Here is a 57,671-nt window from a genome sequence, read left to right as displayed (position 1 = left end):
GTCGCGTAATAAAAGCGAACAATACTTTCATCACCCAATTTTATTTTTTCAGGTAGCCCTATTTGTTCATCAAGTATTCGGATGACCGATGCAAACTTTTTAGCCTCAGCCTTACTGTCAATAGTGAATGGTTCGAGACGCAAAGTTTGGCTAAAGCGCCTTCTTATTTGTTCATTCGCTTTCAACACTTCCTCGGCCTTATCAAGCCCCATTAGTACGGTAGATACCTGCGCTGTATCAATAACACTTTTGAGCCAATCAGATACGCCCCTGAGTGTGATACCTCGTCCGTGCTCAACGAAGTGTTGTAGCTCATCAACAATGAGCATTTGTGTTTGCTTCATTTTCATCACTTCTGTGATCCGGTTAGTCTTTTGTATTGTGTTACCTGATTTAGTAAATGGGTCCTCCAATGCGGCCAAAAATGCTTCGGCAAAGTTCTTTATGTTCGGTTGCGGTGGTGTATTAACAACGATGATCGGGCTTTGATATTCATCATCTTCAATACTGCCATACTTCTTTTTAAGCTGATGAATCAATGTCGTCTTTCCTGAGCCTGATGGCCCTGTACACAACAGGTTTTGCGCAATTCCCGTTTCTCTATGCAATTCAAATGAGCTGATGAGCTCCTTCATTACTTTCTCGTAATTGGGGTGTACGATCACCATTCCTCTGAGCCTTTTAACTACGGCGATGTATTCTGCCCTATTCATCGTCAGCCCCTTCCACCTTAAACCGGTAAAGTGCACCATCATTGGTAAGAGAGTTGTTTTCTCCTGAACTAAAGCGCTTGCTCAATGGTTCTGACTGGCTATTATCTTTAGAAATAGAATAACGAGCCGCTTTGACTCGCCTGCGGTAACTTTTACCCTTCACATCTTTAGTCACTTGCTCCATAAACTCATGTTTATATTCAAGTAACTTTTGTTGGCTAAAATCTTTTATGCCCTTTGTTTTTTGCTCGGCAATAATTGCCTTATGCGTACGTTTTGTTAGTCCGTCTGCATAATCTGATTTTGTACAACTAACTTTAAAAAAATACGGTGGACTCTCGGTTTCATTTAATACCCATATATGCCCCATGTTCATCGGATCAAAACGAACACTGACTGATTCAACACGATTTTTATGACGAAGTAATCCAAGTTCGGTACTGTTGTAAAGCAGGTTATTTATCTCAACACCTTTGTGACTGAGGGTACGTGTAGCCTCCTTACACAGTGCGATATCAAACTGCTCTTTGCTTTCTGGCAATAGCGGTTCAACTACACCGAGCCCTTCTAGCCAAAGCCCTACCGGTGTTCTGTGTGTCGCTCTATGAACTCGATTCTGGTAAATATTGATGATCCATTCATGAATGTGGTTATTAATGTCATTCAGGGTGAATATAGCTTCCTCCATCGATTGATAGTCACCTCTGTCGTTGGCATTCGAGCGTGTTGTACCTGGGAAGTTATGGCTCGTAGATAGATTCATTGTTTTTATAAAGCGCTCAACAGCGCCCTTGTAATGTGGCTGCTTTTTCGGACAAAACTGTAAATTAATCATTAGCTCTTTACATACTCGCCTTAAGTTACCTGAATGAAACTCAAGACCGTTATCACATATCAAAGTGTGCGGCACTCCGAAGCTCTCCCAGCGCTCTTTAACTCTGCTCATTTCATTACAGTAATCTTTAGTAAACACCGCATTTTTCAGTGCATGCATCACAGATATTTCTGAAGGAGGCTCTAAGCTTACATAGAACCCTAAGATCATCTTTGAGAAATAATCTAACAACACCGTAAAGGTTGGCCGGCCAACAACTGTTTTGGCTTGCCCATCAACAGCAAAAACATCAAGTGGTGTGTGATCAACTTCAACTCGCTCTAAGATTCGTGTTACAACGGGCCCAGCCCCTGCAATCCGAAAATGTTTCTCTGCTGCGTATTTACCCTTTCGGGCAGCCATCTCATCAAACTTATCTAATGAATTAAACATGCGATAAAACTGAGCTCGGCTTGGTGTGCATATCTCAACTTCGTAAGGTCCAGTCATTTTCATCTTGTTAAGCCGAATGAGGAAGGCATCGTATACCTCTGATTTTGGTCTGCACTGACGGTTTAAATATATCTCTTCAACTACCTCATTAAATGCTTGTATTACATGCCGACTGAACTTTCGAGACGTTGAAGAGCCAGACTTCTTATTAACTAAACTCATTGGATCATGGCTTGAGCTTTCCCATTTACGCCACCATCTGTACACCGTGCTCGCCGAGGGTTTCGCCCCTTTCAGCTCAGAGTGAATACAGTCGACCACATCTTCAATTCCTTTTGTTGTTGGCTTACTACCAAGCCAACGAACCACACTTTGTAAATACACAAGCCTGATCTCAAGTTGCGCTTTTTGTTCATCACTCAACGTTGATAGATCTGCGGATTTTTTAGTGGTTTGTTTACGCTGCGTTCCATGCAGAATGACACGTCCATTACTATGCATATCTCGCAGCGCGTATTTAGATTCGATAAGTAGTGAGCCATCTTTAAGGGCAACCAAGTAGCATTTGTCATCAACGATTCTATCTATAAGATAATCCGCATTATCTAAGGTCAGATGCAAACCAGCATGTAAAGATACGGTTCTCATGGTGCTTCTCCTCATTGTATATACAATTACTTTCTAGTGAGATAAGGCTTAATAAGTCTATTGTTATCAGGCCTTTTGCGATTGCTGAATAGAGCGTTTTCAAAGCAACACCCGCTGAGATAAGCGAGCCAAAGCTTGTCTCACATTCTTTGAAAGCAACTCTCAGTAGCTCTATATCCTCTTGTTTAATATCAACTTGGTTATACGGATGGATAAGCGAGATGTTTTGCTGCAAGGCATCATTTGCAACGTGTGAGTCGGTGATAAAACAAAGTGTTTCTCCTTGCTTTTCAAGTGCATCGGCTATGGCTAAGTATTTTGCTTTAATTGGCTGACTTAACAGCCTCCTCTTTGGTTTCACTTCAACATAGATGCGCTGGCCACCACTTAAAATAACTTCAAAGTCGGGATAGTAGCGCTTTTGCACGCCATCGATTAAAAAGCTGAAGAGTCTAGGCTGTTCTCGATATGACACAACACTATCGCAGTACTCGAGTAACCTAATGGCTTTAAGCTCAAGTTGTGACTCCCAAGAAATGGATGCTTGGTTTTTTGCAGAGGGAAAGCGACCGACCACTCGCCCTTTTGAACGAGTAACAGGCTCTCTGACTCGTCCACTCGAAGCGACTAATGAAAAATTTTTTCCATTAGTTTTTGGATCACGCACTTCAGCGTAATCTACTGTTTTTACAGACATAGTAACCCCTTACCAAAATGGTAATGACTTAAATCATTGATTTTTCATGTAAGGGTTCAGTTGCGCGGTCAAATTAGAGATGTCATACTATTCTTGCTATGGAGATAGTTTGACTATTTCTTTTTGACGGGGCTTTCCAAACCCTTTTGGTTTGCCCTGTTAAATCCTCTTCAATATTTTCATATTCGCCTTATTTTTTAGTTTGCCCATCTGTCTATATTACCAATAAATACCCAGTTTTTGAATTAATCTCTATAAAAAGTTAATATATATCAAAAACTTAGAATGTATGAATTCATACATTTGCGCCACTTTGCTATCTAGCATTACTTCACTAAGTTTCAGACATAAAAAAGCCACCCTAATTAGGATGGCTTCTTAGTAACTTTCACGAATTATGAGATTTTATTTCACGGCTATGAGACACATTGCCATGAATTATGAGATCCCACAATGTGTGAGTTTACACGTCTAAGTTAACAACTCTCAGTGCATTTGTTTCAATAAACTCTCGACGAGGTTCAACTTGGTCACCCATCAAGGTTGCAAACAATTGGTCTGCAGCAATGGCATCTTCAATGGTCACACGTAGCATACGGCGAGCATCTGGATCCATCGTTGTTTCCCAAAGTTGGTCAGGGTTCATCTCACCCAATCCTTTATAGCGTTGTGTATACAAGCCACGCTTAGACTCTGAGATAAGCCATTCAAGACCAGCCTCAAAATATTCGATTGCTTGAGTCTTCTCACCACGCTGTACATAACCGCCTTCGCTGATCAAACTACCAATCTGACGACCCGTGTTCGCAATGCGGACATAATCTTTAGATGTAATAAAGTCGAAGTTCAAAGTATGTGCTTTATCAACACCATGCTGACGAATATTGATCACCGGATAATACATGTGGCGCTCTTCATCAAATGCAACTTCTGCGTTGAAGATAGTGGCGTCTTCGTCTTTCTTCACAAGATCAGCAACCAAGTTTTCAGTCCACGCCGTTACTTTTGCTTCATCAGATAAGTCTGACTCGGTTAGCTCTGGGTGATAAAGCAAACGGTTCATGATTGAAGACGGATACTTACGCTTTAAACGCTCAATGATATCTATCGTATTCTGATAATCATGTACTAGGTTTTCTAGTCTGTTACCTGTAATTGGCTCTGCACCTTCCGACGGATATAGCGATGCTTCGTTTAGAGCTAATGTCGTCAAATATGAAGTTAGCGCATTATCATCTTTAATATAACGCTCTTGCTTACCCTTCTTCACTTTATATAGTGGTGGTTGAGCAATATAGACGTAACCGCGTTCGATGATCTCTGGCATTTGACGATAGAAGAAAGTCAGTAGCAGTGTACGGATGTGTGAACCATCCACGTCCGCATCGGTCATGATGATGATGCGGTGATATCTTAGCTTTTCAGGGTTATATTCATCACGTCCAATACCGCAACCTAATGCAGTAATTAGTGTTGCCACTTCCTGAGAAGAAAGCATCTTATCAAAGCGTGCTTTTTCTACGTTCAGGATTTTACCTTTGAGCGGCAGGATTGCTTGGTTCTTACGATTACGACCTTGCTTAGCAGAACCACCCGCCGAGTCACCCTCCACTATATATAGTTCAGAAAGTGCAGGATCTCGTTCTTGGCAGTCAGCGAGTTTACCCGGTAGACCAGCTAAATCCATAACGCCCTTACGACGAGTCATTTCACGGGCCTTACGTGCAGCTTCACGTGCTCGCGCAGCATCAACGATTTTGTTTACAACGGTTTTTGCATCGCCTGGGTTTTCTAGCAAGAATTCAGTTAGCTTTTCAGCCATCATTTGCTCAACAGCCCCTTTCACTTCACTAGAAACGAGCTTATCTTTTGTCTGTGAAGAGAACTTAGGATCAGGAACTTTAACACTAACAACAGCAGTCAAACCTTCACGGGCATCGTCACCCGTAGCACTGGTTTTATACTTTTTATTAAAGCCTTCTTTTTCCATGTAGGTGTTAAGCGTACGCGTAAGTGCTGCACGGAAACCCGCTAAGTGAGTACCACCATCGCGTTGAGGAATATTATTGGTAAAACAATAGATGTTTTCTTGGAAACCATCATTCCATTGCATAGAGACTTCTACGCTAATGCCATCATCACGCTCAGTCGAAAAGTGGAAAACACTTTGATGAACTGGTGTCTTCTTACGATTTAGATACGCAACGAATGCTTGAATACCGCCTTCGTACTTGAAGTGATCTTGTTTATTCTCTTCGCGCTCATCATTCAAAATGATGCTTACACCAGAGTTAAGGAAAGATAATTCACGTAGGCGCTTAGCTAGAATATCGTAATGGAAATTTGTATCTGAGAACGTTTCAGCACTTGGCCAGAATCTCAATTCTGTACCAGTAGATTCCGCTTCACCGATAACACCTAACGGCGCATCTGGAACACCCATAGTGTATTTTTGTTGATGCACTTTGCCATCACGGCGGATTGTTAATTGTAGTTTTTCAGAAAGTGCATTTACAACAGAAACACCTACACCGTGCAAACCGCCAGATACTTTATATGAGTTATCATCAAATTTACCACCGGCATGTAGTACTGTCATGATAACTTCTGCTGCAGAAACCCCTTCTTCTTCGTGAATTGAAGTTGGGATACCACGACCATTATCTCGAACAGATACAGAGCCATCGGTATGAATTGTTACGAAAATATCGTCACAATATCCTGCTAGTGCTTCGTCGATTGAGTTATCAACGACCTCAAACACCATGTGATGTAAACCAGTACCATCGTCTGTGTCACCGATATACATTCCCGGACGCTTTCTTACAGCATCCAATCCTTTAAGTACTTTAATACTCGACGAATCGTAATTTTCCGACATGGTTTCTTCCAATTATTTTGTTATTAAGCTGCCATGTTCCACGTGGAACATTTTAATTTCACGTTCCATTGGTTCAATAACGGCGGCAATACTTTCTGGAGTAATAGCAGTGATAAACAGCTGTGACTGACATTGCGCCAACAGACGCGATACCGCCACCTTAGTATCTTCACTAAGCTCCGAAGGTAAATCATCAATAAGCAGAATTGACTGCTTATTACTCTCTTGGTCAATCAAACTGTTTTGCATTACTTTAAGTGCATACAGTAATAGCTTGAGTTGACCACGAGAAAAAATATGTTCTACGCTGTTTCCTTGAGTATAAAAGTTAAAGTCAGCCTTATGCGGCCCTTTACTTGTATAGCCAAGTTTTACATCTCGCTCTAACTGATTTGTTAATACCTCAGCTAGTTCCCCCTTCCAGCCCGCTTGAAAGCGAATTTCAAGGCCTTTAAAGATAGGGCTTATATCCCCTATCTTATCAAAAAAATGCGTCTGAAACCTACCTATATAAGCCTCTCTAAACATATTTATTTGCTCAGCAAGGCGTACAAACTCCTTATCCCAATAACTTAGCTGGGATTGGAGATCTCTCGGTTTAGATTTCAATAAAGCGTTACGTTGCTTGAGCACCTGATTGAACATTTTCCATGTGGAATAAAACTGATGTTCCACGTGGAACACACCTAAATCAAGAAACTTACGACGCTCTTTTGGACCACCAAAAAACAGCTCATAGCTTTCAGGCGTAATAACTTGAACAGGTAAAACCTGCGCTAATTCTGCCACTTTCCGGCTTGCCTGCCCCTGAATTCGAAGCTTAGTTTCACCACTGGTATATTTACTAATGCCAAGCGGTATAGACAAGTTATGTAGTTGTTTTTTAGCATGAACAACGCAATGAGAAGCCTCATGCTTGATCATTAATTTTTGCAGATTGGTACGGAAAGATTTACCACTGGAGAGAAAGTAAATGGCTTCGAGCAGACTGGTTTTACCGCTACCATTTTCACCGAGAATGACATTAACGGCATTGCTAGGTGAAAGCGCCATCGCCTCAATGTTTCGAAATGCATTGAGGCTAAGGTGAGTTAAACTCATAACTCTATAAACGCATCGGCATAACTACATACATTGCATGTTCGTCACCAGCGGCTTCAATAAGCGTACTGCTGTTCGCATCAGAAAGCGTAAATTGTACATCTTCAGACTTTATTGTATTTAACACGTCTAATAAGTAAGAAACGTTAAAACCAACTTCAAGATCATCGCCTTGGTAACCTACCTCAACAATTTCTTCAGCTTGCTCCTGCTCTGGGTTATTGGCACTAATTTTTAATTGTCCATTACTCAGATTCAATCGCACGCCACGAAACTTCTCGTTAGAAAGAATAGACACACGCTGAAATGCACTACGTAGCCATTCGCGATTTGCGGTAACCAACTTGTCCCCGCCACGAGGTAATACGCGACGATAATCAGGGAATCGACCATCCACCAGCTTACTCGTGAAAGTAAATTCGCTGTCGATGATGCGCACATGATTAGCGCCAAATTGAATGGTGATAGTTTCATCATCCGCAGGCAATAAGCGCATGATCTCTTGCACGCCCTTACGAGGAATGATCAATTGACGCTGCGTTTGCAATGACTCAGGTAATTTTTGCTGCGCAATTGCCAAACGGTGACCGTCAGTGGCTACCGTTTTAATTTCATTATTATCTACTTCGAAAGACATACCATTTAAATAGTAACGTACGTCTTGGTTAGCCATAGAGAAATGCGTTGCTTCTAGCAATTTTCTAAGCTCTAAACGCGTTATGGCAAACTCAACCTCACCGTCCCACTCTTCAAGATTAGGGAAGTCTTCAGCGGCTAAGGTTGTCAAAGAAAAGCGACTTTGACCGCTAGTCAGTAGCAATTGATGCTCTTGGCTACTCAGCACTAAATCCGAGTTATCAGGCAAGCTCTTACAAATATCTAGGAGCTTTTTCGCCGGTAAAGTGATCTTGGCGTCTGGCACATTGGTTTCAAGGGCAACAGATGCAACAAGCTCTATCTCTAAATCTGTACCTGTCATATGTAACGCGCCATTTTTCACTTCTAGCAATACATTAGACAAAATAGGCAGTGTATGTTTGCGCTCAATGGCACCCGACACCTGTACCAGTGGCTTTAAAAATAGTTCTCTTGGAATCGTTATTTGCATCATTTAACCCTTAAGAAGACAGCGTTCTAATTAAGTTTTGATAATCTTCTTTTACCTCATGACTTTCATCACGAAGTGCTTTTACTTTTCTACACGCGTGTAACACGGTGGTATGGTCGCGGCCACCAAATGCATCACCTATTTCTGGCAAGCTGTGGTTTGTCAGTTCTTTAGACAATGCCATGGCAACTTGTCTTGGCCTTGCAACTGAACGGCTACGACGTTTTGACAATAAGTCAGAAACACGAATTCGATAATATTCCGCCACGGTGCGCTGAATATTATCGATGGTAACAAGTTTGTCTTGTAGCGCTAATAAGTCGCGTAGCGCTTCTTTAACAAAATCGATAGAAATTGGACGACCAGTGAAGTTGGCATTAGCTATCACGCGGTTTAACGCACCTTCTAACTCTCGCACATTAGAGCGTAATTTCTTAGCAATAAAAAAGGCAACTTCGTGTGGCAAGTTAATATTACTTTGCTGCGCTTTCTTCATTAAGATAGCAACGCGAGTCTCTAATTCTGGTGGCTCAATAGCAATAGTTAACCCCCAACCAAAACGCGACTTCAGTCGGTCCTCAACCCCTTCTATTTCTTTAGGGTAACGGTCAGAAGTTAGAATGATTTGTTGGTTGCCTTCAAGCAGCGCATTAAAAGTATGGAAGAACTCTTCTTGCGAACGCTCTTTGTTTGCAAAGAATTGGATATCATCAATCATCAATGCATCAACGCTGCGGTAGTAACGCTTGAATTCTTCAATGGCATTATTCTGTAGTGCTTTAACCATGTCCTGAACAAAACGCTCTGAATGCATATAAACAATTTTTGCATCCGGTTTTTGTTCAATGATGCCATTACCTACAGCGTGTAACAGGTGCGTCTTACCCAGACCTGTACCACCATAAATAAATACCGGGTTGAATGCAGAACCTGGATTATCTGCAACTTGCGTTGCAGCGGCTTTTGCCAGCTGGTTAGATTTACCTTCCACAAAGTTATCAAAGGTGTAATTCTCTTTAATATTAGACTTATGCGAAGATTTAGGAGCAGGCTCAACTTTTTCTGCCATTTTTGGCTGAGTGCCTTGCAGCATTGACATGTTATCAGCTGCATGACCTACACTTGCGGCTTTTTCGTTAGATAAACTTGGTTGTGCAGCTAACACAGGTTTGCTACCCACATCAAAGCGCAGCTCTGGTGCTTCATCACCACAGATCTCAATCAGCAGTTCATTGATGCGGTGGAGATACTTTTCTCGTACCCAATCCAATACAAAACGATTCGGCGCATAGATAGTTAGCGTATCATCAGTACTTTCTGCCTGTAGTGGTCTTACCCACATGCTAAATTGCTGAGATGGCAATTCATCTTGCAAAACATATAAACAACTTTGCCAAACCGACAGATACACTCTGAACTCCAATAGGTTTTGATTCCCGGGAATAAAAAATAGAGCATTCAGATCTAAAAAATCAGATCTAAATGAAAGGATCGCCGGAAATACTTAGTTTTTATTACAAAATCACTGGTGGAAGCGGGGTATTATGAAGTGATCTTATCCACAAGTTCAATATTGACATTTAGAAAAAGCAAGATCTCACCCTATCAAAAAAATAAACACATGAAATTTAAAGGTTTTTATTTTTTACCCACAAGTAAGATCATAGCAAAAAACTCTCCCGATCTCACCCCAAAATTAAGATCAAATTTAGTTTTCCAGAGCTTTTCCTATTCTTACTAAATGCTATAATGCCGCCCATCGGATCAGATCTATGCAGATCGATTTCGTATTGATCCTACTTTATGTAGATCGTCTATGTTTGCTCGATAGCTTTGCCAAGTTTTGTCTATATAAAGGATAGAGAAACCTCTCACTGTGGATTATTTAGCCACAGAGAACAGATTTTGATTGACTTTAGACGCGCTCAGCTTTAATATCTCGCGCTCGCAATGGCACCTGTGCCAGGATCGCGACCTGCATAGGATGTTTTAACTTTTAACCGATCGGATGGAATTGTTATGAAAAGAACTTTTCAACCTAGCGTACTTAAGCGCAAGCGCACTCACGGTTTCCGTGCTCGCATGGCGACTAAGAACGGTCGTAAAGTATTAGCACGTCGTCGTGCTAAAGGCCGTAAAGTACTTTCTGCTTAATATTTAGTGGAAGACTTTAGCTTTAGCAGGGAGTTACGTCTGTTAACTCCCTCGCATTACTCCCGCATATTTCAAGAGCCAGCTCGCGCTGCTACGCCTTATTTTACTCTACTTGCAAAACCAAATGATGTTGGTCATCCAAGACTCGGCTTAACTGTAGCTAAAAAACGCTGCAAAAAAGCATGTCAACGAAACCGTATCAAACGACTTGCCAGAGAAAGCTTTCGATTAAATCGTCATAAACTTGATAACATCGATATTGTGTTGATGGTCAAAACCGGTGTTGACGAGCAATCTAATGAAGAGCTAACTAAACAGCTCACTAAGATGTGGCGCAAAATAAATGAACGTTGTAAGCCAGGTGCACCTAAACCACCTTTTAAGCCGAAACCTCAACACAAGCGTTCAAAAAATCCTCAAGCTAACGCGAAAAAGCAATAATCTGCTTTAGCCTTTCCTTTTTACGGCGCATTTACCCTTGCTAGCATAGTAATTTTACGCCAATTAAGGTAAGGTTAGCTCACCTTTTAATCAGCTATATCAATAGAAAAATAGTCTGTTTTTACCCACTTGGGTTGAAGCAGTAAATTGAGGAAATTGATATCTACAAAGCCATGAATTCAACTTCAGGGCGTAACAAGATCAGAGATCAGTTCAAAGCAGTTTGTTCGCTTCCCAAGCACCTGCTTATATTGCTGATCCGCGGTTATCAACAATGGATTAGCCCCCTACTCGGGCCTCATTGTCGCTTTAACCCGACCTGTTCTAGTTATGCAATTCAAGCAATTAATTTACATGGAATTGCAAAAGGGAGTTGGTTAGCGGTTAAACGCATATTAAAATGTCACCCTTTGAGCGCAGGTGGAGATGATCCTGTACCTGTGAAGTCGACTAAAGTTAAACAACACGAGAAATAAGAGCTGTTATGGAATCGCAACGCACGTTTTTATTTATCGGTTTGTTGCTGGTTTCGTTCCTACTGTTCCAAGAGTGGACACAAGAACAAAACCAACCACAAGCTGATACCAGTGCCGTCACACAACAAGTGGCGAACTCAACCCCAACAGAAGAGCAAGCTGATGTACCAGCATCAAGCCAATCCGATGTCCCAGTTGTAGCAACTCAGGCAACACGTTCTGTCATTAGTATCACTACCGATGTACTTTCGGTAAAAATTGATACTAAAGGCGGTGATATCGTTGAAGCCAACTTACTACAACACGCAGAAACCCATGGCAGCGACACGCCTTTCATGTTACTTGGTGAATTTGAAGGCAAACAGTATGTTTCACAGAGTGGTTTAATTGGTTTAAACGGCCCAGATGCAAACAAAGCTGGTCGCCCAGTCTATGAGTCGGCACAACAGCAATATGAGCTAAATGGCGATACATTACGTGTACCACTGACTTTTACTGATGAGAAAGGCGTACAGTACACAAAAACTTATGTATTTAAAGCAGGTAAATATGACGTTGACTTAGAATACCAAGTTAACAACACCACCTCATCACCTGTTCAAGTACAACTATACACACAAATCAAACGCACACGCCAAGATAAAGGCAGCATGGTTGATCAGACCTACTTAGGCGCAGCCTATGGTACCGCTGAAGAACCTTATGAGAAATACAGCTTCTCTGATATGGCGGATGCGAACCTGAATAAAAATACCCAAGGCGGCTACGTTGCTTTCCTACAGCACTACTTCGTCAGTGCATGGGTGCCGGATCAGCAAACCAATAATACGATTTATACCGCGCTTAGAAATGGTAGTGGTATTGTTGGTATGAAGAGCGAGCCAACCAATGTGCAAGCAAACAGCACGGCAACTATCCATGCGGTGTACTACATGGGTCCTAAAGACACAGAAGCGCTTGAAGCAATTCAAGAAGACCTAGATCTCACTGTAGACTACGGCTGGTTATGGTTTATTTCACAACCGTTATTGACTCTGCTTAAGTTCCTTTACGGTATTTTAGGTAACTGGGGTCTGGCGATTATTGCTATCACTTTGATTGTAAAAACGGCGTTATACCCACTAACTAAAGCGCAATACACCTCAATGGCTAAAATGCGCATGCTACAGCCTAAGATGCAGGCACTAAAAGAGCGTTATGGCGATGACCGCCAGAAGTTCGGCCAAGCGATGATGGAAATGTACCGTAAGGAAAAAGTGAACCCAATGGGTGGCTGTTTCCCACTATTACTACAAATGCCAATCTTCCTAGCCTTGTTCTACGTATTCCTTGAATCAACAGAACTACGTCATGCTGAGTTTATGTTGTGGCTAACGGATCTATCATCAATGGACCCGTACTACGTACTACCTGTGCTATTTGGCGCAAGTATGTTCCTAACCCAAAAACTACAGCCAATGACAGTTACAGACCCAATGCAACAAAAGATGATGACTTACATGCCAGTCGTGTTCTCAATCTTCTTTATTTGGTTCCCATCAGGTCTGGTACTTTACTGGTTGGTTTCAAACCTTATCTCTATCGCTCAGATGCTTATCATCTACCGTGGCATGGAGAAAAAAGGCATGAAAGTACGCGGTTAGTTCTGACGTAATACACTAAAAAAGCGGCTCTCCTTTGAGCCGTTTTTTTATGCATTTTAAACAAGCACTTGATAAAATTTGATAGCGATTTTATGACGATTTGATAGGTCAAATCTGGGCTATTCGTCATGCTCTTTTGCAGTTAAAAAATGCAAAGAGAAGACGATGCTTGAATCTACGTTACTACAGGCACTCTCCAGTGCCGAAACTGATTGGTGGTTAGTGCCTATAGCACTCTTAGTCGGTGTACTCACCAGCTTTACGCCCTGCGTATATCCCATACTTCCCATAACTGTTGCGACTCTTAGCCAACAACGCCATATTCGCCTTGCCCCAGTCTGGTATGCACTAGGCTTTGCAGCTGTGTACGCCGCGCTTGGATTTATTGCAGCATTAACCGGTAGCTTCTTTGGCCAAGTAGCAACAAACCCTTGGGTGCTGCTAATTTTTGCCAATCTATTACTCTACTTTGCTGTGGTATCAAAAGGTTTAGTCTCTCTGCCACGCTTGCCAAATGCGATTTCAACAGGCTCACCAGCACCTCTTCTAATGGGCATGGCCAGCGCTCTTGTTGCGGCTCCCTGTACGTCTCCAATTCTAGGTGGCTTATTGCTCTTCGTTGCTAATGCCCAGCAACCTCTATTAGGAGGCGCGCTGCTGTTTAGTTTTGCGCTCGGTATGAGCACCCTATTACTGCTAGCAGGGCTAAGCACACGCTTTTTGCATACATTACCAAGATCTGGAGCTTGGTTAAATCACATCACTACAGCAACCGCACTTATCTTAGTCGCGATGGCGCAATATTTTCTTATTCAAGCTGGCAAAAGTTGGCTATAAAACGCAAAGGAACCACCATGAAAAAAATCGTATTTTATTCACTCTTTATGTTACTCAGCACAATGTCTGCAGCAAAGGACTATCCCGTACTTACCGCCAATACGCTTGCAAATAATACCGTAACCAGTCAAGGCAAAGTCACTTACTTGAAGTTTTGGGCAACGTGGTGCTCCTACTGTGTGGAAGAAATGCCACTGCTTGAGCAAAGCTTTCAGCAAGCCAATAACCACTATCAGGTTATCGCCGTTAATATTGGCTTCAATCAGTCAAAAAAAGGCGTGCAAGCTTACCTTGATAAACATGATTACCAATTTCCAACGGTATTTGATGGTAATGGCAAGATAACTCAGCAGTTTCAAGTGTTAGGCACGCCACAACACATCCTCATTGATGAAAACGGCAAAGAAATCTATCGCAGCGCATTGTTTACAGATGAGCTGCAACAACATCTGAGCACACTCCAAGGAGCAAACTAATGCCATCAATTAAAGCCCTACTTATGTTCGCCGCTTTGTGCCTCAGCGTGTTTGCGCACGCTAACACGCAAGAGTATGTGTTTATTAATATTTGGGATGAGTATGTACAGCCCACGACTCTACCAACGCCACTAGCACCAAGGAGATTGCTACAGCCCGATATTAATATTGATGAGGCAAGCTTAGCGCAGTTTAAAACGGCCTACCCAAGCTATGCTGAGTTAGCCATTGATAAGCAAAACCAGTTGCTGCAACGGTTTGCAATAAGGCAAACACCTGTTCGTGTTATCGTTAAAGACGACAAAGTTATCAAACGAGAGTTGTTGACGACTAACAGTGCACCAAGCACAGAGAAAGAAACACGGATCCCATTGCAAACACTCACAGGTACGCCATTTTCGATAGCGACGATAAACAGTCAATACAGAGTGTTATTTTTCAGCGATAGTTTGTGTCCGTTTCAACATATTCCTGCCTGTGAAATGAGAATAAAGCAAAACAATCAACTCGCTGACTCGAGTGCGTATCCGGTCGTTACTGTGATTAAGCCCTTTTATGTGGAAGAACAAAGTGCTCGAGACTACCAACAACGCTTTGAGGTCAAACACGATATTGTGTTCGATCACCACAACGAAGTATTTAGCCAGTTTGAGATTAGAGAGCTACCTTACTGGGTGGTACAAGACAAACATGGTGAAGTCGTTTATCGCGGTAATCAGCCACCCAACATAGACTAGAGCCTAATTTATCGTCCATTTACTCTGACAATAGACGCTGTAAGGGGCATCGATAAGTTCAGCTATAAAATGCTTATCGATGCTGCTTTGCTGGCGTATTTGCAGCAACTGTTGCTGTAATAATTGGCTGTTTTCGAGTCCGGCCAATTTATCTGAAAAGCGCTTTTGCAGCGCTTCTTCTTTTAACATATCAGCCGCAACAACACCGTAAAGCAACAAAAGATGTGAATTGGTATGTTGATGTTCAGTAATGATCTCAAGCGCTTGTTGAGGCTCGTTTCTCAAAAGGTGGATATACATTTGCGTATAGAGCGCATAGGTCTCAACTTCTTGTAGCTGTAACGTTTGATAGTCTTGCATTGCTTCAATCGTCAACGGCTCTGCTAATTCGAGCTTGCCCGCTTTGATCCAGGTCCAACCCAGTAACAATTTAACGTTGGCACGCGTCACCGAAGAAATATAATCGCTTTCTAACAGCATTTGATATTGCGTAATTGCACTTTGCATTGCATCCGTATCACCCGTTTGCAATGCGATATCCATATGCGCCATGCCAATCAGTAATTGCTGTTGTTCATAACTTGGAATAAAACGCGGCTCACCGTTAATCTCATTTAAGTAACGTAGCGCCTTTTCTCCCTGATGTAGCTGAATATAGTAGAACCCTAGGTAAGTGAGTAGTTGCTTTTCTAAATAGTGATAACCATTTTTCTGAGCTAAAGCGAGGGCTTTTAATAAACTAGGCTCACTTTCAACCACTGGCACTAAGTAATTTTGACCATAAGCAAACAAAGCTTTTATTAGATTCATGGTCTGCTCTGTTTGCTCATAATAGGCAATGGCTTGCGCGAGTACAGGTTTACTCTTCTCTAAGTTCAGTAACGTTTTTTCAGCGGGACCAGCCGCTGGTGGATTGGCAAGATAGAAACTCCGCTGTGCTTCGCTATAGGCAAACGATCGACTGCCTATCAAAACATGCGCTGAACTCATCGCTTGCTGGTATTCATCCCAACGTTGTAACACCCAAAAAGCATCTGCTTTGAGTTGATATGCCATCGCTATCAACTCAACTTGCTGGCTTTGCTCAGCAGCATCGAGGGCAAGCTGAGCTTGTTGCAACGCTTGCTGATGTAAGCCTTGTGCCTTGAAAAACTCTCCGTAATAGAGGTGGTAGCGAGCACGAGTCGCGATTGACGCTGAACTTAGTGAAACCTGTTCGAATCGATGGGTGGCAGAATCAATATCACCGAGCTGCCAACAAATTTGCGCAAGCTCCAACTGGCTTTCTAGATGTTCCGGCATTTGTGCCACAGCCGCCTCAAAATATGCCTTTGCCAGTTGAGGTCCCTGTTCATTTAATGCTTGTACACCGCGGTAATAGTCATTCATTGCTAGATTTAAGGATGATTTTTTGGCGGTCTTAGTGTCAACACCTAGCGCTAACTGCGCAATAACCTCTGTTGCAATCGCTTCAAAGCTCTCATCTAACTGTTCAACAATTATTTCGCTTTGCTTATCTCCATAAGTAACGCTGAGTATAAAACGCTGTTGTATCGGCTTGAGTGAAAGCGTGAGCTGATTAATCGTACTATTCTCTGCAAGCTCAGGATATTGGCTTCGCGGTACTAATTGATAATGAGACTGTAAATGTTGTCTCAATGCTGCTTCAAGCGCATAACCCCACCACGCATTGGCTTGCACACCCGTCTCATTCACCATAGGCACAATGATTAACGAGTCTTGCTCAGCTTGTACACGAGTGACAACGTGTGCTGAACTATAAACGAGGTAAACACTCGCCGCGACTCCACTTAACGCAACAGCGCCAACGACAAGCATCGCCTTCATTGTTGTAGTGAATTTGAATGTGTTAAATGTGCGGCTCTCAACAGGACAAATCCACTGATAACCTTGCTGTGGTATGGTTTTAATAAAGGTGGGTTGCTGGGCGTTATCTTTGAGAGCTTGTCTTAGCTCAGTGATACTTTGTGTTAGTGCAGCTTCTCTAAATTCACCGTGTTGCCACAACGTGCTGAGCAATGTTTCACGTGTAACAATTTGATTTGGATGGGCTAAAAAATAAGCCAACAGCTGCGCAACTCTCGGCCTCAGTGGCACTTGCTCAGCATCACGATATAAACACGAGACATTTGGATCGAAGCGGTATTGAAGAAAGTGCAGCACAGCGTTAGTTTCCCTTATACAACCTTTGCTAATAAGAACAGTAAAAACTGTGACCATAATTATACCTGACAAAAGCGCATAACCGTATCATTAAGGTCATCAACCACCCAAAATGCAAGGAGCAGACTTAGATATTACCCACCAGCTATACCTGAGATATATCAATTGCTGTACAATTATGGCTATTAACCAGACAGTCTAAAGAGTCATCATGATCGCACAAGACACCATAGCAGCACAGGCTACCGCACCGGGTCGCGGTGGCGTTGGTATTATTCGAGTTTCAGGGTGTAAAGCCCGAGCAGTTGCCGAGCAAATCTTAGGTAAATGCCCAAAAACTCGCTATGCCGAATACCTGCCATTCAATACCCTAGCAGGTGAACAACTAGACCAAGGTATTGCATTGTTCTTCCAAGGGCCGAACTCATTCACTGGTGAAGATGTCCTTGAGTTACAAGGCCACGGTGGCCCCGTGGTACTTGATATGCTGTTAAAGGAAATCAGCAAAATTGAGCAAGTGCGCTTGGCAAAGCCTGGTGAGTTCTCAGAACGTGCTTTTATGAACGACAAGCTAGACTTAACGCAAGCAGAAGCTATCGCAGACTTGATCAACGCCACCAGCGAGCAAGCTGCAAAAAGTGCACTACATTCACTACAAGGTGACTTTTCTAAACATATCAATACGTTGGTTGAGAAAGTAATTCATCTGCGCATGTACGTAGAAGCCGCAATTGACTTTCCCGACGAAGAAATCGACTTTCTTTCCGATGGTAAAGTCTCGGGTGACCTAGAAGCCATTATTCAGCAGCTCGCAGAAGTACGTAAACAAGCCAAGCAAGGCAGCATCATGCGTGAAGGCATGCGCGTGGTGATTGCAGGCCGCCCTAATGCTGGTAAATCTTCACTACTCAATGCCTTAGCAGGCCGTGAAGCTGCGATTGTTACAGACATCGCAGGTACCACACGAGACGTACTACGTGAACATATTCATATTGATGGCATGCCACTTCATATTATCGACACCGCAGGACTTCGTGATAGTCCAGACAAAGTAGAGCAGATAGGTATTGAGCGTGCTTGGGAAGAGATCCGCGGCGCCGATCACGTACTATTTATGGTGGATGGCACCGAAACCCACGAAACCGATCCTGCGAAGATCTGGCCTGATTTTATCGAGCTATTACCGCAAGGCATGGAAATTACCGTGATCCGCAATAAAGTCGATTTAAGCGGTGAAGCCGTTGGCGCAACAACGAGTGATGGCCATACCCTTATCCGTCTAAGTGCTAAAGACATTCAAGGCATTGATTTATTGAGGGAACATCTAAAAGCCTGTATTGGATTTACTGGTGCAACTGAAGGTGGCTTTATGGCTCGCCGTCGTCACTTAGACGCCCTAGAGCGCGCAGCTGAGCACCTAGAAATAGGTCAAACTCAGCTAGAAATGCATATTGCCGGTGAAATTTTGGCAGAAGAGCTACGCCTTACCCAGCAATACCTCAATGAGATCACCGGTGAATTCACCTCCGATGACTTGCTGGGCAAAATCTTTAGCTCATTTTGTATTGGTAAATAACCCAAATATCTAAGTAGTCATACGCCTTTTTTGGGCGTATGACTACACACTAACTAGCGTATTGGTTTACCGCTTCTTTTACCTTGCGAGATTTGTCTTTTCTTAATGGAGCTAGCAATGCTTCAGCGTCTGCTGCTTGGCTGAATATTTCAGGAAGTTCAGCGCGGCGATCAGCATATAAATAGCTCAAACTCTGTTTAAAACTGCCATATTGGCCACGAGCATGTGCCACGATAAATTCACGACATACGTCAAAGTGACTGCGCTTAATACAAAACAGCACCAAATGTTCGGGTTTAACGCCTATATCAAATAACCAGGTGAGCAAAAATGCCATGCTGGTTTCGGACGCTTCGCCTTCATATTCACCGCTTTTCGATAGGTAAGTTTCAAAATCTATCTCATTGTGTGCCAGTTGATGTAATAGCCAAGGTTGTTCCATTTGCGCTTCAATTAATTTAAAGCCCCGATAATCATGATTAAGAAGCAGACGTACCAGTTTGTTGCGACGCTCAGCATCTAACATCCACACAAACTGACGAAGACTATACATTTGATATTCATCGGCATCGATACGCATAAACTCGGTGGAAATTTGCCCTTTAAACAGCGCAGCCATGACATCAAACTCGACCTCGTTATGTAGATAAGCCATCGTTTGCTCAACAATCGCGTTAATGCGATTGGACTGCACTTGCAGCTCAGCCACGCGTTTTATAATAGCCGCACGCTCAAGCTGCTCTGAAAATATCAGTAACGGCCCAGATGGCAGCCTTTCTTCATACCAAGCAAGCGGTACCTCATGATCGGCCATCACAATAACGTAATTGTCTCCTTGCTTTTGTAACACAGTGCACGCTTCCCAACTTCGACCATCAACATGGCAAGGTTTATCGTGTATTGAGAGGCTATCCGCTACAATGGCTTTATGCAGCTTCTTTGGTAACTTTTCACCTTCACCGAAATATAGACAATCCCGACCTAATTCCTGTGCTAACGCATGCTCCCAAGAGTGCAGGTTTAATTGCACAAAAATATCAATCGCGCGTTGTAAATCATGGCTGAAATCAAGCTCAACTTCCGGGTGTTTAAGCGACACATGATGTAAAAACTCAATTTTCGTGCGCTCATTGATATATGCGAGTCCCTGCTCCATAGCTTTGGCTTTGTTACGTCCCATGCTGCCAAACATACTGTTATCATCACTGGCTATTTCGCTGTAAATCTCTATCCAATTCAAGTAACGTTCGGAGTTATAACGTTGGTTGCTCATTTCATAGGCATTCAGTATACCGCCATCTATTCCAGCTTTACTTAACTGTTCGTAGACCTCAATTTCATCGAGTATAGTGTCAAACTCTATGCTCCAATGATCATCCGAATAAGCACGAAGCACATTGCGTGCAACCCTAACTGGCGCTAGTGCAATAATAAATTGCCATAAACGATCCGCTTTGTATTGTAGGGGTAAAGGTAGCTGTCGCAACCAAAATGCCGTTAGGGTAAAGCGTTGGAAATCATCATCATGATCTTTAAAAAGCTGATAGCTTGACTGCTTTTCACTAAACTTGTTTAGGTAAAGATCGCCACGACAACACTCATCTCGATACAACTGCGGCTGCACTAATGCCAATAAACTGCTTAAATCATCTTGCGGCGTGTCTGCAGTAAAGTAATCACAGATCCGCGTTATTTGTACCTCAGACAATCCTAAGTTATCAGGGTTATAATGATCGGACTTTTTATGACATTTCTGAATGATGTGCTGGGCAGCGAGTTGCCAAATATGATTGTCGTTAAGATAATTTGCTAGTGCCTCAGTAATATCATCGCCAATATGCTGATTATAATCACTGTGCAGGTGATAGCTGGCCAGTGTAATTAATCCCATATCCAATTGCGGCCATTGCTTTGGGTGGCACAGCGCACGCGATGAGCGGAAATGCTCATTGACCAACTTAAGATGCTTGCGACACAGTAATTCATCTTGGTTGGTGAAGTGACAAAATATCGACTGGATATTTTTGGCTTTAGCATTTTCAGCCGCGCTCTTGATATCAGACACGGATAGTTGAGTATAACGCTGATAATAGGCTTCTCTCGAGAGTAGTGCTTCATCACCTTCGGTAAGTGATGCCATCATATATTTGCAAAACTCACGCTTGCCTAGGGCATGGTAAAATACATCAATCACGCGAAGGTACTGCTCAGCACGAGCTTGTAGTAAGTTATTTTCTGCATCATTGCGTACCGCAAGCGTCAACACCATGCCATTTGGTTGTGTATATTCAGCTTCTTCACTGAAGTGATCTGTAAGTAGATCGCCTCGCACAAGGCTGAGTACCGACTTCAGCTCCTCGACTATACCTTGATTATTGCGCTCAAAACTACTCAATTGATCAATAAGATGCTCAGCCATGTCACTGGCATGCACTTTCGCTAATTCAAGCACATCTACTTCACAGATTGTTTCCAATACTGTTTGTGGTTCCCCAGTTTCAATGTAGCGCCACAATACTTCGCCTTGGGGCATAGCCAGCACTAAAGGTTTCAGCAAATTAGTACCATAGTTAAGCTCATATTTACGCTCACCTCTGGCTAGATAAGCACGATAATTTGCGCGAGCAGCAATGGCACTCTGTGCAATTTTAACTAATGGGCCTGCAACCTGTGATTGGACTTTTTGCTGTAAATCATACGCTTCATTTTCGAGGGTACTGCCAAAAAATGGCATTGCCATAAAGCTGTCTTTAGCCTCTTCATCGTCATAAAAACAGCTATGGGGGAATAGCGATTGATACAAAGAGATCACAGGCTGATGACCACTCAGGTCCTCTTCTTCATCCTCATCACACATGGTATCGACATCGGCAAGTAATACGGGCTCAGCTTGAAAACGTGCAATGACTAATGCTTTAAATTGCTCATAACTCTCAGGATTTTCGCGTAAATATTCCCCAAGCGGCTGGTAGTCACATTCTTCACTGTATTGATCATTTTTGAACATGCCAGATCTAAAGTTATCGTTGTCACACCAAATAAATGCTTTGATCATTTCACGATGCCAACCGTGCTCGTGTAGCAATACACTTAAATAACTTTCATAACCGCATGCATGTTCATCATCCCAATAAGGCACAAAGTATTGTGCTAGCAAATAGGCGTACTGTATATCCGTCTTTGCAAGCATATACAAAGCTTCAACGCCAAATACCCGCATATCATCAAGCCACATTTCATCGGTGTCATTTTGGCGGCGACTATAGGCCACTATTGCCTTGGCGGCTTCTACAACAGCTTGTTTGATCTCAGGGTATTGCAGCGCTGCTGCAAATAAAATGACCTCAGAAATATAGTTTTCGGTATCATCAAGTATGGTGTGGTCATAGTGGTGAGCACCGCCTTCTTGGCCTAAATCTAATGCAGATTGAAGCAACTTTAGGTTGTTGCCACTATCTTGGGGTTGCAAACGGCGCATCCCCGCTTCATCAAGTTGCTTAAACTCAACATCAAACTGACTGTTAAAACAGGCCTTATCGCTGTCCAACAAAGCCTTATACTGAGCTAATGCTAATTCTATTTGTTGCGGGTTTTGGATATCCAGCGTGATTATCTGGTTTTTATCGAATTGGTTCATGTCGTTATTTCTAATTGAATTTGACGTATAGCCGTACTAATCGGACTATAGAGAAGAAAAAGAGAATGAAGCGCAGCTTTGTGCACTGCGGCAATTTCAAGTAAATGCTAAACACAGCGAGTGGCAGCTACGCGTTAGCATCCTCAGCTTGCAGCTCCTTTAACTTGTCGATATCTATTTGACAGTCCTGCTTTGCTTTTTTCTGTTGATCGGGTGTCATATCATCCCAATGAATATAACCACCGTGTGCGTATGGCGCATTGTATAAATAGTTGGCGAATTTTTTGTTGACTGTACCAGAGACTAACCCTCTTACAGAGCCCTGTTTATCAGCAGCCCACAGTGCGACACGTTTAAATTCCAACTCTCCAGATGCATTAATACGAAATGAGTACCAATTTTCAGCAGCACTAATGTGCAGATCCTTATCCATGTTTTACCTTTTGTAGTTCCTTAATATCAACACTATTATTTCGAATCCATATAACTAGGTCAACATCAAACTTATAGTTAAGCTTTTGATAAATATTAATAAAAAGTAAAGAGTAGCACACTTATAATAAGGATCTGAGCGATAACCGCAAATCTACTCAATCACGTTAAGTGCTAAATCTGGCCAGTCCAATACCCGTACACTAGGTATCCTAAGCGCTGCAACTTAGGAGAAATAACATGGCTCTATCTACAACTTTCAATGCACTACACCAACAATCAGCCCCGCTTTTTCTAGCTAACTGCTGGGATCCATCATCAGCGCTTATCATCGAACAGGCTGGTGGTCAGGCCGTTGCGACAACAAGCTGGGGTATGTCTAATCATCAGGGCTAGAAACCTGAGCTTCGGATAATTAATGCCTTTCTAGCAGCCAGTTTTAGCGCTACCTGCGTTGAATTCACTTCCAATAGCCAGCTATTGGTGCATAAATTCGCCTAGCTATCCCCAAAACTCTCTGGCTAGACAAGGAAATAATTTAATATGATTTTAAAAATAATGAGTTAGCTCATTTCTTATCCAAACCTCAGGTTAAAAAGATGGAGAACAACTCACATTTGACCGTGTACTACAAACAGTAAGTGCCATTCTTAAGGTGATCACTATTCCATTAAGTGTTGATATTGAGGCAGGCTACAGCGCGGATCAAAATCAGATCATCAACCATATTATCCAATTGGCCGACCTTGGCGTTGCCGGTATCAATATTGAAGACAAACCCAGTCACCAGAACAGCTTACGCGATATAAAGGCACACCAAACGCTATTGCAGGCAATCAAACAAGCTTTACGTCATAATGGTTTCGATCATTTTTTTATTAATGCCCGTTGCGATCTTTGCTTACAACCACAGTGGACTGAAGCGACGCTGCATGAGCGTGCACTCGCCTATCAAGCAGCGGGTTGCGATGGCTTTTTTATTCCCGGTTTAACCGACGCCACCATGATAAAACGCCTAACAGCCCTGCTTTCAATTCCAGTCAATGTGATGCTGTTGCCCGGATTTAGTGATAAACAGGCGTTAGCAGAGTTAGGAGTCAAACGTATCTCATCGGGTAATGCTCTCAGCGATCATGTGATAGCACTACAAGAATCAGCCACCAGAAGGCTGCTCGAAGAACATACTGTAGACTTCTTATTTGAACAATCAGTCCGCACAACTTGGCTGTCAAACTAAATAAATCACAAGATCTGACCGCTTTTTTAGATTCTTTTATTATATGGATCTAACTATATAGATCTAAAAGACTGGATCGACTTCCAGCTTTTAGATCGTTATCCACAACACCTCATCCACAACCTCAAAATTTGTTCAAAAACAGCGGAGATCTTACCGTTTCAAGCATGCGCCTTGGCTTAAAAAAGTATTTTTAGGCTCAGCTATCCCATAGATTATCCACAAATAAATCACCGAGTTAAGCTTAGGAATATTTTATTTTCTGCTTTTATTTCATAAGGATAAGTGAAAACACTAAAAATTACACACTATTTGTGCAAATATTTTTATCCAATAACTTCAAAGCCCTCTTTACATATTCACGTTAAACGCTAAGATGGCGCGCAATACGACTTAGGTAAGGGTAACAATGCAAACTTTAGATCTTATTGTAGGCAGCCAAATGGGATCAGCAGAATACGTTGCTGAACAGCTAATGGAATCGCTTGAATCTCAAGGTTATACCGTGAATTTGCATGAAAAACCTGAGCTTGAAGCTTGTCAGCAAGCACTTTGGCTGGTGGTGACATCAACCTATGGGGCCGGTGACTATCCAGAAAACTTATTACCTTTTATATCAGCATTAAAAGCGAGCTCGGATCTAAGCCAGTTACGCTTTGCGGTAGTAGGAATTGGTGATTCAAGTTATGACACCTTTAATCATGCAGCTATTAATCTTGCTGATCTACTTAAAGAAAAAGGTGCAACACAGCTGTTAGACATAGAAAAGATCGACGTTTTACACCCAGATCTACCAGAAGATACCGCTATTGCTTGGTTACCTAAGTTTGTTGAATGTGTCGCTTAACGCTGCAACATTGAAATACACAGAAGTTATTCACAAATTCAGTCTATTTTAGATCGTATTGTGGATAACCTATGATCTAACTGCTGATCTACGCTTACTTATCCATTGGATAAAATAATTCAGATCTAGCCCTGTGAATAAAGAGCCAAGTTGATCAAAGGTTTTAAGCCCATTGATCCGATCTAATTCACACCAATTGATCTTAGTTAAGCAGTTGGATCTAAACAGGAATACAAAACTATTCACAGATCAAAGGATCAGTAGTAGTAAGATCAATAAAGATCTTTAAAAAGATCCTTATATATTTTAAGTGATCTCTTTTTTGCGTTGTGCAAAGTTTAACCATTTCACTTCTGGTTAATTCTAGGTAGAATACGCATCCTTTCTAAATTTGCTCGGTTGTTTTAAGTAGGATCCCGTAAATGATTTATCATGAACATTTTGATGTCATCGTTGTTGGTGGTGGACACGCAGGCACTGAAGCTGCACTTGCAGCTGCACGTATGGGTATGAATACCTTATTGTTAACACACAATATGGATACCTTAGGCCAAATGTCGTGTAACCCAGCTATTGGTGGGATTGGTAAAGGTCATTTGGTTAAAGAGATCGATGCGCTTGGTGGTGCAATGGCCAAAGCAATCGACAAAGGTGGGATCCAATTTCGAACGCTTAATTCATCGAAAGGCCCTGCGGTACGAGCGACTCGTGCTCAGGCAGATCGCGCATTGTATAAAGCGGCGATCCAAGACATTTTGCAACACCAAGAAAACTTAAAGATCTTTCAACAATCTTGTGATGATCTGATTGTTGAAGGCGATCAGGTCAAAGGTGTCGTAACTCAAATGGGTTTACGCTTTAGCGCTTCTTCAGTGGTGCTAACGGTTGGTACTTTCTTGGGTGGCCAGATCCATATTGGTTTAGAAAACTTCAAAGGCGGCCGTGCTGGCGATCCTCCTTCTATCGCTTTGGCTGAGCGTTTACGTGAAATGCCTTTTAGAGTTGATCGTCTAAAAACAGGTACCCCACCACGTATCGATGCAAGAACAGTTGATTTTTCAGTGATGCAAGAGCAACCAGGCGATACCCCTACTCCGGTTTTCTCGTTTATGGGCAAAGTGTCTGATCATCCAAAACAGATCCCTTGTTATATCACCTATACCAATGAAAAAACCCATGATGTGATCCGCAATAACTTACATCGTTCGCCGATGTATGCTGGCGTGATTGAGGGGATTGGTCCGCGTTACTGCCCTTCAATCGAGGATAAGATTGTGCGTTTTGCTGATAAAGAAAAACATCAAATCTTCGTAGAGCCTGAAGGCTTAACGTCATACGAGCTGTATCCAAATGGTATCTCCACCAGCTTACCATTTGATATCCAACTGGAGATCGTGCGTTCTATTAAAGGCTTTGAGAATGCGCATATTTGTCGTCCTGGTTATGCAATTGAGTACGACTTCTTCGATCCTCGTGACCTAAAGCAATCATTAGAAACTAAGTTTATCAATGGCTTATTCTTCGCTGGTCAAATAAATGGTACAACCGGTTATGAAGAAGCTGGCGCACAAGGGTTGATTGCGGGTATGAACGCAGCCCTTCAAGTTCAAGGCCGTGAAGCATGGACACCGCGCCGTGATGAAGCTTATGCCGGTGTGTTGATTGACGACTTAGCAACGCTTGGTACAAAAGAACCTTATCGTATGTTTACCTCTCGTGCTGAATACCGTTTGTTACTGCGTGAAGACAATGCGGATTTACGTCTAACGGAAAAAGGTCGCGAACTAGGTTTGGTTGACGATGAACGCTGGGCTGCATACAACGACAAGCTTGAAGTTATGGAACAAGAAGCACAGCGTCTACGCAATACTTGGATCCATAAAGATCACCCTGCACTTGAAGCGGTAAATGGATTATTGAAAAAACCACTGGTACGCGAAGCCAGTCTTGAAGATCTGATCCGCCGTCCTGAGGTTAATTATCACGACCTGATGGCAATTGAAGGATTAGGATCTGAGTTTGATAATATTCCAGCCCTTGAACAGGTTGAGATCCAAACTAAGTACGCCGGTTACATTGCACGCCAACAAGATGAGATTAATAAACAGCTTCGTCATGAAGAGACATTACTGCCTGCTGAGTTTGATTATGCTCAGGTAAGCGGCTTGTCAAATGAGGTTGTGGCAAAGCTAAGTGATGCTCGTCCACAAACGATTGGCCAAGCTTCACGTATTTCTGGTATCACCCCTGCTGCTATTTCGCTATTATTAGTGTATCTGAAAAAGCAAGGGCTATTACGTAAGTCGGCGTAATAGCAGTGGAACACTGTGTTACTAGAACAATTGAATGAATTACTCGCTGATACCTCTATCGAGCTCAGCGAACAACAAAAGCAGCAGTTGGTCGAATATGTCCAGCTGCTGGATAAATGGAACAAAGCCTACAACCTCACTTCCGTTCGTGACCCAAAAGAAATGATGGTGAAACACATCATGGATTCTTTGGTTGTTGCGCCACACTTAACAGGCAGTAACTATATTGATGTTGGCACCGGACCGGGTTTACCGGGTATGGTTTTAGCGATAGCTAGACCGGACATCAATTTTGTTCTTCTTGATAGCCTTGGTAAAAGAGTTCGATTTTTAATGCAGGTAAAACATGGGCTTGGCATTGAGAATGTTACCCCAGTGCAGTCTCGAGTTGAAGAATATCAGCCAAGTGTTAAATTAGACGGTGTACTCAGCCGTGCTTTTGCATCACTACAAGATATGATCCAGTGGTGTTCACATTTAATCGATAACCAAGGTGTATTCTTAGCACTAAAGGGTCAATACCCTGCGGATGAGCTAGAACAATTACCAAACGGCGTGAGTTTATCGCAAGATATTAGTTTAGTGGTGCCCAAGCTTGAAGGTGAGCGCCATTTAATCATTCTTTCTAAAGATTAATTGTCGAGGACAATGTGGCAAGAGTCATTGCAATAGCAAACCAAAAAGGTGGTGTTGGTAAAACAACCACTGCGGTGAATTTAGCCGCGTCCATGGCGGCGACTAAACGTAAAGTTCTGTTGATCGATCTCGATCCCCAAGGTAATGCAACCATGGGCAGTGGCGTTGATAAATACGCCGATGTTGCAACGGTTTATGATCTGTTGATCGAAGAAGCGCCTATGGATCAAGTGATCACCACAGAAACCAGTGGTGAGTATCATCTGATCGCAGCGAATGGGGATGTAACCGCGGCAGAAGTCAAACTGATGGAGTTGTTTGCGCGCGAAGTGAGACTACGCAACGCCCTTGAGACGATAAAAGATAAATATGAGTATATATTCATCGACTGTCCACCTTCATTAAATATGCTAACGGTAAATGCCATGGCTGCCGCCGATGCGGTTTTAGTTCCGATGCAGTGTGAATATTATGCACTGGAGGGATTAACAGCTTTAATGGACACCATTACCCAACTCGGTAAGTTGGTGAATCCAGGATTGCAAATTGAAGGCATTTTGCGCACTATGTACGACCCGCGTAATCGTCTAGCTAACGACGTATCTGAGCAGTTAAAACAACACTTTGGCGATAAAGTGTACCGGACTGTGATCCCTCGTAATGTGCGATTAGCGGAGGCGCCAAGTTTTGGAGCGCCTGCGATGTATTATGATAGAGCATCAAGCGGTGCGAAAGCTTATCTAGCGCTAGCGGGTGAAATGCTAAGACGCAAAGAAAAGCAAGCGGCTGCGGTTGCCTAAGAGGATAAAAAGAACATGTCGGTTAAAAAACGTGGTTTAGGCCGAGGGTTGGATGCCCTACTCAGCTCAGCTAAACCTAATCCAAGTGCTGCGGCACCTGTGCCTAATCAACAAGAAGCGGTCGCGACAGTCAGTGAAGCACCTGCCGAATCGGCGGTTGAACAAGAGTTACAACGATTACCTATTGAGTGGCTAAAGCCGGGTAAATATCAGCCGCGTAAAGATATGTCTGAACAGGCACTTGAGGAACTGGCGAGTTCGATCCGTTCACAAGGGATTTTACAGCCTATTGTGGTGCGTAAAGTTACCACGCAAAGCTTTGAAATTATTGCCGGTGAGAGACGCTGGCGTGCGGCACAACTGGCAAAGCAAGATACCGTTCCTTGTTTAATCAAAGATGTGCCGGATGAAGCGGCTGTTGCAATTGCGCTTATTGAAAACATTCAGCGTGAAGACCTCAATGCAATGGAAGAAGCAATTGCTCTAGATAGATTGCTAAATGAATTTGAACTCACGCATCAGCAAGTTGCCGATGCGGTGGGTAAATCGCGTACAACGGTCACCAATTTACTTCGTCTCAACAATCTCAACGATGATGTAAAAATCTTGTTGGAACATGGCGACATAGAAATGGGCCATGCTCGTTGTTTACTTGCCCTAACTGGTGAGGCGCAATCTGAAGCGGCAAGAACTGCTGTGGCCAAGGGATTAACCGTAAGAGAAACCGAAAAACTGGTTCGCACCATTTTAGAGCCTGTTGAGAAAAAAGAAGCGAAGCAAAAAGATCCTGATGTGAAGCTGCTTGAACAGCAATTACAGGAAAACTTAGGCGCAAAAGTTGAGATCAACTACAACCAAAAAGGCAAAGGTAAACTGGTTATTTCCTATGCTAGTTTGGATGAGCTTGATGGTATTTTGGGGCGTATTAACCCTGAAATGAATGAAGCTGACTAACGGTAAACTTAACCAATTGACTAATCCGTGAATGCGGTGCTTTATTTTGCGCCGCTATTTCTTCACCGATATGCTGCGAAATAGCGAGAATACGAAGAACTTTGATGGAAAAATAGCCACTCTTGTACAGGCTTTAATTTAAGCCTTCCTCCCTAACAAATTTTGACCTATTTGGCGTCCAAAAAACGTCACATTTCGCCTCGTCAAGTTGCAAATTAAGCAGAAACAAGTATAATTTCGCCAGTTTTCATACCCTGATAAAATTTAACGTCATTAAGGTTAATATAAAGTGACTCATTCGTTAGCCCGCCCATACAGGCGAGCCGCATTACAAGGTGTTTTGATTCAGGGTATCGTAGCATTAGTCGCTGCAGTAATCGTTTTTATAGGTTGGGGAGTACAAGCCGGAGTTTCAGCATTAGCTGGCGGCGCTGTGTTGGTACTCCCTAATTTTGTATTTGCTGCTTACGCCTTTCGATTTATGGGTGCAAGCAAAGCAAATCAAGTATATTCCTCGATAAAACGAGGAAATGGATTAAAATTTTTGCTAACTGTTGTGCTCTTTGCACTGATTTTTAAGCATTTTTCAGTAATGATGCTGCCTTTCTTTGGCGCGTATATGCTCGTGATGCTGACACAATGGTTGGTCCTGATTTTTTTTAATCATTAACTTTTGGGATAAAACATGGCTGCAGAAGAAGTTACTCTATCAAGCCATATTCAGCACCACTTGACCAATGCCAAGATGTGCTCGACCGATGCCGGTCTTGCCTTCAACAAAGCATGTGCGGATAGTGGTTTCTGGACATGGCATGTAGATACCCTCGCATGGTCAATCGGTTTAGGTCTGATATTTTTATGGATCTTCCGAAGTGCCGCTAAAAAATCCACTATAGGTGTTCCTGGTAAATTCCAGTGCTTTATCGAGATGGTTGTTGAGTTCGTTGGTGCCAACGTACGTGACACTTATCATGGTAATAGCAAGTTAGTTGCACCTTTAGCCCTAACGGTCTTCGTTTGGGTATTCCTAATGAACTTGATGGATTTGATTCCAGTTGACTTCCTACCTGCATTCGCTGGCTTTGTTGGTGAACAAGCATTTGGTATGGATTCACACGATGTGTACATGAAGATTGTACCTACAACAGACCTAAACATGACAGCAGCACTGGCGCTAGGCGTGTTTATTCTGATGATCGGTTATTCAATTAAAATCAAAGGTATCGGTGGCTTTATTGCAGAATTAACATTGCACCCATTTAGCTCTAAAAACAAACTAATGATGGCAGTGTTGATCCCGTTTAACTTACTACTTGAAACAATCGCATTGGTTGCTAAGCCGTTCTCGCTAGCACTACGTTTGTTCGGTAACTTATACGCAGGTGAGATGATCTTCATCCTTATCGGTGCAATTGGTTTGATGCAGTTACCACTGCACTTCGTGTGGGCAGTATTCCACATTATGGTAATCGTACTTCAGGCATTTGTATTTATGATGCTGACTATCGTTTACCTCAGCATGGCTAGTACAAAAAGTCACTAATCTGCTGAATAATAAAGATTTTTACAACTTAAATTTAAACTTAAACTTTAATTTACTATTAAAACTTTGGAGATAAAAATGGAAATCGCAGTTGCTATTAAACTTATCGCTGTTGCACTACTAATCGGTTTTGGTGCTATCGGTACTGCACTAGGCTTCGGTAACATGGGTGGTAAGTTCCTAGAAGCATGTGCTCGTCAACCTGAGCTTGCGCCTTCACTACAAGTTAAAATGTTCATCCTAGCTGGTCTTATCGATGCCGTTGCAATGATCGGTGTAGGTATCGCTATGTACATGTTGTTCGCTCTTTAATATTGCAAAATACCTGAAACGAACAACTGTCAAGTAAGGAGGAGCGGTCGTGAACTTAAACGCCACTCTAATAGGTGAATTAATCGCATTTGTGGTCTTCGTATGGTTCTGTATGAAGTTCGTATGGCCACCACTAAATGGTGCGATTGAAGCTCGCCAGAAGAAAATTGAAGATGGTTTAGCGGCATCTGATGAAGCTGAGAAAGAACTTGAGCGCGTACGTGCACAAGGTGCTGAACAGTTGAAAGAAGCGAAAGCACAAGCGGCTGAAATCATCGAACAAGCTAAGAAGCGTGCTGCGCTGATTGTTGACGAAGAGACTACTCGTGGTCAGCAAGAGCGTGAAAAAATCATTGCTCAGGGACACTCTGAAATTGAGTCTGAGCGCAACCGTGTGAAAGAAGAGCTGCGTTCACAAGTCGCTGCACTTTCTATCGCAGGCGCTGAGAAGATTTTAGAGCGTGAAATCAATCAAGCCACACACAGTGACATCGTTGAAAAACTTGTCGCTGAGCTTTAAGTAGGAGGGTATGAGCATGTCTGAATTGACTACTATCGCTCGCCCATACGCTAAAGCGGCTTTTGAACTTGCCGTTGAAAAAGGCACAGTTGAAGCTTGGAATGAAATGCTGTTCTTCGCTGGTCAAGTTACCAGCGACGAGCAGGTTCAGGCGCTACTTGGTAGCATCGCTACTGAATCACAGCAGTCTGAAATCATTATCAAGTTATGTGCTGAGCAACTCAATGAACAAGGTCAAAATCTTATCAAGCTGATGGCCGAAAATGAGCGTTTAGCCGCCATCCCAGCTGTTGCAGAATTGTTTGCAGAATTAAAAGCAGACTATGACAAAGAAATCGAAGTAGATGTGGTTTCGGCAACAGTGCTTGCAGATGATACGCAAGCAAAATTGGTCGCGGCACTTGAGAAACGTTTCGCACGCAAAGTTAAGCTGAATTGTAGCATCGACGAAGCCATTGTAAGTGGCCTAGTGATTAAAGCCGGTGACACCGTAATCGACGGTTCTGTTCGCGGCAAGTTAGATCGTCTTGCGACGTCGCTACAATCGTAATTGGGAAAAAGAGCATGCAACTTAATTCCACAGAAATTTCTGCACTGATCAAGCAACGCATTGAGCAGTTTGAAGTTGTAAGTGAAGCGCGTAACGAAGGTACTATCGTATCTGTTACCGACGGTATCATCCGCATCCACGGTCTTGCTGACTGTATGCAGGGTGAGATGATCGAGCTTCCTGGCAACCGTTATGCTATCGCACTAAACCTTGAGCGTGACTCAGTAGGTGCTGTAGTAATGGGTCCATACGCTGACCTTAAAGAAGGCGTAAAAGTTAAATCAACTGGTCGTATCCTTGAAGTACCAGTAGGCCGTGGTCTACTAGGTCGTGTTGTTAACACGCTAGGTGAGCCAATCGACGGTAAAGGCGCTGTTGATAACGATGGTTTTGAACCAGTTGAAAAAATCGCACCTGGCGTAATCGAGCGTCAATCAGTAGATGAGCCAGTACAAACTGGTTATAAGTCTATCGATGCGATGATCCCAGTTGGTCGTGGTCAGCGTGAGCTTGTGATCGGTGACCGTCAGACTGGTAAAACAGCACTAGCAATCGATGCTATCATCAACCAAAAAGACACAGGCGTTAAGTGTGTGTACGTAGCGGTTGGTCAAAAAGCGTCAACAATTGCTAACGTAGTACGTAAACTAGAAGAGCACGGTGCACTTGCAAACACTATCGTAGTAGTTGCTTCTGCATCAGAATCTGCAGCGCTACAATTCCTAGCGCCGTTCTCTGGTTGTACTATGGGTGAATACTTCCGTGACCGCGGTGAAGATGCACTAATCGTATATGATGATTTGTCTAAGCAAGCTGTTGCTTACCGTCAAATCTCACTACTACTTAAGCGTCCACCAGGTCGTGAAGCATACCCAGGTGACGTTTTCTATCTTCACTCACGTCTTCTAGAGCGTGCGTCTCGTGTAAACGCTGACTACGTTGAGAAGTTCACTAATGGTGAAGTGAAAGGTAAAACAGGTTCATTGACGGCATTGCCAATCATTGAAACTCAAGGTGGTGACGTTTCTGCATTCGTACCTACCAACGTTATCTCAATCACTGACGGTCAGATCTTCTTAGAAACTGACTTGTTCAACGCAGGTATCCGTCCAGCGGTTAACGCTGGTATCTCGGTATCTCGTGTAGGTGGTGCAGCTCAAACTAAGATTGTTAAGAAACTAGGTGGTGGTATCCGTCTAGCGCTAGCTCAGTACCGTGAACTAGCGGCGTTCTCTCAGTTCGCTTCTGACCTTGATGATGCAACTCGTGCACAGCTTGAACACGGTGAGCGTGTAACAGAGCTAATGAAGCAGAAACAGTACGCACCGATGTCTGTTGCTGATATGTCATTATCGCTATTTGCAGTAGAGAAAGGCTTCCTAAAAGATATCGAAATCAACAAGATCCTTGATTTCGAAGCAAGCCTAATCGCATTTGCTAAGAGCGAGTACGCAGAGCTAATGGCTCAAATCAATGAAACTGGTAACTACAACGCCGAGATCGAAGCGCAGCTTAAAGAGCTTCTTGAGAAGTTCAAGTCTACGCAAACTTGGTAATGTGTTATTAAGGTGAGTAGGTAACTACTCACCGAGATTCGGAGAGAGAGTCATGGCCAGCGGAAAAGAGATAAAAAGCAAGATCGGGAGTATCAAGAATACTCAAAAGATCACCAGCGCAATGGAGATGGTTGCCGCTTCTAAAATGAAGAAGGCACAAGAACGCGTAGCGTCTAGTCGTCCATACGCTGAAAACTTACGCAAAGTGATCGGTCGTGTTGCTCAGGCTAATCTTGATTTCCATCACCCGTTCCTTGAAGAACGTGATGTGAAACGAGTTGGTTATATCGTTATCTCTACAGACCGTGGTCTTTGTGGTGGCTTAAACTCAAACGAGTTTAAGCGTGTAGCGAAAGACGTGAAAGCGTGGAAAGAAAAAGGTGTTGAGGCGTCGTTCGCAACACTAGGTAGCAAAGCTGCTGGTTTCTTTAGACGTTTTGGTGGTTCGCTTGAAGCCAAAAAGGCAGGGCTGGGAGATGCACCTTCAATTCAGGACGTAATTGGTCCTGTAAAAGTAATGCTAGATGCATACGAAGAAGGCAAAATTGACCGCTTATTCGTTGTGTACAACAAGTTTGTCAACACAATGAAACAAGAGCCTGTTATCGATCAGTTATTACCTTTGCCAAAAGCTGAAGAAGAAGTATCAGCTCACGCTTGGGATTACTTATATGAGCCAAGCCCAGAGGCGATTTTAGAGACACTAATTGTGCGCTTTATTGAGTCTCAGGTTTACCAAGGCGTAGTTGAGAATGCTGCCTCTGAGCAAGCTGCCCGTATGGTTGCGATGAAAGCCGCAACTGATAACGCAGGTGGCCTGATTGATGAGCTACAGCTGGTATACAACAAGGCACGTCAAGCCGCAATCACACAAGAAATCAGTGAGATTGTGAGCGGTTCGGCTGCCGTGTAACGCTTCGGCAAAGTTTAATAAGAGGAATAGACATGAGTTTAGGTAAGGTCGTCCAAATTATCGGCGCCGTTGTGGACATCGAGTTTCCACAAGACAACGTGCCAGCCGTATATGACGCACTAAAAGTTACAGAAGGCGACTTAGCTGGTTTGACACTAGAAGTGCAACAGCAGCTAGGTGGCGGTGTGGTACGTGGTATCGCACTAGGTAGTACTGACGGTCTACGTCGTGGTACTCCAGTACAAGGTACAGCTGAGCCAATTAAGGTTCCAGTTGGTACAGCAACACTAGGTCGTATCATGAACGTACTTGGTGACGCGATTGACGAAGCGGGTCCTATCGGTGAAGAAGAGCGTTGGTCTATTCACCGTGCAGCACCATCATACGAAGATCAAAGCAACTCTGTTGAGCTTCTAGAGACTGGTATCAAGGTTATCGACCTTGTATGTCCATTCGCTAAAGGTGGTAAAGTTGGTCTATTCGGTGGTGCGGGTGTAGGTAAAACCGTAAACATGATGGAACTTATCCGTAACATCGCAATCGAGCACAGCGGTTACTCAGTATTCGCAGGTGTTGGTGAGCGTACTCGTGAGGGTAATGACTTCTACCATGAGATGAACGACTCAAACGTACTAGACAAAGTATCTCTAGTATATGGTCAGATGAACGAGCCACCGGGTAACCGTTTACGTGTTGCACTAACTGGTCTAACAATGGCTGAGAAGTTCCGTGACGAAGGTCGTGACGTACTATTCTTCGTAGATAACATCTACCGTTATACACTAGCAGGTACTGAAGTATCAGCACTTCTAGGTCGTATGCCTTCAGCAGTAGGTTACCAGCCTACACTAGCTGAAGAAATGGGTGTTCTACAGGAGCGTATCGCATCAACTAAGACAGGTTCAATCACTTCAATCCAAGCGGTATACGTACCTGCGGATGACTTGACTGACCCATCTCCAGCAACAACGTTTGCTCACTTAGATGCGACAGTAGTACTTTCTCGTGATATCGCGTCTCTAGGTATCTACCCTGCGGTAGACCCTCTAGATTCAACTTCACGTCAGCTTGACCCACAAGTTATCGGTCAAGAGCACTACGACACAGCACGTGGCGTTCAGACAGTTCTTCAGCGTTATAAAGAGCTGAAAGACATCATCGCAATTCTAGGTATGGACGAGCTATCTGACGAAGATAAGCAAGTTGTATCTCGTGCACGTAAGATCCAGCGTTTCCTATCTCAGCCGTTCTTCGTTGCTGAGGTATTTACAGGTGCTCCTGGTAAATACGTATCTCTTAAAGACACAATCTCTGGCTTTAAGGGCATCCTAAACGGTGATTACGATGATATGCCTGAGCAGGCATTCTACATGGTTGGCTCAATCGACGAAGCGATCGATAAAGCTAAAAACATGTAATTAGGAGGTTGTTATGGCAATGACAGTACACCTTGATGTAGTAAGTGCAGAGCAGAGCTTGTTCTCTGGCGCTGTGACTACTATCCAAGTGACAGGTAGTGAAGGTGAGCTTGGTATTCATCCAGGTCACGCGCCACTACTGACTGGCCTAAAACCTGGTATGGTACGTTTGGTTAAAGCAGATAGCTCAGAAGAAGTTATCTACGTTGCAGGCGGTACGCTTGAAGTTCAACCACAAACAGTAACTGTTCTAGCGGACGTTGCTATTCGTGCGGAAGAGCTTGACGAGCAAGCTGCTGAAGAAGCTAAACGTGAAGCGCAAGCGCAAATGGCTTCTGGTACTACCGGTGAGTTGGATTATCAACAAGCTGCGGTACAACTAGAAGAAGCCCTTGCTCAACTACGCGTTATTCGCCAGCTGCGCAAATAAGCAACCACCTATCTGGTTATCAAAAACCCACGCATCGCGTGGGTTTTTTTATGAACGATGTATACCACCCAATCAATTTGAAAGTATCAAGCCGACCGACCCAAACGAAGTTCAAGATTTCTTACCGAGGTTGCCTCCTTGGGTTTATTCCAATTCACTTAATTAAGCGAATTGGTATTACTTAGTACATTTAAACTTTCCTACTCTTAGGAGAGCTACAAAATGGCAACCAACTTATTGTGACAGTATTAATTCTTTATGTTGAAGTTCTTTCTTTAGGAATGCTGACGTATCAAATATGCCGGCTTAAGCTGTTTGTCACGATTCATTACTTTCTGTATTTGTTGTAATAACTATATGTTTATTATGCTAATAATTACTTGGTCACACGTTGTGGCGTGAGGTAACAACACTTCACTCCTCGTATCCGCTCTCTACTCTCTAAACTCACCCAAACAAACACAGAGAAAAGAGAAATCAACGGGGATCAAGTTATGAAAATTTTTACGCATCAAGTCGGTTTGTTGTTGCTACTCCTTGTGTCTCAGCACAGCTTAGCGCAGCGTATCGTGACTACCGCTCCGGTTGTCGAAAATAGCCGAGGGATCACGAGTAAGTTGGTTGCAGAGGTTGTTGATTCAGATGCCATCGTACTATCTAGTTACAGCAGCGCGCACGTTCTTAGGATTAAAAAGATTGGAGAGCGAGTAAATGCTGGCGATGTGATTGCACAATTGGATACTCAATTTCTATCGTTGTCGGAGCAAAAAAAGCGCTTTGAGATTCACCAAGCTGAGGCTCAGGTACAGCATCTTAATGTTGAGTTAAAGCGACTCGAAACCTTATCAAAAACTAAAAGTGTTAATCAATCGGAGTTAGATCAGCTTACTTATGAGCTTGCGAGCGCCAAAAATAAGGTATCTGAGCTTGAAGTCAGTCTGACTGAAATCCAAAGACATATTTCGCTTAGTACAATTCGTGCTTCTGAAAGTGGCTTTGTTGCAGAAACCTTCGTACGTAAAGGCGAATTTGTCCAAGAAGGGGATGCGATTGCAAGAGTCAATAATTTTGCTGCGATTGAGCTATCTAGTCAGCTTCCCATTGAACTACTTGATTATATTGATGAGCATGCTGAACTGAGCATCGAAAGTGAGCTACAGGTACCGAAGCGTATAGGCACAGCCAAAGTCGCGAGAGTAGTACCTGAAGTAAGTGTAGGGACTGGCGCTGTAAAGCTATTTGTTGAACCGGAACCTGGATTGAAAGATAAGCTAGTATTAGGCTCTAACCTGTCCATACAACTCACAATCACGATACCAAATAGTCTGCTTATTCCTGGTGATGCGCTGATCCCAAGAGGCAAGGATAGTTTTGTTTACAAGTTAAAAGCTGATAGTTCAGTAGAAAAAGCCAATGTAAAGGTGCTTGCTGGCATTAATGGTGATTATGTCGTGAGCGGTGCACTATCTGCCGGGGAGGTTGTTGTCACTCGAGGTGGGCTAGGTTTGAAATCCGGTGATGTAGTAAAAGTGGATGAAAGGGTAGCTCAATTATGAATAGCAGAATACTGAAAAACCCTCACTACGTGGTGAGCTTTTTTCTCATCATAATCATCTTGGGTATTGCTGCTATACCCAAACTCCCTGTTCAATTACTTCCAGATATTGGTGAAGACCGAATTGTTGTAGGAAACTTCTGGCCGGGCGCATCGCCCATGGAAATGGAGCGTCAGATTGTTGAACCAGTAGAGGAGCTGCTAAGTAAAGTGCCCGGAGTGTTGCGTTATGAAACCGATACTGGGACTGGGTTTGCTTGGGTAAATATGACCTTTCAGCCAGGCACCGATATGCAGGAGGCTTATATTGAAGTTATCGATAAGATGAATCAATTTAATACGCGGCCAAAAACAGCACTAGAACCAATCATTCAAAACAAGTCAAAAGATAATAAAGGAAGCATTGCCGGCCTAGTACTTTTCCCAAATAGTGCAGGGGTTCCGGCTGATCGAACAAGATACACAGAAGTATTTGAGAAATATGTTAGACCTAGAATCCTAGCGATTCCGGGCATTAGCAGCCTCTCGCCTTTAGCGTCTACTGAACAGCGCATAGATATTATTTTTGACCCTGAAAAGTTGACTAAATACACGTTGACGATAGATCAAATGCTAAATATTTTGCGCAATTCTCTAGATCAAAGTGTCGGTATCGTTGAACAAGGTACACGCAACTTTGCGGTACGTTTTGAGGGGCGTCGTGATATCTCAGATCTCAATGGGCTAGTTATCGCTAAGAATGAACAAAAGGTGGTTACACTCGGTGATGTTGCCTACATCGAAAATGCTTTTGTTACTGATTCATCGCCAGTTTACTGGAAGCGACAGCAAGCTTTTTATGTCAGCGTTAATGCCGCAACGGGCTCAAATGCTTTGGCATCTTTGGCACAATTAAGAAAAGTGATGACTGAACTCAATACTACAGTACTGCCTGAGCTAGGTGTACAAATGGAATTGACCAAGGATGACTCTAAAACCATCAATAGTGCAGTAAGTATGGTGCAAAATAACCTGATCCTTGGGGTTGTATTATCTACTTTAATTCTATTTTTGTTTGTTAGAAAGCTCCCGGTTATCGCGATGATATTCATCAGTTTACCAATTTCCATTTTGGCCACATTTTTGGCTATGCAGGTTTTAGGTAGAACATTTAATGTGATATCGCTTGCCGGTATTGCTCTGTCGACAGGCATGATTTTGGATGCTGCAATCGTCGTGGTTGAAACTGCAGTGCGATATCGAGAGCAGGGGGAGCGTGTTGTAGACGCGATACATAAAACGATGGCTGAGGTATCGGGAGCGCTGGTAAATTCAGTGGTATCTAGCATTATCGTATTTGCTCCAATACTTTTGATGCAAAGTGCAGAGGGCAAATTATTCCACGATTTGGCCATCACTATTTCATCGGCTCTAGGCGCTTCTTTGTTTGTTGCATTACTGCTGTTACCACTGCTTTTACGCTATATTTTGCCTAGCATCAAGGCTCTGGATACGACAGGAGACTTTGTCGATAGAATTTCTGCACGCCTTGCACGTATGGTAGTAAGTTCACGAAACCGAAGTGTGATGCTCCTGTTATTAGTGGTAGTACCAATTGCCGGACTGATATTACTCGCGCCTAAGTTGAACATTCTACCGCAAGTGGAAGGAACGCGCGTTAACGTATCTGTTAATGTCAACCAAAGTATGAATCATGAAGCGTTAACCAGTGAGTTGTTGATGCCCATAAATCAACTGATTGAAGCTGAGCAGGAACAGCAACAAGGCCCACTTATTGATAAATTTTTGTCATTTGTTTCGGGAAGTTCGTCGGTCCAGTTGGTGCTATACCCCAAAGAGCCTGAGCAGGCTGAGCAATTAAAGTCTTGGGCAAAAAACACACTGGACGCGGCTTTTCCACATGCGAATGTGTATGCCAACTTTAACTCCTTACTTGGTTTTGGTTTGTCTACCAATCGCCGGGTTACTATCGACTTTACCGGTACGTCGCTGGATGATTTGCAATTAATTGGGCGTGAAGTGTATGAGCATCTAAATACCAATATGGGTTATGCCAACCCGTGGAGTAATACACCGCTTTATAATGATGACCCACAAATTATCTTTACTCCAAAAGACAATCAGCTGCTTGAGTTGGGAGAGTCCCAGTATAATTTGTCGCAGAAGTTACGTGCTCTGACCGACGGTGTCTATATTGGGGAATATTCTAATGGCACAAAAAACTTACCAATCTATATCAAAGGGGAAGATTGGGATGCCATCAATAATGTAATGGATACACCGTTGTATTTTCCACTTGAAAACAAAGTTACCCTGTTAAGGACCTTAGTTGATTATGAGTTGGATGTCGGGCCAAGTTCTCTATATCGTCTAAATGGCTTTCGTACATTGTCAATTAATGTAACGCCACCGCCTAGCATTCCCTTATCTACCTTTATTGACGATCTCAAAGTTCAAGTGACCCCTATTATTGAGCAACATATGCCACAGTCTGTTTCGGTGTCCTATCGTGGTAGCGCAAGTAAATTAAATGAGCTTATTTCGGATATGCTGCAACAGTTTAGCTTTGCAATGCTAATTCTATTTTTACTTGTATCTGGGTGGTTTAAGTCTTTCCGCAATGGTTTGGCTATTATGCTATCGTTACCTATTGCACTGATTGGCGGGATGTTAGCACTCAATACCGTTAATCTTTTTACCTATCAACCCTTAGATGTTATCTCAATGATGGGGTTCATCATTCTAATTGGACTCGTTATTAATAATGCGATTCTGTTTGTTGGTCATTTTAATGAGCTTGAGAGTTTGCGCTATACCATAGGCGATAAAATTCAGTTAGCGATTAAATCACGAGCACGGCCCATATATATGAGTACACTGACAAGTATTTTTGGAATGTTGCCTCTGGCCATTATTCCTGGCGTGGGTTCGGAGATTTATCGTGGCTTGGCCATTGTGATCGTTGGTGGTATGACATTCAGTGCCATATTTTCTCTTTCTGTTATGGCTGCTTTGTTAAGTTTACCCGTTTTCGTCAAATACAAAGAGCGAGAAGCCCACTTCCCACATGCTGAAACGGCTTCATAATATTTATTTACCTAGTTGAACTCCATCAAGGCCACACTTAGTTGTGGCCTTTTTATTGTATTGCACGTTGTAACTCTTATGAGTTGTAGAACTCTGGTTTTGCTTTGAAACGTGTAAAGTTGGAACCCCCATCAAGGCTACACGATGTGTCATATTATGCCCTAATGTACAAGAGTATTTGAGTCTGTGCTGAGCGCTATGATATTAAGTATTAATCGAATATTACACCCAACAATACGCCTCTTATTTAACATTACGATCTGATTTCCGTAAGCTTGGGAGTCATTATTGTGAGTTAATTGGTAGTGAAATTGTGACAGACTTATTTCATTACAGCAGCTTACACACTAAAACTTAGTTAGCAGCGTTAACTTATCCTCTTATTACAACTATTCAGGTCCCATTCCATCTTCACGCTCTTGTGACTATCCGCTATGAATAGCCTAATAAAACAAATAAGTACTTAGTAATAGATAAAAGATAGCAATATTGATTTTTTACAAATTGTTGTTTTTGTTGGTTTTATTTCTATTTTTGGAATGTAATCAATTGAAATAATGCGTAGTCATGAATGGTGGGGTGGTAAATAGGCTTTTTACGCTTAAAGTAGATTCATCAAATCGAAGCACGATAATAAAGTAAATGAGTGCTCGATATAAACTCGATATAAATTAAACTCAAAAATTGGAAATAAATATGTTCTCTACATTAAAAAAACTAGCGCTAACAACTCTACTTACTTTAACTACAGTATCTGTAAATGCTTATGAGCAAGATACTAACAGTCAAGATAGTGCAACAGTAACAGATGACTTTGTAGTAACACCTGCATGCCCTAGTTTTCCCAAGTGTTGGCCGGCTCTACCTCCAACATCAACGTCACAACACAGCACAAATAAAGAATAAAACGATAACATCGAAGAGGTTGCTTACGTCCTATTTCCGATGCTGAAAAAGTGGTAATAGGTGATGCACTCAGTAGTGATAATGTTACTGAACAAGCACGACTAAACAATAAATATAATTAAAAATCAATTAAAAACAATAATTACACAAGGATATAATATGTTTTCTAAAATAAACTCAACAACAATGAAATCACTTTTTATCGGCACCGTGTTTTTTATTTTATGGGCGCCAGCAAAGGCTTCTGAGCAACCTTATTACACGAATGGTGCCAACACCACAGGTACCCCAAATGGTGAGATTATTACCCCAAGTTGCCCAAGCTTCCCTAAGTGTTGGCCGGAAGATAATTCAACGGAAGAGTAATAATGATATTCTACTGCCAAGTGGATACTTACATGCGGTAGTTAGATTATTTAAGGTCGTATAGTAAAAGGTTAAGAAAGGCGTTTTAACACCTATGATCGTTCTAGCCCGTTGTCCTCTGCAAAATGATATGTGATGCAGAGGACACTTTATCGTATCGAGTTAAAAATAGACGTTGTAAAGGTCAGTACTCGGTGCTGCTCGTTGCAGTAGCAATAGTTTTTGTTCGCTCGGGTGGAGTTGAAATTTTGCGTAGAATGCGTATTTCAGTAGAGAAGCTCGCTCAGACTTGCCTGAATTCAAATCTGTACGAACCAAATCATACTTATAACCATTTGAGACAGAATAATAGACGTATTGAGATGTGAGGTGCCAAGAAATATTAGACGCTAGCTCTAGCTTTGCTATCGGTTTACTTTCTTTCATCGTGTCTAATGGTGCTCGATACAATTGGCCATCAGTACGCTGATAATATAGATACTGCCCTTTGGGATCCTCTTTTGCACTGACTACATTAGAAAGCAGTGGTTCTGATTTACCGCTGTTGACATCTTGGCGGATAAGCCAAAACTGATTGCCTTCCTTTCGTGAGAAGTAGATTGAACGTCCATCATTGCTCCAGCTCGGGTTTTGAATATTTTCTAACTGAGTGGTTAGATAGTGTATTTGTTTGCTATTGATATCTAAGGTAAATAGTTGGCGGTCTAAAATACCGAGTATGGAGTGATGCTTCGGGTGATACTCCAGATCGCTTATATTGTGATGCTGAGTAAACTCGGTCAATAACTCCATTTTTCCTGATGTTGAATAAGTAACGATTTGTGGAATATTGTCATATTCATAGCGGAATACTATGCTATTTGAGTCTGCCAGATAATCGGGATGTCCCTCTTTACCCGCAAGTGAAAACTCAAATAAGTTGTTGATGTTATTATCAAAAAATGGATTTTTAACTTCAATAATATCACGCACATTTTCTTCTTCTTTACCTACTAACAAGCAATGTTTTCCGCAGGTACTGTAAATTGAAGATAGCCCAAAATCGGTTTGCACTTGAGGGGTGAGCTCATTTTTCTGAGCGTTAAAAAAGAAGATTTCATTATTATTTGAAAGATAAAGGCCTGAACCGCTTTCATCCCAGACGATATTTTGCGGTATAAAGTCAAGTACGGTATTGCTCTGCACTTTTCCAGAGGTCAATTCTAAAATGATCAAGTGTGTACGTTGATAATTTGAGTATCTTAAAACGCCAAGGCGTGATCCATCCCCTGAAATTGCTGAAAAGTAATCTCCATAAGGATTAAAGTCTGGGTAAGTTACCTGAGTTAGGCGCTTACTGTTAATATCGATCTTAAAGATGGTATTTGGATAATCCGATTGCTTTTTCAGGGAAAAGTACAATGCACTATCGTCTGGAGCCCAGGATAAATTTGGCTGAGATGTATCATACTCATAGATCACCTCTTCCTTAGAAACATCCATTGCATCATTTAGCGATAAGATGACTAGTTCTGCATGATTACCTTTTTGTTTTTGTGCAGCGATTTTCTTTCCATTTTTAGAGAATTTAGCGGAATAATAATTAGCCTCGCCTGAGTTTAACCTTTTAGTAACGTTGGTTGACAAAGATTTAATGTATAAGTTAAAAAAACCCGACACGTCTTTACGATGAGAATAGACGACCATATCCGACTCTTTGTGGTAATCCGCCCAATCCTCTTCACCTGACATACTGGTGACTGCTTTTATTTGTTGTATTTCCTTTTTAGTAGGTTTCAAAATATAAGTGTAAGCCACATAGCAAGTAATTAATATTACTATAAGCAATATTAACAAATACTTAGCTTGATTTTGAATGGTTTTTTTAATGTTCTTATTATCAGGGGGTTGAATATTGCCATCGGTGTGATCAGCGCCGTTACCTTGTGTGACCGCCTCAATATTTACTTCGGCAATAAGCAGGTAGCCTTTGCTTGGTACGGTTTTTATATAAGTAGGAGACTTTACATCGTCACCTAGCGCATCTCTGAGCTTTTTAACCACTCGGCGAATAGCGTTATCTGAAACGATGCGCCCATCCCAAACATGATCAAGCAGCTCTTTTTGGCTTACATAGTCACCTTGGCGCTTAACTAGGTAGCATAAAAGCTCCATGGTTAAGGGTTCTAGCTTAATTACTCGTTCGGCTTCATTCACGGCGTTGTTGTCATACAAGCGTGTTTTTTTGAAATCGATCTGAAATTGACCAACTGTAATTTGTTTATCTTCTAACCAAATTGCCCTGTTAACACTATTACCATTCATGATTGTATTGTGTTTATTTAATGTGTTTTTTTGTTACCGACCAATGTAACACATTATAATGGGAAGTGTTTTGTCTTTCTGTGCTGATTATTCAATTATCTTGGCTAGTTTAGTTTTGTTCACCGTGTGTCGTGCACAAGGAACAGGTATTGGAAAGCGAAGATGAGCATAGAAAGAAAACATAGCACTATAAAGAAGGCACTGTTATTTAGTGGCCTATCAACTATGGTAATAACCAGTTGCGCTAGTTATTGGTTATGGGATCGACTGAATTCTGCTCTGCCTTTATTAAATGGTGAAGTTAATCTTCCTCATGTTGAAAATGAGGTTGTTATAGACAGAGACAGAAGCGGTGTGCCATCCATTATTGCACAGACAAGAATGGATGTATCTCGAGCAATGGGCTTCTTACATGCTCAAGAACGCTTTTTTCAAATGGATTACCTGCGTCGAAAGGCGGCTGGGGAACTTAGTGCACTTTTTGGTGAGTCTTTTGTTAGTGCTGACAAGGAAGCTAGACTGCATCAGTTCAGAAAGTCTGCGCGACAAGCTTATGAAAGTTTAGATGTTAGGCATAAAGCATTACTTGATGCCTATGTCGAAGGCGTAAATGCTGGGCTTGAAAAGCTAGACAGTACCCCATTTGAATATACTTTGTTGCAGGCATCACCAAATCTTTGGCAAGCGGAGGATTCATTCTTAGTCTCTTTTGCCATGTTTATGGAGATGCAAGGCCATGATTACCGCAATACACTTTATCTAAATAAGTTACGACAAAACCTACCACAGACACTGGTTGACTTTCTGGTGCCACTGGGTACTCCTTGGGATCAACCATTAGATACACAACATCTTGCTGCTATATCTATTCCTAGTGCTGAAGTTTACTCGCTAAGAACTGCTACTGACACTAATCAAGACATCTTGGCGTTGCATGAGCAAGCTGATTCTTTATATACAATGGCGTTACAAGATAGCCCATCAGTTGTTGGCAGTAATAACTGGGCTGTGTCGGGCGAAAATACAAAATCCGGCAAGGCTTTAGTTGCCAATGATATGCACTTAAACCTCAATGTTCCCAATATTTGGTATCGAGTTGGCTTTTCGTGGCACGAAGCAGATGAAGACCGCAAATTAACGGGTGTTTCCTTACCCGGCCTGCCACTGATGATTGCGGGCAGTAATACGCATATAGCCTGGGGTTTCACTAACTCTATGGGAGATTGGTCTGATTTGCTGCGGATCCCTGCAGATAAAGGCCAAGAACTAGTCACACATATTACACAGCGCATTGATGTCAAGGACGCTGAGCCTGTGGAATATGTCGTTGATGTCACTCCTTACGGACCCGTCGTTGAACGTGAACAGAATGGCGATTTATTGGTTTTACGTTGGGTCGCCCATTCATCCTCTGCAGTCAACTTAGGGTTATTGGAGGTTGAGCGTGCATCTAGCGTTGATACCGCGCTGCCTTTATTCAATAACACACATATGACACATCTCAATGTAGTAGTGGGTGATGAGCAAGGAAATATTGGCTGGACGATGTTGGGGGCATTGCCTAAGAGAGCGCATTCAGTATGGGCTCCCATTGACTATGACGATAAAGAATATGACTGGTCCGGGTACTTAACGACAGATAAATATCCGAAACGTATTAATCCTGAATCAGGTTTTATTTTTACTGCTAATGCACGAGTCGTTTCAGGTGATGAACTAGATATTATTGGTCGCGAAAATTACGCCCTTGGCGCGAGAGCGCAGCAAATTCATAACGGTCTCAGAGTGATGCATGAGCCTAGTGAAGCCCAGATGTTGCGTACACAGCTCGATAGTCGCGCAATATTTCTCCAGCGTTGGCAGTATCTGCTGCTGTCTATTATGAATGAAGAGTTCATGGCCAAATATCCTGAATTGGCCGAATACCGAAAAATTGTCAATAACTGGAATGGTAAAGCACTTAAAGACTCCACCGGTTATTTGTTGGTGAGGGCATTCAGAACTCAGGTCGCACGCCGAGTTTTTAGCGGCATTCTGAGTGGAGTGAATGAAAGTAATCCCGACCTAAATGTTTTTGACTACTTCAGCTTAACCAGCCAGTGGGAAGGGCCACTATGGAAGTTAGTCAATGAACACCCAGATCACCTTTTAAATACACATTTTGAGTCTTGGCAAGCTTTGTATGCCGATGCTCTGACTTTTTTGAATGACCACTTTAATAACACTCATGGCTCGATAGCGAATGCCAAATGGGGTGACTACAACAAAGTTGCTATTTCTCATCCTGTCGCTGGTGCTCTGCCACTCATTGGGAGGTTCTTTAATATCCCAGAATACGGTGCTGACGGAGATATCAACATGCCCCTGGTACAGGAACAAAGCTTCGGTGCCTCGATGAGAATGGGGGTGACACCAGGTGAAGAGCAAAGTGGATTCTTTCATATGCCTGTAGGTCAAGCGTCCAATCCAATGTCGCCATACTGGATGGCGGGGCATGACGACTGGCAAAAAGGGGTGTTCTCGCCATTTTTGCCGCAGGAAACCGTTTACTCGCTCAAGCTACTCCCCGCTGAGTCTAAGGAATAAGCCATGAAAAACAATAATAAACTCACAGAGGATAAGGGTATGATGCTGACATCTGCACAACTCGATATTTATCTGGATCAAAAACGATATCCAAGCTCACCAAACTATAACATTGGTGGAGTGATTACAATTAAAGAGCCTATTTGTGTGGCCTCCTTTCAACAGGCTATGGCGCAACTAGTGGCTGAAAACGATGTTTTTCACCTCTATTTCCAAGAGCAGATGGGTCAACCAGTTCAGTGTCGCGCTGAAGTTGCGTGTAAGTTCGAATATCTTGACTTTAGTGCCGCTTCTGATGCGAAAGAACAAGCGAAGCAGTTTGTAAAAACACAGCTAACGCAGCCTTTTGATTTATCTGAACCTGGTTTATATCAAACCTTCTTGCTCAAACTAACGAGCGACGAGTATTGGTATGTACCGATTGCGCATCACTTGGTTACTGATGGATTTGGTTACAGCAACTGGTTTGATACGTTATTTAGATATTATTTGGCACATAAAGATGGAAACGGCATTGTTGAGCCTATCCAGCTGACGCAGTTTGAACACGTTGTCGATTATATGCATCACAATGTGGATATTAGTGCTGCAACAGCAGACTTCTGGCAGCAAAAGTTCAGCAGCCAATTGCCAGATAGAATGTTTGTTCCCAAGCAGCTAAATACCCCCCTGATGCATGAGAGCTTTTTGAGCCAGTATGCGATTGCTCAGGCAGACTATACTAGCCTATCTGAGCTGGCAAAAAACATGGGAGTCCGTATACATCATCTGTTTATGGCAGCTATCTCATGTTATTTAAACCTTCAATATCATACATCTGACATTATTTTGGCTTTGCCGTTTCACAACCGTGATAAAGCCACCATGCGAGCAATTGGCGGCATAGTCTCTGTTTTACCAATGCGTTTTGGCATCGATCAACAGTGGACCATGGCTGACCTTGTGAGTGAGATCCGCACGCAAATGCGAGATGTCTCAAAGTTTAAGAAATATCCGGTAAGTAAAATTGTTGAGCACGCTCGTCAGTTGAAGCCAGACCTTGAGCGCTTATTCGATGTCCAGTTCAATTATCAAAAGCTAGATTATAAATATGCAGACGGACAGATAGACGCCGAATCAGAGTTTATCCCTCCTGGGGTGGAAACCACACCTTTGTTATTCAATCTTTGTGAATATGGCGACCATCAAGATGTGATTTTACAGATTGAAGCAAATCGCGCATTTTTTGATGAATCTGATGTGGCAGTCATATTCGAACGTCTGTTTGCTATTTTGGAAGCTATACGTCACAACCCAGAGCAGCAGATCTCAGGCTTTAACTTTTTCAATGAGCAGGACTTTCAGGCTTATCAAACGCTAAACGGCAGCTCGGAAGCGTGTGACAGTAGTAGCCTAGTGCAACGTTTTAATCAGCAAGTAACTGACCGCCCAAATAGTATTGCGCTAGTTGTTGGTGAATCTACTTGGACTTATCGCGAATTAAGCGAAAAATCGGCGCAAATAGCTGAAATTTTAACGTCACAAGGACTCCAATCTGGCGATTGTGTAGGGTTATGCCTCGATCGCAATGAGAATATGGTTGCCACGTTATTAGCTTGCTTATCTATAGGCGTAACCTATGTACCGCTAGATCCTTCTTATCCGCTAGATCGTCTGACCTTTATGTTTACTGATAGTCAGGCTGCGCTGTTGGTGACTGATACGCAGGTATCGAAAACGACTCCGATTGATGCTAAACGTACATTACTTATTGACCAATTAACCGCCGATATAGAGGCGCCAAGGCAGCATAGCCTTAGCTTTTTGACAGAACGTGAAGCTGTGGGTGCTTATATTTTATACACTTCAGGGTCTACGGGTCGTCCTAAAGGCGCATTGATTGCTCAACGTAGTTTAGACAACCTCATTGGTGGCATGGTCGCGCGCCTTGAACTTACAGAAGCATGTCATTGTTTAGCAACAACAACGATAGGGTTTGATATTTCGACTTTGGAAATATTTGCCCCTTTGGTTGTTGGTGGCAAAGTCACGTTGGTTGGACATCAGATAGGTAAGGATGCACTTAAACTCGCAGCGTTTGCAAATACATCTGAGTACAACTTATTCCAGTGTACTCCAACGATGTGGCAAGCCTTAGTTGAGGCTGGTTGGCAAGGAAATGCTCAAGCGACATTGGTCACTGGTGGTGAGCCGCTTTATCCAGCACTTGCAGAGCAAATGCTGTTGCGATCGAAACGAGTTATTAACGGTTATGGGCCAACGGAAGCAACCGTGTACTCCTTGGTTGAAGAGGTGCATAGAGACAAAGATGGTATACCAAGTTGCCGGTTATCAAGATCACTTCCTAATTACCGTCATTTTGTTGTTGATACTCGAGGGCAGCTAGCTCCGGTTGGTGTGAGTGGTGAGCTATGTATTGCGGGCGATGGTCTTGCGCTTGAATACATAGGTCGACCTGATATTACTGCTACTCAGTTTGTGCACTTGCCTGCAGTTGCCAACGAGCGACTTTATCGAACAGGGGACTTAGTCACTTTACACCGCTCCGGTGAGATTGAGTATTTAGGTCGTATCGATCATCAGGTAAAAATCCGTGGTTATCGTATTGAATTGGGGGAAATCGAAGAAAAGCTATCGCAACTGACCGGCATTAAGCAGGCGGTGGTGACCACGCATGGTGAGCGAGGTAGTGATGTAAAGCTGGCTGCGTATGTCATCATGGAGTCTAGTGCTGCACTTGATGTTGAGGCCATACGTACTGCGCTTGCAGCTGAGTTACCTAACTTTATGGTGCCTCACTTTTACACCGAAATGAATGCATTTCCATTGACTTCTAGCGGCAAGGTAGACCGCAAAGCGCTGCCTGAACCCGCACATCGAGAAGTTGAGTTTCTCGCAGCAACAACTGACACCGAGCATTTGTTAAGCACGATTTGGCAGTCGCTATTTGAGCGAGATGCAATTAGCGTGACACATAACTTCTTTGAGCTGGGTGGTCACTCTTTATTAGCCATGAAGATGTTTGGTCAGATAAGACAAAGATTACAAGTGGATCTGCCACTTGCTTGCATCTTTGAACAGCCAACGATTAGGCAGTTGGCGAGCAAAGTCGATACGATGTTGGAAGATCAATCATATAGTCCGGCGACTCGCAATCTGACTAAGTCGGACATCGAACGTGGACATCCTTTATCGCGCTCTCAACTGTCAATGTGGGTGATTGATAAGCTCAGTTATGGCACGGCGCAATACAATATGCCTGGAGTATTTTCCATCACTGGGGCATTGCAGGTTAGTGCATTACGGAATGCGTTAGCGCAGCTAGTTAGCCGCCATGAAGTGTTACGCACAGTGTTAATCGATGACGATTATACGGCTAAGCAATACGTACTCGAAGACTATAGCTTTGATGTGCCAATGATAGACCTCTCGGGTAAACAAGATGTGATGTCCAGTGTTGAACATTTTGTTGAAGCCGAAGCGAATATGCCTTTTCAACTAGATGTGGGTTTAAAAATTCGCGCCAAAATTATTAAAACTGCGCCGGAACATCACTTTTTGCTACTGACTTTGCACCATATTGCCGCTGATGGATGGTCTATCAACATCTTAACCGAAGAGCTGAAGATGCTTTATCGCAGTGTGTTGAGAAATGAAGCTGCTGAACTTCCGACTCTGGATATTCAATACAAAGATTATGCGCATTGGCAACATCAAAACATTCAGGACGGTTTACTGGATGCGCAATTAGAGCATTGGCTTGACTTTTTGGCGGATCATCCACAAGTGCATGGTTTGCCGTTGGATTATCCTCGACCAGCACAACCTTCATTTGAAGGGCGTAGCTACAAGTTGACTATTGATAGCCAAATGCGCTCGCAGTTACAGGCTTTTTGTCAGCGTAAAGACATGACGCCGTTTATGGTACTACAGCTCGTGTATGCCCTTTTAATCGCAGAGCAAAGTGGCGAAAGCGATATCCTAGTTGGCACACCTGTAGCTGGTAGAAATCATCCTGATATCGAAGGATTAATAGGGTGTTTCACTAATTCAATAGTACTTCGCAATAGGATCGATTTTGGTCGACCCCTTGAAGACTTATTGGCCGAGTCCAAACAGTCTGTGATGTCTGCTTTTGATAATCAGGATGTTCCCTTTGAACTATTGGTAGAGCGATTAAATCCCGAACGCAACCAAAGTTACAACCCGATCTTTCAGCTTTGGTTTGTTTACCACAGCCAACAATTCAACCCGATGACGTTGGATAATTTAAAAGTTGAGCTGGTGGAGCCTCATACTCCAAGCGTTAACTTCGATCTTTCATTGTCGGTATACGAACAGGAAAGCACATTAACACTGGATTGGGAGTACCGCCCTGAGTTGTTTAACGTCGATACGGTAGCGCAATACGCCGCGCGCTTTAAGGCTATTTTGCAATGGTTCCTTGAAGGGTCTGACACGTTAATTCCTTTGACACAAATGTCCTCACAAAATATTGAAGTGCCAATCGTTGAGCAAGGAGTGTTTGCTGCACGAGTGGTCGCAAATGCTACCGCCAGTCCTCAGTCAACGGCAGTGGTAAACGAAGGACAAACAGTTGCTCAGCAAGCCCTGTTTGCCAAAGTTAGACGCATGCGCGCTTATTTAGATGCTCAAGGCGTAAAACCAGGTTATTCGGTAGGGGTTTGTTTAGAACATGGTTTAGCTTTATTAGTCACTCAAATGGCCTGCTTATTCAGTGGTATCACCTTTATCGTATTAGACCCAGATAGTGATACGCAGACGATAGATGAAGCAATCAAGCGTTTTAACCTAGAATTCGCGGTTACGCAGCGTCATTTAGGATCATTCTTAGCTGATACACCGGTAAAAGTGTTGGATACAACAGAAGCGCTGGCTTTTAAGGTACCGACAGGGTTTCTTGAGCCAGAAGCAAAGTTATCGATTCAGCCTATTTGTATTCTGTATCCGGGATCCGATAACGAAATAGCACTAACACAACACGATCTCGTCATGCTATCGGGCAAGCTCACCAATGAGCTTCAACCACAGCAGAGTCACAGTAATAAGTTTATTTGGAATGCATCCGTGTCCTTCGATTGCTCTGTCATGGCGCTATGTCTAATGAGTATTGGCTTCGAATTACATATCGTTGACACCAAGACTCGATACTCAATTACTGAATTGAATGATTACTTAGCATCTCAACAAGTAAACCTGATTGAGCTGACGCCTGGGTACTTAAGTTTAATGCACAGTCAAACTGGGCTTACGTTTAGTCACACAACGGATCTGCTTATCAATGGTACAGAGGTGGATACACACCTGACTGAAATCCTAGCGCAATATCAAGCAACATCAGATGCCAAAGTGATAGCAGTCAACGCACTTTTTGAAGAGTTCCGCTTAATCAAACTTAACCAGCTATCAGCGTCAACTCAGCATGTTGGCAGTCTTGCACAGACTCAAGGCAAAGCCATACAACTGCGCGAACGCATTATAGATATTTTGCATGATATTTATGCATCGTTACTAAAAAAAGACCAAGTCAAAGTCGATGCAGGGTTCTACGAATTAGGAGGTAATCCATTACAAGTACAGGGTTTATGTTCATCTTGTGAACAGCATTTTAACTTGGGACTAAATGTGTCGACATTTGCCAGTGGTCCCTCTGTTAGCCAATTGGCAGAACTAATCTCATCCATTTTTAACAATCAAAGTATGGCCAGTCCAACGATGACAGCTACTACTTCGCCGCAAACTTTAAGGAAATAACCATGAACACACAAACAATAATAAATCAATGTCTTGAGCAAGGAGTTCGACTCTCTGTAGAGAACGGCAACTTGCAAATCGATGCGCCAAAAGGCGGATTGAGCAATGAAATGATCACTATTTTACGAGAAAATAAAGCGCAGCTTATTGAGTTCATTAATAAATTTTCAGCACAGAAAAGTGCTGTTGAAAAACAAAAACTCAAGCGTGCGGTGATTGATGGACCTATTCCGCTATCTTTTGCTCAACAGCGCCTTTGGATTATTGACCGTATTGAGCAAGGCTCTGCACAGTACAATATGTCTGCGGCATTTAAGCTAGATGGCAGCCTTAACCAAGCGGCTTTCATTGCAACGATCGATGCCGTGATTGAGCGCCATGAGATTTTACGTACTGTATACAAAGAAACGAACGACAAATGTGAACAGGTTATCCGAGATCAGGTCGATAGTGCGGTGACCATTATTGATTTCACTCACTTGCAAGGAGATGACCTGTACGACGAGATCCGTTCGTTGGCAGAGCAAGATGCGCTAAAGCCATTCGATCTGCAAAACGACACTATGCTGCGAGTTCAGTTAATTAAAGCGTCAGGGTCTGAGCACTATGTGTTGTTTAACATGCATCACATTGCTTCAGATGGTTGGTCTCTTGGTGTGTTAGTCAAAGAGTTCTTGGAAGTATATACCGCGTACAGTCAAGGCCAACCGAATCCGTTAGTTGAGTTGGAAGTGCAATATAAGGACTATGCACACTGGCAACGTCAATGGCTACAAGGTGAAGTATTTGAAAATGAAGTGGGTTACTGGCGCGAACAGTTAAAAGGCCTACCAGCAACACACAGCCTACCATTAGACCGTAGTCGCCCAGCACAGCAAGGCTTTTTAGGTAATTCATTGCGCTGTGAATTGAGTGTCGCGCTAACGAAAAAACTAGATGCATACTGCCAACAACAGGGCGTAACACAGTTTATGGCTCTGCAAACGATTTATGCCTTATTGGTTGGTCAATGGAGCGCCGAAGAAGATGTCGTTATGGGTACGCCAGTCGCAGGCCGTATTCACCAAAACGTGGAACCACTCATTGGCTTCTTCCTAAACAATTTAGTACTACGTACCGACTTGTCAGGTAATCCAAGCTTCAATGAACTTATCGCCAGCAATAAAACTACGTTATTAGAGGCATTTGAACATCAGCACCTGCCGTTTGACGCGCTTGTTGAAGACTTGAACCCTGAGCGTAGTAGCAGTCATCAACCTATGTTCCAGCTGTGGTTTGTACTACAAAACCATGATAGCGGTACGTTCCAGCTCCCTGGTTTAGAAATGTCGGATCCGGAAGAAATCCTCTCAGGTGTTGACGTGGTCAACTTTGATATCTCGCTAAGTGCCGCGGTGGAAGAAGGAAAGCTAGTACTGGTTTGGCAATATAAATCGGATCTGTTCGACGCACATACCATGGAGAACTTTGCTCAATCATTTGAAGCGTTGCTAGCAAATGCTATCGCTAATGGAGACGAGAAAATCTCGACAATTTCTGGTGTGACAGAAGGTACTCTACAGCCTTGGCAAAATGCGAATGAACATACCTTTGAAAACAAAACCAATCTGATTAAGTCGATTTTTGAATTCGCACAACAAAATCCAGATGCAATCGCGTTACGAGTTGAAGATGAAGCCATTAGTTATGGTGAGCTTGCAGCGAAAGTCAGTGAGTTTTCTCAGCAATTAACAGCGCTAGGCGTGGTAACTGAGTCTCCTGTTGGTATTTGTGTCGACCGCAGTATCGAACAGCTAATTGCCCAACTAGCTGTGATGCACGCGGGTGGCGCATATGTCCCACTAGATGCTGGAGCACCTAATGATCGCATCGAATACATCATTGCTGACACTGGACTACATATCGTTGTTGCTCAGTCTCATTACAACGATAAATTCAAAGACATCAATTGTCAGACTCTGACTATCGATCACACACAGTTGGTGGCAACTGGTGAGATCAATGTTGACGATATCAACTTGTCAGCTGAGCAATTGGCTTACGTGTTATATACATCAGGCTCAACTGGTAAGCCAAAGGGCGTGGCAGTTCAACACGGTAACTTGGTGAATCTTGCAAACAGCATGAAGCTGCTGTTGTCTGAGCGTGGGGTTTCAGGTCAGTATCGCTGGGCATGGAACGCGCCGATGATTTTCGATGCTTCTGTTCAGGCTCTGACTCAGTTGGCTTTTGGTGTGGAGCTTAATCTACTAAAAGATGAATTGCGAAAGGATCCAAGCAAGTTACTTAGTTACCTTACCGAAAATAAAATCGACGTACTCGATACCACCCCTGCATTAGTTGATTTAGTGCTTCGTGAAGCCAATGAGCAGGGAATTGCGTTGCCGAATTTATTAATCGGTGGTGAGGCTATCAGCTCTGAATTATGGCAAAAAGTGGCATCACATGCTTCTGAACATCAACGTTTTGCGCTCAACGTCTATGGGCCTACAGAATGTACTGTTAACGCGACTTTCTCTGATATTACCGCTGAGTCTATACCAAATATTGGGCGTCCATTGCCGAATTGCCAGACTTATATTTTGAATGATGCATTAGCACCGTTAGCGGCTGGCGCAAAAGGTGAAATATACATTGGTGGTGAAGGGGTTGCTCGTGGCTACTTTAACAATGATGTGTTAACTGAAGAGCGTTTCATCGAGTCTGCTACTTTTGGTCGTATCTACAAAACCGGTGACTTAGGGCGTTGGCTGGCAGATGGCACTATTGAATACCTAGGACGTAGTGACTTCCAAGTTAAGTTACGTGGTTATCGTATCGAACTAAACGAAATTGAGTCTGTTATTTTGGAAGATGCGGGTGTAACTGATGCCGCAGTACTCGTCAAGGATGAACAGCTAGTCGCTTACGTGGCAGGTGCAGATGTAAATCAAAATAGACTCAGTGATTGGATGAAAGCAAAACTTCCCGCTTACATGGTTGCTGCCGTCATCATTGAAGTTGAAGAAATCCCGTTAACGAAAAATGGTAAGCAGGATCGTAAAGCGCTACTTAGCATTGAGCTTGAAGAAGTGATTGATGACTACATTGCGCCAAGATCAGAGATGGAAGCGCGTTTACAAACCATTTGGCAGGATTTATTGGGCAAAGAGTCTATCAGCATGGACGACAACTTCTTCGCTATCGGCGGTCACTCTCTATTGGGGATCCGGGTTGCGAGTGCCTGCCGTGAGCAACTTAGCATTGAAATACCATTAAAAGTGCTAATGGAAAACCCAACTATTCAAGCACTTGCTGAACAGTGTGAGCTCTATGAGAAACAAAAGTTGGTAATGTCTAGCAGCGTCGCGCGTGATGATGACGAAAGGATGGTGATATGAGTGTAGAGCACATCATTGAACAGTGCTCTACTTTGGGCCTCAGGCTGTCTACGGACGGCCAGAGCCTGAATATCACTGGCGATAAGAGTAACCTGATCCCTGAACTCATAGCGATGCTTAAGGAAAATAAAACAGCTCTGATTACATATATTCAGCGGTTTGCTGCGCTAGAAGGTGAACGGCAGCGTTATCGTATTACGCCAGTAGACAGAAATGGGCTTCTGCCCGTTTCTTCTGCACAACGCCGAATTTGGTTATCACAGCAGATGTCAGATGCTACGGCGACTTACAATATGCCAAATGGTGTGCACGTGGTTGGAGAGTTTGACGAGCTTATGGCTCGTCAGACAATGCAAATGATAGTTGCTCGTCATGAAGCATTGCGTACTGTTGTACATTACCAAGGTGAACAGCTGGTGCAAACGGTACGTGAAGCGGGCGATGTTGACTTTATTATTGAAGATTATAGTCATTTATCAGCTGCAGAAAGTGAGGCGCTTGCACTTGAGTTTGTACGTAAGGATGCTGATAGGCCTTTTGATCTTGAACATGACCTCATGCTTCGAGGTGGTTTTTTAAGGCAATCTCCAGAGCGGGGTATTTTGTTCTTCAATGTCCATCACATTGCTGCTGATGGCTGGTCAATGGCATTGTTACTTGACGAATTCAAGCATAT

Annotated in this window: 41 protein-coding genes and 1 pseudogene (2 of these 42 cut by a window edge); 31 read left to right on the top strand and 11 right to left on the bottom strand. The window is 42.9% G+C overall.

The genetic code is table 11. The features are described from left to right. The 7 genes from EXT48_RS18000 to dnaA form a co-directional block, all read right to left on the bottom strand. Positions 1 to 713: the 5' portion of a TniB family NTP-binding protein gene (locus tag EXT48_RS18000; protein WP_165384122.1), read on the bottom strand. 211 nt of this gene lie to the left of the window's left edge; only the first 713 of its 924 coding nucleotides appear in the window; the start codon lies at positions 711 to 713; its stop codon lies off the left edge, out of view. Beyond that, entirely contained in the window at positions 706 to 2,628 is a 1,923-nt protein-coding gene (locus EXT48_RS17995) for a Mu transposase C-terminal domain-containing protein (protein WP_165384121.1), read from the bottom strand. Before EXT48_RS17995 ends, EXT48_RS18000 begins: the two co-directional genes overlap by 8 nt. Beyond that, entirely contained in the window at positions 2,582 to 3,325 is a 744-nt protein-coding gene (locus EXT48_RS17990; protein ID WP_130165241.1) for a TnsA endonuclease N-terminal domain-containing protein, read from the bottom strand. Before EXT48_RS17990 ends, EXT48_RS17995 begins: the two co-directional genes overlap by 47 nt. Before the next feature lie 463 nt (positions 3,326 to 3,788). Beyond that, positions 3,789 to 6,206 (bottom strand): DNA topoisomerase (ATP-hydrolyzing) subunit B, encoded by a 2,418-nt coding sequence (gene gyrB, locus EXT48_RS17985; RefSeq protein WP_045988477.1) that lies wholly within the window; start codon positions 6,204 to 6,206, stop codon positions 3,789 to 3,791. 12 nt (positions 6,207 to 6,218) lie between these two features. Further along, a complete protein-coding gene (gene recF / locus EXT48_RS17980; protein ID WP_010604162.1) occupies positions 6,219 to 7,307 on the bottom strand; it encodes a DNA replication/repair protein RecF in 1,089 nt (362 codons plus the stop codon). 4 nt (positions 7,308 to 7,311) lie between these two features. Continuing rightward, on the bottom strand, positions 7,312 to 8,415 hold the full coding sequence (gene dnaN, locus EXT48_RS17975; RefSeq protein WP_130165267.1) for a DNA polymerase III subunit beta: 1,104 nt from the start codon (positions 8,413 to 8,415) through the stop codon (positions 7,312 to 7,314). A 10-nt stretch (positions 8,416 to 8,425) separates the two neighbouring features. Next, a complete protein-coding gene (gene dnaA, locus EXT48_RS17970; RefSeq protein WP_039493141.1) occupies positions 8,426 to 9,826 on the bottom strand; it encodes a chromosomal replication initiator protein DnaA in 1,401 nt (466 codons plus the stop codon). A gap of 608 nt (positions 9,827 to 10,434) precedes the next feature. On the opposite strand from dnaA, the gene rpmH reads away from it, so the two are divergent. The 7 genes from rpmH (at position 10,435) to EXT48_RS17935 (ending at position 15,179) form a co-directional block, all read left to right on the top strand. Beyond that, complete coding sequence (rpmH, locus tag EXT48_RS17965; protein ID WP_010376846.1) at positions 10,435 to 10,569, top strand: 50S ribosomal protein L34; 135 nt, start codon at positions 10,435 to 10,437, stop codon at positions 10,567 to 10,569. A gap of 6 nt (positions 10,570 to 10,575) precedes the next feature. Further along, complete coding sequence (gene rnpA / locus EXT48_RS17960; protein ID WP_010376847.1) at positions 10,576 to 11,010, top strand: ribonuclease P protein component; 435 nt, start codon at positions 10,576 to 10,578, stop codon at positions 11,008 to 11,010. A 173-nt stretch (positions 11,011 to 11,183) separates the two neighbouring features. Further along, positions 11,184 to 11,486, top strand: a complete 303-nt coding sequence (gene yidD, locus EXT48_RS17955) for a membrane protein insertion efficiency factor YidD (protein ID WP_240703401.1) — start codon at positions 11,184 to 11,186, stop codon at positions 11,484 to 11,486. A gap of 8 nt (positions 11,487 to 11,494) precedes the next feature. After that, complete coding sequence (gene yidC / locus EXT48_RS17950; protein ID WP_130165240.1) at positions 11,495 to 13,129, top strand: membrane protein insertase YidC; 1,635 nt, start codon at positions 11,495 to 11,497, stop codon at positions 13,127 to 13,129. Between the two features lie 165 nt (positions 13,130 to 13,294). Next, positions 13,295 to 13,966: a cytochrome c biogenesis protein CcdA gene (locus EXT48_RS17945; protein WP_130165239.1), complete on the top strand. Its 672-nt coding sequence runs from the start codon at positions 13,295 to 13,297 to the stop codon at positions 13,964 to 13,966. A gap of 17 nt (positions 13,967 to 13,983) precedes the next feature. Further along, positions 13,984 to 14,442, top strand: coding sequence for a TlpA disulfide reductase family protein (locus tag EXT48_RS17940; protein WP_045988475.1), 459 nt, complete (start codon positions 13,984 to 13,986; stop codon positions 14,440 to 14,442). Then, positions 14,442 to 15,179: a hypothetical protein gene (locus EXT48_RS17935; RefSeq protein WP_130165238.1), complete on the top strand. Its 738-nt coding sequence runs from the start codon at positions 14,442 to 14,444 to the stop codon at positions 15,177 to 15,179. The genes EXT48_RS17940 and EXT48_RS17935 overlap by 1 nt, the downstream gene beginning before the upstream one ends. A 3-nt stretch (positions 15,180 to 15,182) precedes the next feature. Here the strand turns inward: EXT48_RS17935 and EXT48_RS17930 are convergent, their stop codons facing one another. Then, complete coding sequence (locus tag EXT48_RS17930) at positions 15,183 to 17,363, bottom strand: winged helix-turn-helix domain-containing protein (protein ID WP_240703400.1); 2,181 nt, start codon at positions 17,361 to 17,363, stop codon at positions 15,183 to 15,185. A gap of 211 nt (positions 17,364 to 17,574) precedes the next feature. On the opposite strand from EXT48_RS17930, the gene mnmE reads away from it, so the two are divergent. Next, the gene (gene mnmE, locus EXT48_RS17925) at positions 17,575 to 18,939 is read left to right on the top strand and encodes a tRNA uridine-5-carboxymethylaminomethyl(34) synthesis GTPase MnmE (protein WP_130165236.1); all 1,365 of its coding nucleotides are present in this window, start codon (positions 17,575 to 17,577) and stop codon (positions 18,937 to 18,939) included. A 49-nt stretch (positions 18,940 to 18,988) separates the two neighbouring features. Here the strand turns inward: mnmE and EXT48_RS17920 are convergent, their stop codons facing one another. Both EXT48_RS17920 and EXT48_RS17915 read right to left on the bottom strand, forming a co-directional pair. Beyond that, positions 18,989 to 22,576, bottom strand: coding sequence for a hypothetical protein (locus EXT48_RS17920; RefSeq protein ID WP_130165235.1), 3,588 nt, complete (start codon positions 22,574 to 22,576; stop codon positions 18,989 to 18,991). 127 nt (positions 22,577 to 22,703) lie between these two features. Next, positions 22,704 to 23,009, bottom strand: a complete 306-nt coding sequence (locus tag EXT48_RS17915; RefSeq protein WP_130165234.1) for a hypothetical protein — start codon at positions 23,007 to 23,009, stop codon at positions 22,704 to 22,706. Between the two features lie 239 nt (positions 23,010 to 23,248). On the opposite strand from EXT48_RS17915, the gene EXT48_RS17910 reads away from it, so the two are divergent. From EXT48_RS17910 to EXT48_RS17820, 19 genes and pseudogenes are all read left to right on the top strand, one after another. After that, positions 23,249 to 23,404, top strand: a complete 156-nt coding sequence (locus EXT48_RS17910; RefSeq protein ID WP_084204195.1) for an isocitrate lyase/phosphoenolpyruvate mutase family protein — start codon at positions 23,249 to 23,251, stop codon at positions 23,402 to 23,404. A gap of 211 nt (positions 23,405 to 23,615) precedes the next feature. Continuing rightward, positions 23,616 to 24,245: pseudogene (locus EXT48_RS17905) on the top strand (isocitrate lyase/phosphoenolpyruvate mutase family protein); the annotation flags it as partial. Positions 24,246 to 24,654: 409 nt separating this feature from the next. Beyond that, entirely contained in the window at positions 24,655 to 25,092 is a 438-nt protein-coding gene (mioC, locus tag EXT48_RS17900) for an FMN-binding protein MioC (RefSeq protein ID WP_010604148.1), read from the top strand. Between the two features lie 422 nt (positions 25,093 to 25,514). Next, a complete protein-coding gene (gene mnmG, locus EXT48_RS17895; RefSeq protein ID WP_010604147.1) occupies positions 25,515 to 27,404 on the top strand; it encodes a tRNA uridine-5-carboxymethylaminomethyl(34) synthesis enzyme MnmG in 1,890 nt (629 codons plus the stop codon). 15 nt (positions 27,405 to 27,419) lie between these two features. Continuing rightward, positions 27,420 to 28,040, top strand: coding sequence for a 16S rRNA (guanine(527)-N(7))-methyltransferase RsmG (gene rsmG / locus EXT48_RS17890; RefSeq protein ID WP_010376874.1), 621 nt, complete (start codon positions 27,420 to 27,422; stop codon positions 28,038 to 28,040). Positions 28,041 to 28,054: 14 nt separating this feature from the next. Continuing rightward, complete coding sequence (locus EXT48_RS17885; RefSeq protein WP_010376876.1) at positions 28,055 to 28,840, top strand: ParA family protein; 786 nt, start codon at positions 28,055 to 28,057, stop codon at positions 28,838 to 28,840. A gap of 15 nt (positions 28,841 to 28,855) precedes the next feature. Next, on the top strand, positions 28,856 to 29,794 hold the full coding sequence (locus EXT48_RS17880) for a ParB/RepB/Spo0J family partition protein (RefSeq protein ID WP_017218543.1): 939 nt from the start codon (positions 28,856 to 28,858) through the stop codon (positions 29,792 to 29,794). A gap of 289 nt (positions 29,795 to 30,083) precedes the next feature. After that, entirely contained in the window at positions 30,084 to 30,464 is a 381-nt protein-coding gene (locus tag EXT48_RS17875) for an ATP synthase subunit I (RefSeq protein ID WP_010604145.1), read from the top strand. 15 nt (positions 30,465 to 30,479) lie between these two features. After that, a complete protein-coding gene (atpB, locus tag EXT48_RS17870; protein WP_069021955.1) occupies positions 30,480 to 31,337 on the top strand; it encodes a F0F1 ATP synthase subunit A in 858 nt (285 codons plus the stop codon). A 78-nt stretch (positions 31,338 to 31,415) separates the two neighbouring features. After that, a complete protein-coding gene (atpE, locus tag EXT48_RS17865) occupies positions 31,416 to 31,649 on the top strand; it encodes a F0F1 ATP synthase subunit C (RefSeq protein WP_010376881.1) in 234 nt (77 codons plus the stop codon). Between the two features lie 49 nt (positions 31,650 to 31,698). After that, positions 31,699 to 32,169, top strand: coding sequence for a F0F1 ATP synthase subunit B (gene atpF / locus EXT48_RS17860; RefSeq protein ID WP_010376882.1), 471 nt, complete (start codon positions 31,699 to 31,701; stop codon positions 32,167 to 32,169). Between the two features lie 16 nt (positions 32,170 to 32,185). Beyond that, positions 32,186 to 32,719, top strand: a complete 534-nt coding sequence (atpH, locus tag EXT48_RS17855) for a F0F1 ATP synthase subunit delta (RefSeq protein ID WP_010604141.1) — start codon at positions 32,186 to 32,188, stop codon at positions 32,717 to 32,719. A 14-nt stretch (positions 32,720 to 32,733) separates the two neighbouring features. After that, positions 32,734 to 34,275 carry a F0F1 ATP synthase subunit alpha gene (gene atpA, locus EXT48_RS17850; RefSeq protein WP_010376884.1) on the top strand — a complete coding sequence of 514 codons (1,542 nt, stop codon included), beginning with the start codon at positions 32,734 to 32,736 and terminating at the stop codon, positions 34,273 to 34,275. A gap of 52 nt (positions 34,276 to 34,327) precedes the next feature. Further along, positions 34,328 to 35,188 (top strand): F0F1 ATP synthase subunit gamma, encoded by an 861-nt coding sequence (atpG, locus tag EXT48_RS17845; RefSeq protein WP_010604140.1) that lies wholly within the window; start codon positions 34,328 to 34,330, stop codon positions 35,186 to 35,188. Between the two features lie 32 nt (positions 35,189 to 35,220). Further along, a complete protein-coding gene (atpD, locus tag EXT48_RS17840; protein WP_017218546.1) occupies positions 35,221 to 36,606 on the top strand; it encodes a F0F1 ATP synthase subunit beta in 1,386 nt (461 codons plus the stop codon). Between the two features lie 13 nt (positions 36,607 to 36,619). Then, entirely contained in the window at positions 36,620 to 37,036 is a 417-nt protein-coding gene (locus tag EXT48_RS17835) for a F0F1 ATP synthase subunit epsilon (RefSeq protein ID WP_010376888.1), read from the top strand. Positions 37,037 to 37,530: 494 nt separating this feature from the next. After that, positions 37,531 to 38,592, top strand: a complete 1,062-nt coding sequence (locus tag EXT48_RS17830) for an efflux RND transporter periplasmic adaptor subunit (protein ID WP_130165233.1) — start codon at positions 37,531 to 37,533, stop codon at positions 38,590 to 38,592. Further along, positions 38,589 to 41,678 (top strand): efflux RND transporter permease subunit, encoded by a 3,090-nt coding sequence (locus EXT48_RS17825; protein ID WP_130165232.1) that lies wholly within the window; start codon positions 38,589 to 38,591, stop codon positions 41,676 to 41,678. The genes EXT48_RS17830 and EXT48_RS17825 overlap by 4 nt, the downstream gene beginning before the upstream one ends. A gap of 1,065 nt (positions 41,679 to 42,743) precedes the next feature. Continuing rightward, entirely contained in the window at positions 42,744 to 42,950 is a 207-nt protein-coding gene (locus EXT48_RS17820; RefSeq protein ID WP_130165231.1) for a hypothetical protein, read from the top strand. A 162-nt stretch (positions 42,951 to 43,112) separates the two neighbouring features. Here EXT48_RS17820 and EXT48_RS17815 read toward each other — a convergent pair whose 3' ends face one another. Then, entirely contained in the window at positions 43,113 to 45,254 is a 2,142-nt protein-coding gene (locus EXT48_RS17815; RefSeq protein WP_130165230.1) for a winged helix-turn-helix domain-containing protein, read from the bottom strand. 162 nt (positions 45,255 to 45,416) lie between these two features. On the opposite strand from EXT48_RS17815, the gene EXT48_RS17810 reads away from it, so the two are divergent. The 4 genes in view from EXT48_RS17810 to EXT48_RS17795 are tightly spaced (at most 3 nt apart) and all read left to right on the top strand, a layout consistent with a single transcriptional unit that may run on beyond the window. Then, a complete protein-coding gene (locus EXT48_RS17810; protein WP_130165229.1) occupies positions 45,417 to 47,840 on the top strand; it encodes a penicillin acylase family protein in 2,424 nt (807 codons plus the stop codon). A gap of 3 nt (positions 47,841 to 47,843) precedes the next feature. Next, a complete protein-coding gene (locus EXT48_RS17805) occupies positions 47,844 to 53,615 on the top strand; it encodes a non-ribosomal peptide synthetase (RefSeq protein WP_130165228.1) in 5,772 nt (1,923 codons plus the stop codon). Positions 53,616 to 53,617: 2 nt separating this feature from the next. Continuing rightward, complete coding sequence (locus EXT48_RS17800; RefSeq protein ID WP_130165227.1) at positions 53,618 to 56,995, top strand: non-ribosomal peptide synthetase; 3,378 nt, start codon at positions 53,618 to 53,620, stop codon at positions 56,993 to 56,995. Next, positions 56,992 to 57,671, top strand: the 5' end (the start) of a protein-coding gene (locus tag EXT48_RS17795) for a non-ribosomal peptide synthetase (protein ID WP_130165226.1). It continues 6,619 nt past the right edge of the window; only the first 680 of its 7,299 coding nucleotides appear in the window; it begins with the start codon at positions 56,992 to 56,994; its stop codon lies off the right edge, out of view. The genes EXT48_RS17800 and EXT48_RS17795 overlap by 4 nt, the downstream gene beginning before the upstream one ends.

Origin of the sequence: Pseudoalteromonas sp. CO348 (genome assembly GCF_004208845.1) — a bacterium.
Lineage (GTDB): Bacteria > Pseudomonadota > Gammaproteobacteria > Enterobacterales > Alteromonadaceae > Pseudoalteromonas > Pseudoalteromonas maricaloris.
The sequence above is the reverse complement of the archived record's forward strand: the minus strand, read 5'-3'. Positions and strand labels throughout refer to the sequence as shown.

Excerpts from the sequence above, each read along its gene's own strand:
- yidC (WP_130165240.1), top strand. The coding sequence starts at position 11,495 with ATGGAATCGCAACGCACGTTTTTATTTATCGGTTTGTTGCTGGTTTCG.
- EXT48_RS17880 (WP_017218543.1), top strand. The coding sequence starts at position 28,856 with ATGTCGGTTAAAAAACGTGGTTTAGGCCGAGGGTTGGATGCCCTACTC.
- EXT48_RS17995 (WP_165384121.1), bottom strand. The coding sequence starts at position 2,628 with ATGAGAACCGTATCTTTACATGCTGGTTTGCATCTGACCTTAGATAAT.
- EXT48_RS17915 (WP_130165234.1), bottom strand. The coding sequence starts at position 23,009 with ATGGATAAGGATCTGCACATTAGTGCTGCTGAAAATTGGTACTCATTT.
- atpD (WP_017218546.1), top strand. The coding sequence starts at position 35,221 with ATGAGTTTAGGTAAGGTCGTCCAAATTATCGGCGCCGTTGTGGACATC.
- EXT48_RS17815 (WP_130165230.1), bottom strand. The coding sequence starts at position 45,254 with ATGAATGGTAATAGTGTTAACAGGGCAATTTGGTTAGAAGATAAACAA.
- EXT48_RS17810 (WP_130165229.1), top strand. The coding sequence starts at position 45,417 with ATGAGCATAGAAAGAAAACATAGCACTATAAAGAAGGCACTGTTATTT.
- EXT48_RS17825 (WP_130165232.1), top strand. The coding sequence starts at position 38,589 with ATGAATAGCAGAATACTGAAAAACCCTCACTACGTGGTGAGCTTTTTT.
- EXT48_RS17940 (WP_045988475.1), top strand. The coding sequence starts at position 13,984 with ATGAAAAAAATCGTATTTTATTCACTCTTTATGTTACTCAGCACAATG.
- atpG (WP_010604140.1), top strand. The coding sequence starts at position 34,328 with ATGGCCAGCGGAAAAGAGATAAAAAGCAAGATCGGGAGTATCAAGAAT.
- yidD (WP_240703401.1), top strand. The coding sequence starts at position 11,184 with ATGAATTCAACTTCAGGGCGTAACAAGATCAGAGATCAGTTCAAAGCA.
- atpA (WP_010376884.1), top strand. The coding sequence starts at position 32,734 with ATGCAACTTAATTCCACAGAAATTTCTGCACTGATCAAGCAACGCATT.
- rpmH (WP_010376846.1), top strand. The coding sequence starts at position 10,435 with ATGAAAAGAACTTTTCAACCTAGCGTACTTAAGCGCAAGCGCACTCAC.
- mnmE (WP_130165236.1), top strand. The coding sequence starts at position 17,575 with ATGATCGCACAAGACACCATAGCAGCACAGGCTACCGCACCGGGTCGC.
- EXT48_RS17820 (WP_130165231.1), top strand. The coding sequence starts at position 42,744 with ATGTTTTCTAAAATAAACTCAACAACAATGAAATCACTTTTTATCGGC.
- gyrB (WP_045988477.1), bottom strand. The coding sequence starts at position 6,206 with ATGTCGGAAAATTACGATTCGTCGAGTATTAAAGTACTTAAAGGATTG.
- EXT48_RS17945 (WP_130165239.1), top strand. The coding sequence starts at position 13,295 with ATGCTTGAATCTACGTTACTACAGGCACTCTCCAGTGCCGAAACTGAT.
- dnaN (WP_130165267.1), bottom strand. The coding sequence starts at position 8,415 with ATGCAAATAACGATTCCAAGAGAACTATTTTTAAAGCCACTGGTACAG.
- EXT48_RS17830 (WP_130165233.1), top strand. The coding sequence starts at position 37,531 with ATGAAAATTTTTACGCATCAAGTCGGTTTGTTGTTGCTACTCCTTGTG.
- EXT48_RS17920 (WP_130165235.1), bottom strand. The coding sequence starts at position 22,576 with ATGAACCAATTCGATAAAAACCAGATAATCACGCTGGATATCCAAAAC.
- atpB (WP_069021955.1), top strand. The coding sequence starts at position 30,480 with ATGGCTGCAGAAGAAGTTACTCTATCAAGCCATATTCAGCACCACTTG.
- EXT48_RS17805 (WP_130165228.1), top strand. The coding sequence starts at position 47,844 with ATGAAAAACAATAATAAACTCACAGAGGATAAGGGTATGATGCTGACA.
- atpE (WP_010376881.1), top strand. The coding sequence starts at position 31,416 with ATGGAAATCGCAGTTGCTATTAAACTTATCGCTGTTGCACTACTAATC.
- EXT48_RS17935 (WP_130165238.1), top strand. The coding sequence starts at position 14,442 with ATGCCATCAATTAAAGCCCTACTTATGTTCGCCGCTTTGTGCCTCAGC.
- EXT48_RS17910 (WP_084204195.1), top strand. The coding sequence starts at position 23,249 with ATGGCTCTATCTACAACTTTCAATGCACTACACCAACAATCAGCCCCG.
- recF (WP_010604162.1), bottom strand. The coding sequence starts at position 7,307 with ATGAGTTTAACTCACCTTAGCCTCAATGCATTTCGAAACATTGAGGCG.
- EXT48_RS17800 (WP_130165227.1), top strand. The coding sequence starts at position 53,618 with ATGAACACACAAACAATAATAAATCAATGTCTTGAGCAAGGAGTTCGA.
- mnmG (WP_010604147.1), top strand. The coding sequence starts at position 25,515 with ATGATTTATCATGAACATTTTGATGTCATCGTTGTTGGTGGTGGACAC.
- EXT48_RS17990 (WP_130165241.1), bottom strand. The coding sequence starts at position 3,325 with ATGTCTGTAAAAACAGTAGATTACGCTGAAGTGCGTGATCCAAAAACT.
- mioC (WP_010604148.1), top strand. The coding sequence starts at position 24,655 with ATGCAAACTTTAGATCTTATTGTAGGCAGCCAAATGGGATCAGCAGAA.
- EXT48_RS17835 (WP_010376888.1), top strand. The coding sequence starts at position 36,620 with ATGGCAATGACAGTACACCTTGATGTAGTAAGTGCAGAGCAGAGCTTG.
- atpH (WP_010604141.1), top strand. The coding sequence starts at position 32,186 with ATGTCTGAATTGACTACTATCGCTCGCCCATACGCTAAAGCGGCTTTT.